The sequence below is a fragment of the Kribbella soli genome (genome assembly GCF_004331345.1).
GTDB lineage: Bacteria > Actinomycetota > Actinomycetes > Propionibacteriales > Kribbellaceae > Kribbella > Kribbella soli.
Genome location: NZ_SJJZ01000006.1, coordinates 395,971 through 451,587, shown reverse-complemented (window position 1 = coordinate 451,587; position 55,617 = coordinate 395,971). Strand labels below are relative to the sequence as shown.

59 protein-coding genes and 1 other RNA gene (2 of these 60 cut by a window edge) are annotated in these 55,617 nt (G+C 68.1%); 41 read left to right on the top strand and 19 right to left on the bottom strand.

All coding sequences use genetic code 11. From position 1 onward, the window contains the following. The 3 genes from E0H45_RS41275 to E0H45_RS41265 all read left to right on the top strand — a co-directional run. Positions 1-327, top strand: the 3' portion of a protein-coding gene (locus E0H45_RS41275) for a Gfo/Idh/MocA family protein (protein ID WP_131348071.1). Its footprint begins 735 nt before the window's first position; only the last 327 of its 1,062 coding nucleotides appear in the window; the start codon falls outside the window, past its left edge; it ends in the stop codon at positions 325-327. A gap of 46 nt (positions 328-373) precedes the next feature. Then, complete coding sequence (locus tag E0H45_RS41270) at positions 374-1,876, top strand: CoA-acylating methylmalonate-semialdehyde dehydrogenase (protein WP_131348069.1); 1,503 nt, start codon at positions 374-376, stop codon at positions 1,874-1,876. 442 nt (positions 1,877-2,318) lie between these two features. After that, positions 2,319-3,467: an aminoglycoside phosphotransferase/kinase family protein gene (locus E0H45_RS41265; protein ID WP_131348067.1), complete on the top strand. Its 1,149-nt coding sequence runs from the start codon at positions 2,319-2,321 to the stop codon at positions 3,465-3,467. On the opposite strand, the gene E0H45_RS41260 is transcribed toward E0H45_RS41265, so the two are convergent. After that, positions 3,453-4,334, bottom strand: a complete 882-nt coding sequence (locus E0H45_RS41260) for a LysR family transcriptional regulator (RefSeq protein ID WP_131348065.1) — start codon at positions 4,332-4,334, stop codon at positions 3,453-3,455. The two genes, E0H45_RS41265 and E0H45_RS41260, sit on opposite strands and share 15 nt — an antisense overlap. A gap of 76 nt (positions 4,335-4,410) precedes the next feature. Here E0H45_RS41260 and E0H45_RS41255 point away from each other — a divergent pair, with 76 nt between their 5' ends. Continuing rightward, positions 4,411-5,154 carry a CTP synthase C-terminal region-related (seleno)protein gene (locus E0H45_RS41255; RefSeq protein WP_131348063.1) on the top strand — a complete coding sequence of 248 codons (744 nt, stop codon included), beginning with the start codon at positions 4,411-4,413 and terminating at the stop codon, positions 5,152-5,154. On the opposite strand, the gene E0H45_RS41250 is transcribed toward E0H45_RS41255, so the two are convergent. Both E0H45_RS41250 and E0H45_RS41245 read right to left on the bottom strand, forming a co-directional pair. Then, positions 5,109-6,110, bottom strand: coding sequence for a Gfo/Idh/MocA family protein (locus E0H45_RS41250; RefSeq protein WP_131348061.1), 1,002 nt, complete (start codon positions 6,108-6,110; stop codon positions 5,109-5,111). The genes E0H45_RS41255 and E0H45_RS41250 overlap by 46 nt on opposite strands. 209 nt (positions 6,111-6,319) lie before the next feature. Next, complete coding sequence (locus tag E0H45_RS41245; protein ID WP_131348059.1) at positions 6,320-6,871, bottom strand: RDD family protein; 552 nt, start codon at positions 6,869-6,871, stop codon at positions 6,320-6,322. 117 nt (positions 6,872-6,988) lie between these two features. Here E0H45_RS41245 and E0H45_RS41240 point away from each other — a divergent pair, with 117 nt between their 5' ends. Then, positions 6,989-7,732, top strand: coding sequence for a GntR family transcriptional regulator (locus E0H45_RS41240; protein ID WP_131348057.1), 744 nt, complete (start codon positions 6,989-6,991; stop codon positions 7,730-7,732). Here the strand turns inward: E0H45_RS41240 and E0H45_RS41235 are convergent. Both E0H45_RS41235 and E0H45_RS41230 read right to left on the bottom strand, forming a co-directional pair. Then, positions 7,729-8,508, bottom strand: coding sequence for a hypothetical protein (locus E0H45_RS41235; protein WP_131348056.1), 780 nt, complete (start codon positions 8,506-8,508; stop codon positions 7,729-7,731). The two genes, E0H45_RS41240 and E0H45_RS41235, sit on opposite strands and share 4 nt — an antisense overlap. 16 nt (positions 8,509-8,524) lie before the next feature. Next, positions 8,525-9,031: a SigE family RNA polymerase sigma factor gene (locus tag E0H45_RS41230; RefSeq protein ID WP_337590435.1), complete on the bottom strand. Its 507-nt coding sequence runs from the start codon at positions 9,029-9,031 to the stop codon at positions 8,525-8,527. Between the two features lie 248 nt (positions 9,032-9,279). Between E0H45_RS41230 and E0H45_RS41225 the strand changes: the two genes are divergently transcribed. Genes E0H45_RS41225 through E0H45_RS41195 form a run of 7 tightly spaced genes read left to right on the top strand, consistent with a single transcriptional unit; the run spans position 9,280 to position 13,848 of the window. After that, on the top strand, positions 9,280-10,560 hold the full coding sequence (locus E0H45_RS41225; protein ID WP_131348054.1) for a TadA family conjugal transfer-associated ATPase: 1,281 nt from the start codon (positions 9,280-9,282) through the stop codon (positions 10,558-10,560). Next, the gene (locus tag E0H45_RS41220) at positions 10,560-11,420 is read left to right on the top strand and encodes a type II secretion system F family protein (protein WP_131348051.1); all 861 of its coding nucleotides are present in this window, start codon (positions 10,560-10,562) and stop codon (positions 11,418-11,420) included. The genes E0H45_RS41225 and E0H45_RS41220 overlap by 1 nt, the downstream gene beginning before the upstream one ends. Continuing rightward, a complete protein-coding gene (locus tag E0H45_RS41215; protein ID WP_131348049.1) occupies positions 11,417-12,355 on the top strand; it encodes a type II secretion system F family protein in 939 nt (312 codons plus the stop codon). Before E0H45_RS41220 ends, E0H45_RS41215 begins: the two co-directional genes overlap by 4 nt. Positions 12,356-12,369: 14 nt before the next feature. Continuing rightward, positions 12,370-12,567, top strand: coding sequence for a hypothetical protein (locus E0H45_RS41210; protein WP_131348047.1), 198 nt, complete (start codon positions 12,370-12,372; stop codon positions 12,565-12,567). Next, positions 12,567-12,953, top strand: a complete 387-nt coding sequence (locus tag E0H45_RS41205; protein WP_131348045.1) for a TadE/TadG family type IV pilus assembly protein — start codon at positions 12,567-12,569, stop codon at positions 12,951-12,953. Before E0H45_RS41210 ends, E0H45_RS41205 begins: the two co-directional genes overlap by 1 nt. Continuing rightward, on the top strand, positions 12,950-13,399 hold the full coding sequence (locus E0H45_RS41200) for a TadE/TadG family type IV pilus assembly protein (protein ID WP_131348043.1): 450 nt from the start codon (positions 12,950-12,952) through the stop codon (positions 13,397-13,399). Before E0H45_RS41205 ends, E0H45_RS41200 begins: the two co-directional genes overlap by 4 nt. A 50-nt stretch (positions 13,400-13,449) precedes the next feature. Next, on the top strand, positions 13,450-13,848 hold the full coding sequence (locus E0H45_RS41195; RefSeq protein ID WP_131348041.1) for a pilus assembly protein TadG-related protein: 399 nt from the start codon (positions 13,450-13,452) through the stop codon (positions 13,846-13,848). A 25-nt stretch (positions 13,849-13,873) separates the two neighbouring features. Here the strand turns inward: E0H45_RS41195 and E0H45_RS41190 are convergent, their stop codons facing one another. Further along, complete coding sequence (locus E0H45_RS41190) at positions 13,874-14,674, bottom strand: Rossmann-fold NAD(P)-binding domain-containing protein (RefSeq protein WP_131348039.1); 801 nt, start codon at positions 14,672-14,674, stop codon at positions 13,874-13,876. 70 nt (positions 14,675-14,744) lie between these two features. Between E0H45_RS41190 and E0H45_RS41185 the strand changes: the two genes are divergently transcribed. The 3 genes from E0H45_RS41185 to E0H45_RS41175 are packed head-to-tail and all read left to right on the top strand — an operon-like array spanning position 14,745 to position 17,242. Further along, a complete protein-coding gene (locus tag E0H45_RS41185) occupies positions 14,745-15,356 on the top strand; it encodes a TetR/AcrR family transcriptional regulator (protein ID WP_131348037.1) in 612 nt (203 codons plus the stop codon). Between the two features lie 16 nt (positions 15,357-15,372). Continuing rightward, positions 15,373-16,494, top strand: a complete 1,122-nt coding sequence (prfB, locus tag E0H45_RS41180; protein WP_131348035.1) for a peptide chain release factor 2 — start codon at positions 15,373-15,375, stop codon at positions 16,492-16,494. Continuing rightward, a complete protein-coding gene (locus E0H45_RS41175) occupies positions 16,478-17,242 on the top strand; it encodes a pentapeptide repeat-containing protein (protein ID WP_131348033.1) in 765 nt (254 codons plus the stop codon). Before prfB ends, E0H45_RS41175 begins: the two co-directional genes overlap by 17 nt. Here E0H45_RS41175 and E0H45_RS41170 read toward each other — a convergent pair. Beyond that, positions 17,205-18,653: an MFS transporter gene (locus E0H45_RS41170; protein WP_131348031.1), complete on the bottom strand. Its 1,449-nt coding sequence runs from the start codon at positions 18,651-18,653 to the stop codon at positions 17,205-17,207. The two genes, E0H45_RS41175 and E0H45_RS41170, sit on opposite strands and share 38 nt — an antisense overlap. 101 nt (positions 18,654-18,754) lie before the next feature. On the opposite strand from E0H45_RS41170, the gene E0H45_RS41165 reads away from it, so the two are divergent. Then, positions 18,755-19,636, top strand: coding sequence for a helix-turn-helix transcriptional regulator (locus tag E0H45_RS41165; RefSeq protein ID WP_131348029.1), 882 nt, complete (start codon positions 18,755-18,757; stop codon positions 19,634-19,636). Positions 19,637-19,712: 76 nt separating this feature from the next. On the opposite strand, the gene E0H45_RS41160 is transcribed toward E0H45_RS41165, so the two are convergent. Together E0H45_RS41160 and E0H45_RS41155 are read right to left on the bottom strand one after the other, a co-directional pair. Beyond that, a complete protein-coding gene (locus E0H45_RS41160; RefSeq protein ID WP_131348027.1) occupies positions 19,713-21,596 on the bottom strand; it encodes a cellulase family glycosylhydrolase in 1,884 nt (627 codons plus the stop codon). Between the two features lie 141 nt (positions 21,597-21,737). After that, entirely contained in the window at positions 21,738-22,646 is a 909-nt protein-coding gene (locus E0H45_RS41155) for a LysR family transcriptional regulator (RefSeq protein ID WP_131348025.1), read from the bottom strand. A gap of 73 nt (positions 22,647-22,719) precedes the next feature. Here E0H45_RS41155 and E0H45_RS41150 point away from each other — a divergent pair, with 73 nt between their 5' ends. Further along, positions 22,720-23,628: an EamA family transporter gene (locus tag E0H45_RS41150; protein WP_131348023.1), complete on the top strand. Its 909-nt coding sequence runs from the start codon at positions 22,720-22,722 to the stop codon at positions 23,626-23,628. Here the strand turns inward: E0H45_RS41150 and E0H45_RS41145 are convergent. Then, positions 23,617-24,252 carry a flavin reductase family protein gene (locus E0H45_RS41145; protein WP_131348021.1) on the bottom strand — a complete coding sequence of 212 codons (636 nt, stop codon included), beginning with the start codon at positions 24,250-24,252 and terminating at the stop codon, positions 23,617-23,619. The genes E0H45_RS41150 and E0H45_RS41145 overlap by 12 nt on opposite strands. Before the next feature lie 33 nt (positions 24,253-24,285). On the opposite strand from E0H45_RS41145, the gene E0H45_RS41140 reads away from it, so the two are divergent. Beyond that, a complete protein-coding gene (locus E0H45_RS41140) occupies positions 24,286-25,329 on the top strand; it encodes a serpin family protein (protein ID WP_131348019.1) in 1,044 nt (347 codons plus the stop codon). Here E0H45_RS41140 and E0H45_RS41135 read toward each other — a convergent pair. Together E0H45_RS41135 and E0H45_RS41130 are read right to left on the bottom strand one after the other, a co-directional pair. After that, complete coding sequence (locus E0H45_RS41135; protein WP_238155696.1) at positions 25,320-26,006, bottom strand: TIGR03943 family putative permease subunit; 687 nt, start codon at positions 26,004-26,006, stop codon at positions 25,320-25,322. The genes E0H45_RS41140 and E0H45_RS41135 overlap by 10 nt on opposite strands. Next, positions 26,003-27,010, bottom strand: a complete 1,008-nt coding sequence (locus E0H45_RS41130; protein ID WP_238155695.1) for a permease — start codon at positions 27,008-27,010, stop codon at positions 26,003-26,005. The genes E0H45_RS41135 and E0H45_RS41130 overlap by 4 nt, the downstream gene beginning before the upstream one ends. 109 nt (positions 27,011-27,119) lie before the next feature. Between E0H45_RS41130 and E0H45_RS41125 the strand changes: the two genes are divergently transcribed. Beyond that, positions 27,120-28,316 carry a serpin family protein gene (locus E0H45_RS41125; RefSeq protein ID WP_238155694.1) on the top strand — a complete coding sequence of 399 codons (1,197 nt, stop codon included), beginning with the start codon at positions 27,120-27,122 and terminating at the stop codon, positions 28,314-28,316. Here E0H45_RS41125 and E0H45_RS41120 read toward each other — a convergent pair. Both E0H45_RS41120 and E0H45_RS41115 read right to left on the bottom strand, forming a co-directional pair. Then, a complete protein-coding gene (locus E0H45_RS41120; RefSeq protein WP_131348015.1) occupies positions 28,297-28,845 on the bottom strand; it encodes a TetR/AcrR family transcriptional regulator in 549 nt (182 codons plus the stop codon). The genes E0H45_RS41125 and E0H45_RS41120 overlap by 20 nt on opposite strands. Beyond that, positions 28,820-29,251: an SRPBCC family protein gene (locus E0H45_RS41115; RefSeq protein WP_131348013.1), complete on the bottom strand. Its 432-nt coding sequence runs from the start codon at positions 29,249-29,251 to the stop codon at positions 28,820-28,822. The genes E0H45_RS41120 and E0H45_RS41115 overlap by 26 nt, the downstream gene beginning before the upstream one ends. A gap of 141 nt (positions 29,252-29,392) precedes the next feature. Between E0H45_RS41115 and E0H45_RS41110 the strand changes: the two genes are divergently transcribed. From E0H45_RS41110 to E0H45_RS41090, 5 genes are all read left to right on the top strand, one after another. Then, positions 29,393-29,587: a hypothetical protein gene (locus E0H45_RS41110; protein WP_131348010.1), complete on the top strand. Its 195-nt coding sequence runs from the start codon at positions 29,393-29,395 to the stop codon at positions 29,585-29,587. A 1-nt stretch (position 29,588) separates the two neighbouring features. Beyond that, positions 29,589-30,266, top strand: coding sequence for a PhzF family phenazine biosynthesis protein (locus E0H45_RS41105; RefSeq protein WP_131348008.1), 678 nt, complete (start codon positions 29,589-29,591; stop codon positions 30,264-30,266). Between the two features lie 47 nt (positions 30,267-30,313). Further along, on the top strand, positions 30,314-31,186 hold the full coding sequence (locus tag E0H45_RS41100) for a nitrilase-related carbon-nitrogen hydrolase (RefSeq protein WP_131348006.1): 873 nt from the start codon (positions 30,314-30,316) through the stop codon (positions 31,184-31,186). 77 nt (positions 31,187-31,263) lie between these two features. After that, positions 31,264-32,688, top strand: coding sequence for a dihydropyrimidinase (gene hydA, locus E0H45_RS41095; RefSeq protein ID WP_131348004.1), 1,425 nt, complete (start codon positions 31,264-31,266; stop codon positions 32,686-32,688). Between the two features lie 10 nt (positions 32,689-32,698). Then, entirely contained in the window at positions 32,699-33,691 is a 993-nt protein-coding gene (locus tag E0H45_RS41090; protein WP_131348002.1) for a TIGR03842 family LLM class F420-dependent oxidoreductase, read from the top strand. Here the strand turns inward: E0H45_RS41090 and E0H45_RS41085 are convergent. Beyond that, positions 33,688-34,095 carry a cytidine deaminase family protein gene (locus tag E0H45_RS41085; RefSeq protein ID WP_131348000.1) on the bottom strand — a complete coding sequence of 136 codons (408 nt, stop codon included), beginning with the start codon at positions 34,093-34,095 and terminating at the stop codon, positions 33,688-33,690. The genes E0H45_RS41090 and E0H45_RS41085 overlap by 4 nt on opposite strands. Before the next feature lie 195 nt (positions 34,096-34,290). On the opposite strand from E0H45_RS41085, the gene E0H45_RS41080 reads away from it, so the two are divergent. Continuing rightward, a complete protein-coding gene (locus E0H45_RS41080) occupies positions 34,291-34,494 on the top strand; it encodes a cold-shock protein (protein ID WP_131347998.1) in 204 nt (67 codons plus the stop codon). Between the two features lie 57 nt (positions 34,495-34,551). Here E0H45_RS41080 and E0H45_RS41075 read toward each other — a convergent pair whose 3' ends face one another. Beyond that, positions 34,552-35,820, bottom strand: coding sequence for an ABC transporter substrate-binding protein (locus tag E0H45_RS41075; protein ID WP_131347996.1), 1,269 nt, complete (start codon positions 35,818-35,820; stop codon positions 34,552-34,554). A gap of 205 nt (positions 35,821-36,025) precedes the next feature. Between E0H45_RS41075 and E0H45_RS41070 the strand changes: the two genes are divergently transcribed. Next, a complete protein-coding gene (locus E0H45_RS41070) occupies positions 36,026-37,216 on the top strand; it encodes an MFS transporter (protein ID WP_131347994.1) in 1,191 nt (396 codons plus the stop codon). Here E0H45_RS41070 and E0H45_RS41065 read toward each other — a convergent pair. Continuing rightward, a complete protein-coding gene (locus E0H45_RS41065; RefSeq protein ID WP_238155692.1) occupies positions 37,184-38,233 on the bottom strand; it encodes a carbohydrate kinase family protein in 1,050 nt (349 codons plus the stop codon). The two genes, E0H45_RS41070 and E0H45_RS41065, sit on opposite strands and share 33 nt — an antisense overlap. A 119-nt stretch (positions 38,234-38,352) precedes the next feature. On the opposite strand from E0H45_RS41065, the gene E0H45_RS41060 reads away from it, so the two are divergent. From E0H45_RS41060 to E0H45_RS41020, 10 genes are all read left to right on the top strand, one after another. Next, positions 38,353-38,733 (top strand): hypothetical protein, encoded by a 381-nt coding sequence (locus E0H45_RS41060; protein WP_238155691.1) that lies wholly within the window; start codon positions 38,353-38,355, stop codon positions 38,731-38,733. Next, entirely contained in the window at positions 38,726-38,893 is a 168-nt protein-coding gene (locus tag E0H45_RS42750; RefSeq protein ID WP_165546787.1) for a hypothetical protein, read from the top strand. The genes E0H45_RS41060 and E0H45_RS42750 overlap by 8 nt, the downstream gene beginning before the upstream one ends. 180 nt (positions 38,894-39,073) lie before the next feature. Next, positions 39,074-39,763, top strand: a complete 690-nt coding sequence (ftsE, locus tag E0H45_RS41055) for a cell division ATP-binding protein FtsE (protein WP_130382152.1) — start codon at positions 39,074-39,076, stop codon at positions 39,761-39,763. A 19-nt stretch (positions 39,764-39,782) separates the two neighbouring features. Then, positions 39,783-40,694 (top strand): permease-like cell division protein FtsX, encoded by a 912-nt coding sequence (gene ftsX, locus E0H45_RS41050; RefSeq protein WP_131347988.1) that lies wholly within the window; start codon positions 39,783-39,785, stop codon positions 40,692-40,694. Positions 40,695-40,778: 84 nt separating this feature from the next. Further along, positions 40,779-42,224 carry a M23 family metallopeptidase gene (locus tag E0H45_RS41045; protein ID WP_131347987.1) on the top strand — a complete coding sequence of 482 codons (1,446 nt, stop codon included), beginning with the start codon at positions 40,779-40,781 and terminating at the stop codon, positions 42,222-42,224. A 21-nt stretch (positions 42,225-42,245) separates the two neighbouring features. After that, positions 42,246-42,719, top strand: coding sequence for an SsrA-binding protein SmpB (gene smpB, locus E0H45_RS41040; RefSeq protein WP_131347985.1), 474 nt, complete (start codon positions 42,246-42,248; stop codon positions 42,717-42,719). Positions 42,720-42,749: 30 nt separating this feature from the next. After that, the gene (locus tag E0H45_RS41035; protein WP_131347983.1) at positions 42,750-43,493 is read left to right on the top strand and encodes a hypothetical protein; all 744 of its coding nucleotides are present in this window, start codon (positions 42,750-42,752) and stop codon (positions 43,491-43,493) included. An 82-nt stretch (positions 43,494-43,575) separates the two neighbouring features. After that, entirely contained in the window at positions 43,576-44,136 is a 561-nt protein-coding gene (locus E0H45_RS41030; protein ID WP_131347981.1) for a DUF1707 and DUF4870 domain-containing protein, read from the top strand. A 92-nt stretch (positions 44,137-44,228) separates the two neighbouring features. Further along, positions 44,229-44,606: a transfer-messenger RNA gene (gene ssrA, locus E0H45_RS41025) on the top strand. Positions 44,607-44,740: 134 nt separating this feature from the next. Then, the gene (locus E0H45_RS41020; RefSeq protein ID WP_165546786.1) at positions 44,741-45,634 is read left to right on the top strand and encodes a phytanoyl-CoA dioxygenase family protein; all 894 of its coding nucleotides are present in this window, start codon (positions 44,741-44,743) and stop codon (positions 45,632-45,634) included. On the opposite strand, the gene E0H45_RS41015 is transcribed toward E0H45_RS41020, so the two are convergent. Continuing rightward, on the bottom strand, positions 45,631-46,854 hold the full coding sequence (locus E0H45_RS41015) for a glycoside hydrolase family 1 protein (protein ID WP_131347977.1): 1,224 nt from the start codon (positions 46,852-46,854) through the stop codon (positions 45,631-45,633). The genes E0H45_RS41020 and E0H45_RS41015 overlap by 4 nt on opposite strands. A 34-nt stretch (positions 46,855-46,888) precedes the next feature. Beyond that, entirely contained in the window at positions 46,889-49,159 is a 2,271-nt protein-coding gene (locus tag E0H45_RS41010) for a beta-galactosidase (protein WP_131347975.1), read from the bottom strand. Positions 49,160-49,285: 126 nt separating this feature from the next. Here E0H45_RS41010 and E0H45_RS41005 point away from each other — a divergent pair, with 126 nt between their 5' ends. From E0H45_RS41005 to E0H45_RS40985, 5 genes are all read left to right on the top strand, one after another. Further along, positions 49,286-50,272, top strand: a complete 987-nt coding sequence (locus E0H45_RS41005) for a LacI family DNA-binding transcriptional regulator (RefSeq protein WP_202872755.1) — start codon at positions 49,286-49,288, stop codon at positions 50,270-50,272. A gap of 63 nt (positions 50,273-50,335) precedes the next feature. Next, positions 50,336-52,069, top strand: coding sequence for an ABC transporter substrate-binding protein (locus E0H45_RS41000; RefSeq protein ID WP_131347973.1), 1,734 nt, complete (start codon positions 50,336-50,338; stop codon positions 52,067-52,069). A 4-nt stretch (positions 52,070-52,073) separates the two neighbouring features. After that, the gene (locus E0H45_RS40995; protein WP_131347971.1) at positions 52,074-53,063 is read left to right on the top strand and encodes an ABC transporter permease; all 990 of its coding nucleotides are present in this window, start codon (positions 52,074-52,076) and stop codon (positions 53,061-53,063) included. After that, positions 53,060-53,965, top strand: a complete 906-nt coding sequence (locus tag E0H45_RS40990; protein ID WP_131347969.1) for an ABC transporter permease — start codon at positions 53,060-53,062, stop codon at positions 53,963-53,965. The genes E0H45_RS40995 and E0H45_RS40990 overlap by 4 nt, the downstream gene beginning before the upstream one ends. A 3-nt stretch (positions 53,966-53,968) precedes the next feature. Beyond that, positions 53,969-55,617, top strand: partial view of a dipeptide ABC transporter ATP-binding protein gene (locus tag E0H45_RS40985; protein WP_131347967.1) — the 5' portion only. The gene runs 229 nt beyond the window's last position; 1,649 of the gene's 1,878 nt are visible here — the first part of the coding sequence; its start codon is at positions 53,969-53,971; its stop codon lies beyond the right edge, outside the window.

Genomic DNA, 55,617 nt, shown 5'->3' with positions numbered 1-55,617 from the left:
GTGAACTTCCAGGTCGGGTACGAGGTCCGGTGTGAGGCGGTTGCCGAGCGCGGGAGCGCGACGATCGGCCTCGGGTCCGGCGTCTTCACCCGGGCCGGCGAGCAGTGGGGCGGCACGATGCCGGCCGACTTCCGGGTCCGGTTCGAGCAGGCGTACGACATCGAGGTGCAGCGCTGGGTCGACGCGACCGTGCGCGGTGAGATCGACGGGCCGAGCGCCTGGGACGGCTACGCGGCGGCGGCCGTCTGCGAGGCCGGACTGGAGTCGTTGAGCACCGGCAAGCCTGTCGACGTCGCCTTGGCCGATCGGAGCGAGGTACTGGGATGACCCGCCAGCAGCATTTCGGAAACACCACCGGCAGTGAGGAAACATCGTGAGTACTGACAGCAAGCGCATCACCCACCTCGTCGGCGGCAGCTCGTGGACCGGCGTGGCCGAGCGGACCAGCAAGGTCTACAACCCCGCGACCGGTCAGGTCACGGGTGAGCTGGACCTGGCGTCGGCGGCCACTGTCGACGAGGTCGTCAAGGTCGCCCACGAGGCGTCGAAGACCTGGGCGCAGACGTCGCTCACGAAGCGCGCCCAGGTCCTGTTCGCGTACCGCGAGCTGGTGAACCGCGACAAGGAGCGGATCGCGCAGCTGATCACCGCCGAGCACGGCAAGGTGCTGTCCGACGCGCTCGGCGAGGTGACCCGCGGCCTCGAGGTGATCGAGTTCGCCTGCGGGATCCCGCACCTGCTCAAGGGCGGGTACAGCGAGGGCGTCTCGACCAAGGTCGACGTGTACTCGATCCGGCAGCCGCTCGGCGTCAGCGCGGTGATCTCGCCGTTCAACTTCCCGGCCATGGTGCCGATGTGGTTCGTCCCGATCGCGGTTGCCTGTGGCAACAGCGTGGTGATCAAGCCGTCCGAGAAAGACCCGTCCGCGGCGAACGCGATGGCCGAGCTGTGGAAGGAGGCCGGGCTGCCGGACGGCGTGGTGAACGTCGTGCACGGCGACAAGGAGGCGGTCGACCGGCTGCTCGAGCACCCGGACATCAAATCCGTGTCGTTCGTCGGGTCGACGCCGATCGCGAAGTACGTCTACGAGAACGGCACCCGCAACGGCAAGCGCGTGCAGGCCCTCGGCGGCGCGAAGAACCACATGATCGTGCTGCCGGACGCGGACCTGGACCTCGCGGCTGACGCCGCCGTGAACGCCGGGTTCGGGTCGGCGGGCGAGCGGTGCATGGCGATCTCCGCGCTGGTGGCGGTCGAGCCGATCGCGGACGAGCTGATCGGCAAGATCAAGGAGCGGATGGGCAAGCTGAAGACCGGCGACGGGACCCGCGCCTGCGACATGGGCCCGTTGGTGACCGGCGCGCACCGGGACAAGGTCGCCGGGTACGTCGAGGCCGGGGTCGACGCCGGCGCGAAGCTGGTGGTCGACGGGCGCGCGGGTGACTTCGACGGGGCGGCCGACGGGTTCTGGCTCGGTCCGACGCTGTTCGACAAGGTGACGCCGGAGATGTCGATCTACACCGACGAGATCTTCGGGCCGGTGCTCTCGGTGCTGCGTACACCGTCGTACGACGACGCGCTCGAGCTGGTCAACTCGAACCCGTACGGGAACGGGACGGCGATCTTCACCAACGACGGTGGCGCGGCGCGCCGGTTCCAGAACGAGGTGGAGGTCGGGATGGTCGGGATCAACGTCCCGATCCCGGTGCCGATGGCGTACTACTCGTTCGGCGGATGGAAGAACTCGCTGTTCGGCGACACGCATGCCCACGGGACCGAAGGCGTGCACTTCTTCACCCGCGGAAAGGTGGTCACGTCGCGGTGGCTGGACCCGTCCCACGGCGGAATCAACCTCGGCTTCCCGACCCACGACTGATCGGGCCTTTGGGTGTAGCGTCGAAGGTGACCCCCGGGGCAAGAGGAGTACCGCGGCGTACGCAGGGCCGTCGGCCCGTCCTCAGTCCGCGATCGTCAAGCCCCGGAGTGCGTCATGTCGAAGAACAAAGGTGGGCGTGAAGTCCGCAAGCCCAAGCAACCCAAACGGCCGAAACCCAACCCGGCCGACAGCTCGGTCATCCCGTCCACCAAACATGGGCGGAAGTAGCGTCCGGACCGCAGTTCCCCGGGGACTGCGGTCCCGGACGGGCCGGCGCAGGTAACCGTTGACCGGCGGGTCGGGGCTGGGTAGCCTCGCAGGTGCGTTCGAGGGCGCGTCGAGACTCGCCGGAAGGCTGGAAGCCACCTCGATTTCCGAAGCTGAGTGCGGTCGATGACGCTCTCTTGAGACCCGTGCGAGTCCGGGTGCGAGAGGACGCATTGTGAGACTGCTGCCTGATCGGCCCAGCATCGAGTACCTGCGCAAGGAAGCGAAGGATCTCCTCGCGGTACTCCGGGAGTCCAAGCCGGACGCTTCACTCGCGGAAGCGCAACGCGCGCTGGCCGCGGAGTACGGCGTGCGCGACTGGCCGGCGTTGAAGGCCGAGGTCGAGCGCCGGGTAGCGGACACGCCCACGGCTCCCGCCGGCCTGGCCGAGGCGCTAGCCGAAGCGTTCGACCTGGGGACGCTGACCGGGCCGGCCAAACCCGTGTCGTTCACCGCGATGGGGCGTTGCTGGGACTTCACCACCGATCGCGGGCGGTGGCTGGCCGTCACGGTCTACGACTGGATCACGAATGAGCAAGCCGAGCTCGGCGCCCGGCTCCGTGCAGCTGCAGTCGCGGCGGGAGTATCCGCCCCGGCCGGGGCGATCAGTCCACACGGACGCCTGATCGAGAAGGTGCGAGGCGAGAACTGGCGCGTGCACGAGTGGCTCGAGGTCGGTCCGGCTCCAGTTCTGCCGGTGTCGACGGCCATGGCTCGTCGAGCGGGTGCTCTGTTCGGGACGTTGCACGCGTTGGCCATCCCGAGCGACGAGCCGATCCACGGCTACCTGGCCTACCGCCGCTCAGAGGCCGACTGGCAGCACCTGCTCGGTCGTGCCCGTGCGGCCGGCAAACCGTGGGCCGAGCAACTCGACGCACGCCTGCCTGCGTTCCGCGAGCTGCAAGCGATCGAGCTCGACGCACCCGACGAACTGATGCTCTGTAACCGGAATCTGAACCCGGAGAATGTTCGCCAGGGACGCGACGGAGAGCTCACCGTGATGGAGTGGGATTTCGCGGGTTCGCTCACCCCCGAGCTCGAGCTCGGCTCCGTGCTGACTCACTGGCTGATGCGGCCGGACGTCAACCAGCGTGGGCTGTTGGCGTTCCGGGACGGGTACGGCGAGGTGCGGGAGTGGCCGAAGCTTGAGCTGGATTCGTTCGCGGTCGCGATCACCGGATGGCTGAACTGGACGTACAACGCGATCTGTGAGGCGATCAACCCGGAGGATGCCGACCACGCGGTCTTCGCCGAGCGGGAGGCTGTCGGGGTGCTTGATCGGCCGATGACCCGTAGTGGCTTGGAGCAACTACTCGTGGTCTGACAGAGCGGTGGCCACGGCTTCGGCTGTCGGGTCGGACAGGTGGCCGTGCAGGAGCTCCGTGCGGTGCACCAGACGTGGCGTGGTGAGTGGGACGGCTGCGACGTCCGGTGTGAGCGCTGAGCGCGGGAGGACAGCTAGGCCGTGGCCGGAGCCGATCAGGGTGAGGAGGGTGTGGAGGTCGGTGCCGTTGTAGGTGAAGGCCGGGCGGAGCGCGTTGGAGCCGGCCGCGGCGCGCAACGTCGCCAGTGGGGCGGCGAGGTCGGGGGCGTCGATCCACCGCGCATCTGCGAGATCGCCAAGCGAGAGACGACGACCAGGCCGGGCCAGCGGGTGGGTTGTGGGGAGGGCTACGACCAGGGTGTCGTGGGCTACCGAGGTGGTGCGGAGCTGTACGGCGTTGGTCAGGTTGAGAGGGTCGGTAGGGGTGGCGATGCCGTCCACGAGACCGAGCGTGAAGGTGCCGGCGGCGACACCCGCGACGACCTGATCGCGCCCGCAGACGGTCAGCGACGTCTCGGTGCCGGGATAAGTACGTCGTACCTCGGCCAGCGCGGTCGCGAGTGACCTGGCCGCCAGGGGAGACGCGGCGAGCGTGAGGGTGCTGGGCGGGTCCGCGACGGTACGGCGTACGTCGGCGCGCGCCGCGTCCAGCCGGAGCAAGATCGGGCCGGCGTGTTCGAGCAGGCGTTCGCCGGCCGGCGTCGGTACGACGGGCCGTCGGCGGAGCAACGGCGTACCGAGGTCGCTCTCCAGGGTGGCGATGTGCTGGGACACGGCGGACTGGGTGTAGCCGAGTCGCTCCGCGGCCGCGGAGAACGATCCGCAGTCGGCGACGGTGACGAACGTCCGCAGCAGATGAGGATCCACGTGTATCAGTATCTCTGATCGGCCATGCAGAGATCATCGTTGGCGCTGATGCTCACCGTCAGCCGAGGATGGACCCATGAACGCCTACTCCGGACGCCTCGCACTGGTCGGGGACCGCTCACCGCATGTTCGTTCGCACGCCCGGATCCCCGGCCTGCTCAAGGAACTCGAAGAGCGCGATCACCTGGACCTCGATGTCTACTGGGTCCCGAGCGACGACGTGGATGCTGCGCTCGAAGGCTTCGACGGGATCTGGTTGCTGCCCGGCAGCCCGTACCGGAGCGAGGCCGGTGCGGTCACCGCGGTCCGGATCGCCCGCGAGCACGGGATCCCGTTCCTCGGTACGTGTGGTGGGTTCCAGCACGCGATGCTCGAGTTCGCGCGCAACGTCTGCGGCGCGACCGGCGTACAGCATGGTGAGTATTCGCCGGACGCCGACGAGCTCCTGATCGTGCCGCTGCAGTGTTCGCTCGACGGACACGAGGGTGGAGTGCAGGTGCGACCAGGTACCCGCGCGGCCGAGCTACTCGGTGCAGAGCGCTCAATGGAGCGGTACCACTGCTCCTACGGTCTGGACAGCAGCAAACTCGACCTACTGCGCGAGCACGGCATGATCTTCAGCGGGTACGACGACGCAGGCGAACCGCGCATCGCGGAGCTGCCGGGACACCCGTTCTACCTGGCCAGCCTGTTCCAGCCGGAGCTGGCCGGCGACGGCAGACGCCCACACCCGTTCATCCAGGCGTTCGCGCACGCGGTCGCCGGCCGCAGCGATCAGATCGCGGAGACCGGTCGCGGGGCCATCCCCGCGGCGACGTAGCAGGCGTCGATGAGCTCCATCGTGGCCAGCGCGTCGTCGGCGTCGGTGAGCAGCGGCGCGCCGTTGCGGATCGCCCCGGTGAACGCTTCCAGCTGGTACGTGTACGAGGTCTTCGTGCCGAGGTGCTCGACCCAGGTGTCTTCGTTGGTCGTCACGATCACCCGGTCGTCCTTCTGCGGAAGCACGTAGAACGGGGCGAACGCCTCACCACGGCTGCCGACGACCTTGAGACTGAACTCGACGTCCTCGGCCGCCATACTGGTCCGCACCACACCGGTCGCACCGTTCGGGAACTCCAGGTCGGCGTTCAGCCACTCGTCCACGCCAGGCAGTCGCTTGCGCTCACCGGCCCGTGCACTGATCAGCGTCGGCGCGCCACCGGCGTACGGCGCGAACATCCGCTGCGCGTGCAGTGCGTAGCAACCGACGTCCATCACGGCACCGCCGGCGAGCGGCAGCGACCAGCGCGGGTCGTCGTCCGGCGGCGGGGGCATCACCATGGTCGTCTCGACCGTCTGCAGGTCGCCCAGCTCACCCTTGGAGACCAGCTCCTGCAGCCGTCGCATCACCGGGTGGTACGCGTAGTGGAAGGCCTCCATGAACACCTGACCGGAGGAATGAACCGCGTCCCGGACCTCCCGAGCCTCGCTGGCGTTGCTGGTCGACGGCTTCTCGGTCAGCACATGCTTGCCCGCGGCAAGGGCACGCAGGTTCCACGGCCCGTGCAGCCCGTTCGCCAGCGGGTTGTAGATGGCTTCGATCTCCGGATCGTCGAGTAGTTGCTGGTACGACGCATGGACGCGTTCGACGCCGTGCTCGGCGGCGAAGGCTTCGGCGCGGCCGGTGTCGCGCGCGGCGACCGCGACCAGCCGCGCGCCGGTCAGCTTGGCCGGCTCGACGATGGCCCGGCCGGCGATCCGAGCGGCACCGAGGATGCCGATGCGAAGCGGTTCCATGCGTTCTCCCTTGCTGACAACCATCCGGGCGGCGTGGGGCGAGTTCCTCGAGAGCGGCGAACCCGATAGTTCCTCAGGACATGGCTCACCGAGCAGACCAAGCCGTCATCCTGCCCCACCATGCCCGGGCTCCAAACCCGGTGCCCGCGATCCGGACCTCCCGGATCGCAAAGTTCACCCGGCGTCGGGCCCTTGTTCAGCGTGCGCCGCTACGGGAGGTGATGGAAACCGGTGGCCTTCAGGTGCTCGGTGTCCGCTACGTCGATGCTGACCCGGCGGGTCTCGCCTCCACTGACGGTGCCGCCGCCTCCGAACGCGGCCCAGAACACGAGCGGCAGGAACAGGGTACGGATCAGCATCGCCCAGCCGGCCTTGCCCAGGCCCACCCGGCTGCCGTCCTCGACCCGGACCAGCTGGGTGCCGGTGAGCAGCGCGCCGATACCGCGGCCGTTGCCGTAGAACCAGCCGTACAGCAGCGGCAGGACGAACAGCAGCGTGATCGCGATGATCACCGCACCGGCTGTCTTGTTGGGGTCCGTCGAGCGCACGTAGTAGAGCACGCCCAGGGCGACCGCCGTACCGTCGACCAGCACGCTGTCGACCAGCCAGGCCAGCAATGCGCCCGACCACGTCGACTCGACGTACAGCGCGCCATTGTGGTGGGCCTGGACGCGTTTGGTCAGCTTGTCGCCGAGTAGCGGTCTGGTGTGCCCGCGGAGTTGCTGCATGGCCTCGGCGCGCGCCTTCGAATCGTCGGTCACAACCAACTGACGTCCCTGCCGATCATCCTGGTTCCGGTCGCGAGGCACGGTAGCGCAGGTCTGATCAAATTCGGGTGGTGGCTCGACGGATTCCGGTCCAGCCTTCAGGATGAGCCCATGAGTACCGTCCAGGTCCAGGTCGATCGGAACAGCCGTACGCCGTTGCACGTGCAATTGGCGCAGCAGCTGGAGGCGGCCATCCAGGGCGGCGAACTGCCCGTCGGGTCCCGGCTGAGCAACGAGGTTGACCTGGCCGAGGCCTACGGACTGAGTCGGCCGACCGTCCGTCAGGCCATCGCCCGTCTGGTCGACCAGGGCCTTCTGGTCCGCAAACGCGGCGTCGGCACCCAGGTGGTCGGCAACTCCGGACAGGTACGTCGTTCGCTCGAACTGACCAGCCTGTACGACGACCTCACCTCAGCGCACCGTAAGCCCGAAACCGACGTACTGCGCTTCGGAATCTCACCTGCGACCGCAGAGGTTGCCACTGCACTGCAATGCGAGCTGGGCGACCGTGTACTGCGGCTGGAGCGACTGCGGCGAGCAGACGGCGAACCGCTCGCTCTGATGCGCAACTGGCTGCCGCCAGAGATCCTGGACACCGACCCGGCCACACTGGCCGAGCGTGGTCTCTACCAACTCCTGCGAGCCGAGGGGGTCCGGCTGAAGGTGGCGCACCAGACCATCTCCGCCATACCGGCAACGCCCGAGCAGGCAAAGCTGCTGTCGGAGGAGCCGGGCTCACCGCTTCTGGCGACTACGCGGATCACGTACGACGACCACGGCCAGCCGGTCGAGTATGGCTCCCACCTGTACCGCGCGAGCCGCTACTCCTTCGAGCACACGCTCGTACACCGCTAAGACCCCGGACCGGGCTGGAAGTCGTCGGCCTGGCGGGGTGGGAAGACCCACTGCGTGCTGCGAGCGATCTGCGCTAGCTGGGCGGCTGTCAGCAGCGGACTGGGCCGGGTGTGCTCGCTCTTCTCCTTGGGGGCGTTGTAGTTGGTCAGGCTGATCTGGGTGCCGTTGGGCCGGAAGAGCTCCACGATGGTCTCCCGGACGCCACCAGGGTTCGGGCCGTCCGTGTACAGCGGCTGGTTGTCGTACACGACGTGCACGCTGCCGTCTGCGTGGATGGTGCACGTGCCGGGCGGGAACGGGTTGCAGTCGGTGACTGCGTCCGCGGTGGTGATGCTCAGCGTGAGCAGTGAGGCGCCGGCACCGTCGTCCAGGAGAACGCTGGCCTCGTTCGTCCCGAGGCCGTAGCCACCGGACGTCGTGGAGTTGGTCGGGGTGAGGCCGTTCGGGAGGAGGCGAGTCAGCGTCGCCAGAGTCTCCGCCGGCGTCACGGGCCGTGACACGGCCCTGTGCGTCGGAACCGTCGGAGCCGTGGTGACAGTCGGTGTGGTGGCCGGCTCTACCTGGGCATCGGTTCGCAGTACCTGACTGCCGCCGATGATGACTCCGACGGTGGCCAGTACGGCGGTTGCGCCGGACAGACCCGCGAGCGCGGTCCGGCGTCGGCGCAGCACCTTGCCGCGACGGATGCCGCGAGCAACCAGCTCGGGTGTGGCGGGCTGCAGGTCCTCAGTTGCCTGGCGCATCAGGTCCGGGAGGCTGTCGTGAAGGTTCGTCATTGGCAGGGCTCCCAGGTCATAGTGCGGCCAGATGGACAGCTTCGTCGCCCAGAACTGCCCGGAGGCGGTTCAGTGCGCGTGACGTGCGTGTCCTGATCGCACCGGTGTTCTTGCCGAGGTCGTACGCGACCTGTTCCGCGCTGCGATCCTCGAAATACCGCAGTACCAGCACTGCTCGGTCGAGTGGGGACAACTCGGCCATTGCCTGCAGCAAGGACAGGCGGAGCTCGTGGTCGCCGGTCTGGTCCGCCCGATCAGGTGTCCGCTCCACGGGTCGCTCTGTCGAGCTCCGTCGACGCTGTTGGGAGATGTACGTCCGCGCCAGGACGGTCTGGGCGTACGCCGCTGGGTTGTCGGTCTGCTCCACCCGCCGCCACGCTCGGTACAGCTTGGCCAGCGTCTCCTGGACCAGGTCCTCGGCCAGGTGGTGCTCGCCGGCCAGCAGCCACGCCGACCGGTACAGCTGTGGTGTCCGCGCTTTGGCGAACTCCTCGAAATCCTGCGTCGACCGTGTCAAAGCCACCCTCCCGAGGTCCCCTGTCACCCGGTTCGACGCCGTGAGTGGCGGTTCTGTTACCTACGGGATTGCAACAACCTGCAATTTTCTGGACCGGGCCGTGACCCGATCGATACGGTCAGTGAGCCAGCGGCGTGTCACGGTTGTCCACAGGGCAGCGAACGCAGGTGGCGCCGGACGCCCCACGGTTGAAAGGATGGTCCCCGCATGGTGACCGAGCGTGGTCGCCAGACGGGACTCACACGGGGAGATCGATGACTGCGGACAGGCTCGACGCGCACCGCTCGAGCTGGAGCGGTGCCATCGAGCTGATCGACGCGCAGGTGCGCGACGTGGTGCGCCGGGAAGGCATCGACCCGCTCCGCGACCCGGGCGCGGTGAACTCGATCGTCGCCACGGTCGTCCGGGAGTACGACGAGCGCAGTCTGAGCGGTGTGGTGCCGCCGATCGGCGACCTGGAGGCGGTCAGCCGCGAGGTCCACGACCGGGTCGCGGGCTTCGGGCCGCTGCAGCGTTATCTGGACGACCCGTCCGTCGAGGAGATCTGGATCAACGAGCCCAGCCGGGTGTTCATCGCCCGTGAGGGCCGGCACGAGCTGACCACGACCGTGCTGACGGAGGAAGAGGTCAGCGACCTGGTCGAGCGGATGCTGAAGACGACCGGCCGCCGGATCGACGTCTCGCAGCCGTTCACCGACGCCCGGCTGCCGGACGGAAGCCGCGTCCACATCGTCCTGGGCGGTATCACCCAGCGGTATGCGGCGATCAACATCCGCAAGTTCACCGTCCGCGCGACCCGGCTGACCGACCTGGTCCAGCTCGGTTCGCTGACGCCGCACGCGGCCGCGGTGCTGGAGGCGTCCGTTGCCGTCGGCCTCAATGTGCTGGTCTCCGGCGGCACGCAGGCCGGCAAGACCACGATGCTGAACGCGCTGGCCGGTTCGATCCCCGGCAGCGAGCGGGTGATCAGCTGCGAGGAGGTCTTCGAGATCAAGCTGCCGATCCCCGACTGGGTGTCGATGCAGACCCGGCAGGCCGGTCTCGAAGGCACCGGTGAGGTGCGGCTGCGCGACCTGGTGAAGGAGTCGCTGCGGATGCGGCCGTCCCGGGTGATCGTCGGCGAGGTGCGCGGCGAGGAATGCCTCGATCTGCTGCTCGCGCTGAACAGCGGCCTCCCCGGCATGTGCACGATCCATGCGAACTCGGCGCGTGAGGCGCTGACCAAGATGTGCACGCTGCCGCTGCTGGCGGGCGAGAACATCGGCTCCCGGTTCGTGTTGCCGACGGTGGCCGGCTGCGTCGATATCGTCGTACATCTCGGTATCGCGGCGGACGGGCGCCGACGGGTGCGCGAGATCGTTGCCGTCACCGGACGGCTGGAGGAGCAGGCGATCGAGACCGAGACCCTGTTCAGTACGCGCGACGGGTATCTGCGGCGCGCCGAGGGGCAGTTGCCGCATGCGGAGCGGTTCCAGCAGGCCGGGTACAACGTGGCCGGGCTGCTCACCGAGTTGCCGCGTGGGGCGGCGAGCTGATGGGGCTCCTGATCGGGCTGTTCTTCGGCGTCGGTCTGCTGCTGATCATCGCGGCGTTCGTGGCGCCGATCGAGACCGTGCCCGGCTCGGACGGGCGGCTGCGCGGCAAGAGCCGGGACCTGCTCGCGAGCGCGGGGATCGAAGGTTTGACGCCGGGTGCGTTCATCGGCGCCTGCATTCTCATGGCGCTGGTCGCGTTCCTGCTGATGTTCGCGGTGTCCAAGACATTGCCGGTCGGGGTGGTGTTCGGGCTGATGGCCGGCTGGCTGCCGATCGCGCTGGTGCGGTCGCGGGGCCGCAAGCGGCTGGCCGAGTTCCGTGAGCTGTGGCCGGACGTGGTGGACAACATTGCTTCCGCCGTCCGTGCCGGGCTGTCGTTGTCGGAGGCACTGGCTCAGGTGGGCGAGCGCGGGCCGTTGCCGTTGCGCGACGCGTTCCGGCAGTTCGGTGCGGACTACGCCTCCACCGGCCGGTTCGCCGAGTCGCTGGACCGCTTGAAGGCGCGGCTGGCCGACCCGGTCGGCGACCGCGTGGTCGAAGCGCTGCGGATCGCGCGCGAGGTCGGTGGTGGCGACCTCGGCCGGTTGCTGCGGTCGCTGTCGTCGTTCCTGCGCGACGACGCGCGGACCCGGTCCGAGCTCGAGTCCCGGCAGTCGTGGTCGGTCAACGGCGCACGGGTCGCGGTCGCGGCGCCGTGGCTGGTGCTGCTGTTGCTGTCCTTCCAGGGCGACGTCATCCAGCGGTACAACTCGCCGGTCGGCGCGCTGATCATCGCCGTGGGCGCCGTGATCTGTGTGATCGCGTACCGGGTGATGCTGCGGATCGGCCGGCTGCCCGAGCCCGAGCGGGTGCTGCGATGAGCCCGATGCTGCTCGGTGGTTTCCTCGGCGCGACGCTCGGCGCCGGGCTGCTGCTCGTCGTGCTGCGGTTGCCGTTCCTGCGCAAACCCACGGTGGACGAGCGGATCTCGCCGTACCTGCGGGATCTCGGTGCGCCCGACGTCTTCGTCGGCGTGATCGACTCGCGGTCGCCCTTCTACGCGATCCTGCGGTTGTTCGGTCCGTCGCTGCGGTCCGCGGCGAAGCGGCTGGAGCGGATCCTCGGCGGCGCGAACACGATCCGCCGGCGGTTGCAGCGGGCCGGGCTGGACCGGACGGTCGAGGAGTTCCGGATCGAGCAATTGCTCTGGGGCGCGATCGCCTTCGGTGCCGGGCTGGTGATCTCGGTCGTCGCTGTCGCGGTCGGTCTCGGGGATCCGGTGGCGCTGCTGGTGTTCTGTCTGGTGCTCGGGATCACCGCGATCCTCGGGCGCGACACGTTCCTGACGTCACAGGTCCGGCGGCGTGAGCGGCGCCTGCTGGCCGAGCTTCCGACCGTGGCCGAGCTGCTCGCGTTGTCGGTCGCGGCCGGTGAAGGTCCGGCCGCTGCCCTCGACCGCGTCGCGCGGTCGTCCCGGGGTGAGCTGGCCAACGAGCTGAAACGCGTCCTGGCGGAGACCAGGGCAGGAGAGACATTGGTCCGCGCGCTCGACGCGCTCGCGGACCGCACCGGGTTGCTGGCGCTCTCGCGCTTCGCGGACGGGCTGGCGGTGGCGCTCGAGCGCGGCACCCCGCTGGCCGACGTACTGCGGGCGCAGGCCGGTGACATCCGGGAAGCCGGGCGCCGCGAACTGATCGAGTCCGGTGCCCGGCGCGAGGTCGCGATGATGGTCCCGGTGATCTTCCTGGTCCTTCCGGTGACCATCGCGTTCGCCTTCTACCCGGGCGCTGTCGGAATCCGGCTGATCGCCGGATGAACTGAGGAGAGGTCATGTCCCTATACCTGACGAGGCTGTTCCTGACGTTGCTGCTGAAGCCACGTCCGGCGCGGAAGGAGCGCGGCGACGTACCCGGCTGGGTGCTGATCACCGTGATGACGGCCGGCCTGGTCGTCGCGATCTGGAAACTGGCCGGCGACCAACTCGCCACCATGCTCCGGAACGCCTTGTCCTCGGTCAGCAACAAGTAATGCGCCGGGCCCGCGATGAGCGGGGTTCGGCGGTCGTTGATTTCGTGCTGGTCTCGACGATTCTGTTGCCGTTGTTCCTCGGCATCCTCCAGGTCGGCCTGTTCCTGTACGTGCGCAACACGGTGACGGCCGCGGCCTCCGAGGGTGCGCACTACGCGGCCGTGCTCAACCGGGCACCGGACGACGGTGCGGCACGCACGCGGGAGCTGATCGCGGGTGTCGTCGCGGACCAGTTGGTCGACTCGGTGTCCGCGGAGGAGACCGATATCGACGGGCAGCCCGGCGTCGAGGTGTCCGTTCACGCGCACATGCCACCGCTCGGGCTGTGGGGGCCGGGGATCTCGTTCACCGTCGAGGGACATGCGGTGAAGGAGACCGGCGAGTGAGGCGCCGTCGGGACGAACGCGGGAGCGCCGTCGTGGAGTTCTCGTGGCTGGCGATCCTGCTGATGGTCCCGTTGGTGTACATGATGCTCGGCGTGTTCGACGTACAGCGAGCGTCGTACGGCGCCACCGCGGCGACCCGCGCTGCCGGGCGGGCGTTCGTGATCGTGCCGGACGGGGTGTCCGAGGACGAGGCACGGGCGCGCGCGTTCGACGCCGCGGAGCTGGCAATGAAGGACCAGGGCATGGAGCTCAGCTCGGACGAGCTCACGATCAGTTGCAGTCCGGCCTGTCTGCAGCCGGGCTCGACCGTCACGGTCACCTTGGAAACCAAGGTCCGGCTGCCGCTGATCCCGGATGCGCTCGGCGGCGAACCGCCGGCGATCCGGATCAGCTCCTCGCACACCGAGGCGTTCGGCGACTACCGCCAGGCGAAGGGCACCGGATGATTAGGGGGTATCTGACACCCCCTAGGCGCAGGCGGGGTGAAGAGGGACAGATGACCGTGCTGATCGTCGGGTTCACCGTGGTGATCCTGCTGATGGTCGTCGTGGTTACCGACATCTCGAAGGCGTTCCTGGTCCGTCGTGACCTCGATGCGACCGCGGACGGTGCCGTTCTCGCGGCCGCGAACGGTCTCGCCGCGGTCTACGCCCAGCCCGGCGCGGGCGGCAACGCCACGATCGACCCTGACCAGGCGCGCCGGCTGACCGCGGACTACCTCGACGACGTTGCCGCGGGCAACAGGTTCGACGACCTCGACTGGTCCGTGGACGTCGAGGGTACGACGGTGACGGTGCGGCTCACGTCCACCGCCGACCTCCCGTTCCAGCCGCCCGGCTTCCCGGGCACGGCCGACGTCGCCTCCGAGGCCGCCGCCATCGTCCCGATCCGCTGACCGGAGGCTGTCCGCGCGAACCCTTCTAGGTGAAGAGGCCGGGATTGTCGGTGAGCCAGGTCGTGAAGGTTCGGCCGGTGCGGCCGGTGAGGAGTTCGACGCCGGGCTCGATGGTGGCCGGCGTTCCGACGCGGGACGCCCAGTAGGCCAGCAGAGTTTCGCGCTGACCTTCGTCGCGCATCTGCATCTCGGCGCGAGCCTCGTCAGGGGTGAGGTCGATGGCCTCGATCGGTACGCCGGTGACGTCGGTGACCAGCCCGATCTGGTGCCGCCGCGTCATCGACTCCGGTCCGGTCATCGGGTACCCGCGACCGTCGTGCCCGTTGCCCGGCCCGTCGAGCAGCACACGCACAGCCGCATCGGCGATGTCCTGCTCGTGGATCGGTGCTTCCTCGGCTTCCAGGTACGGCAGCCGGATCTGACCGGTCGCGCGGAACTGGTAGGCCCAGTACTTCGCGTTGCTCATGAACGCGCCGGGCTGCAGCCGAGTGGTCGCGTACGACGCGTCCGCGATCACGTGCTCGGTCTTCGCGTGTGGGTCCTCGGGACCGCCCAGCGACGACAGCGACGAGAGCAGGACGACCTGCTTCACGCCGGCGGCTTCGGCTGCGGCCACGAAAGCGGGCGCTGTGGACGGGGAGGAGTACAGGAAGACCTGGCTGATGTCGCGGAGCGCTTCGGACGGGTCGGCCGGGTCGTAGGCGACGGCCGACGGGAGAGCGGAGGGTTCGCGGCTGGCGACGCGGACGTCCTGTCCGGCCGCGATCAGGCCGGCGGTGACGGCGCGGGCGATCGCGCCGCGGCCGCCGGTGACGAGAACAGTCATTGGTGGTGCTCCAAAATTAGAGTGACTACAATAATGGAATCAGTAAAGCAGATCCGCTAGGGTCGGTGCAATGGAGCTCGGGCGGCGGGAACGCAAGAAGCAGCAGACGCGGCAGGCCATTTCGGACGTGGCCACCGCGCTGTTCCTCGAGCGCGGCTTCGACGCGGTCACGGTCGCCGAGGTGGCGCGGGCCGCGGATGTCGCCGTACAGACGGTGTTCAACCACTTCCCGGCGAAGGAGGACCTGTTCTTCGACGAGCCGGGGTGGTGGACGGGGCCGGCGCGGGCGGTCCGCGAGGCGCCGCCGGAGGCTGATCCGGTGGACGTGCTGGAGGCGCAGTACCTGGCGGGGACGCGTGATCGGCTCGAGGTCGGTCATCTGGCCACCTGGAAGCAGTTCGTGCGCACGATCGAGGGCAGCCCCGCACTGCTCGCCCGGCGCCGGCTGGCCGCCGACGAGCTGGAGACGTCGCTCACGCAGGCCCTCGACGAGCGGTCGCCGGACCACCTACGCAACCGGCTGACTGCGGCCCTGTACGCCGCCGCACAGAAGGTCCTCGAGGAGCAGCTGATGAGCACGCTGCCCGACGACGCGTCACCCGACGAGCTCGACCGCGCACAGACGGCGCTGGAGAACGCGATCGCCGAAGTCTTCGCCGTTCTTCGTCGTGGTCTCGCCTGAGCTAAGCTGCTTAGTTGTGGCTGGACTGGATTTTGACGCGGAGCTGAAGCAGCTCGACGCGACGATGACCTCGATCGAGAAAGTGCTCGATCTTCCTGCGTTGCGCAAGGAGATCGACGAGCTCGGCGAGCAGGTCGCTGCGCCCGATCTCTGGGACGACCAGGCGAACGCGCAGAAGGTGACGTCGCGTCTGTCCAGCCTGCAGTCCGACGTCGAGCGGGTGACCAACCTGCGCGGCCGCCTCGACGACATCGGCGCGCTGGTCGAGCTGGGCCGCGAGGAGAACGACGCGGACAGCCTGGTCGAGGCCGAGAAGGAGATCGGCTCGGTCGCCAAGGCGATCCAGTCCCTCGAGGTCCGCACCCTGCTGTCCGGTGAGTACGACGAGCGCGAGGCGCTGGTGACGATCCGCTCCGGCGCGGGCGGTGTGGATGCGGCCGACTTCGCCGAGATGCTGCAGCGGATGTACCTGCGCTGGGCCGAGCGGCACGGTTACCCGACCGAGGTCTACGACACGTCGTACGCCGAAGAGGCCGGGCTCAAGTCGACCACGTTCGGGGTCAAGGCGCCGTACGCGTACGGCACGCTGAGCGTCGAGTCCGGGACGCACCGGCTGGTGCGGATCTCGCCGTTCGACAACCAGGGCCGCCGGCAGACCTCGTTCGCCGCGGTCGAGGTGGTCCCGGTGCTCGAGCAGACCGACGAGATCGACGTACCGGAGGAAGAACTGCGGATCGACGTGTACCGGTCGTCCGGCCCGGGTGGTCAGAGCGTCAACACGACCGACTCCGCCGTCCGGATCACGCACATCCCGACCGGCACCGTGGTCTCCTGCCAGAACGAGAAGTCGCAGCTGCAGAACAAGGCCAGCGCGATGGTCATCCTGAAGGCCAAGCTGCTCGCGCTGAAGAAGGCCGAGGAGCGAGCCCAGATCGACGCGCTGCGCGGGGACGTGCAGGGCTCGTGGGGCGACCAGATGCGGTCCTACGTCCTGCACCCGTACCAGATGGTGAAGGACCTGCGGACGCAGTTCGAGTCGGGTAACACCTCGGGTGTGTTCGACGGTGAGATCGACGAGTTCATCGAGGCCGGCATCCGCTGGCGCCGTACCGGCCACACGGTTGCCGAACAGAACTGATCTGCAGGCCGACTGCAGTAGTTGCTTCGGCCTCTGCTGCGTCGCGCTGACGTTCAGCAAGTCGGCGGACTTCGCCATCGACAAGTCCGCCGGCGAGGCCTGCCCGAACCTGAGCGACGACTTCCGCTGCACGATCCACAGCACCTTGCGGGACAAGGGTTTCGCGGGCTGCACGGTCTACGACTGCTTCGGCGCCGGCCAGGCGATCTCGCAGCGGATGGGGAAGCCCGGACCGGAGATGTTCGCCGCGCTCCCGATCCTGCGCCAGCTGCACGAGCTGCTCTGGTATCTCACCGAAGCCCTTGAATACAACAAGGATCTGCAGCCGGCGATCGACCGGGTGGAGGCAGTGAGCCGTACGGCGGACCTCACGACCGTCGACGTGGTGGCGGAGCGGGCCATCGTCAACGAGCTGCTGCTCGACACCAGCCGGCTCGTCCGTGGCAAGCAGAGCAAGAAGAAGGAGCGCCGCGGCGCGGACCTCATCGGAGCCCGCCTCCGCGGCGCCGACCTCGCGAAGGCCAACCTGCGCGGCGCGTATCTGATCGGTGCCGACCTGCGCGCCGCTGACCTCCGCCAAGCAGACCTGATCGGCGCCGACCTCCGCGACGCCGACCTGAGCGGCGCTGACCTGACGGGCGCCCTGTTCCTCACCCAGTCTCAAATCAACGCCGCCCGAGGCGACCACACCACAAGACTTCCGAAGGCGGTTACGCGCCCTTCCCACTGGTCCGCAACTGGTGCGTGACTGGCGTCATCAGCAACGAGATTGCGGTGATAGCCAGGGCTACTGCGGCTAGTGCGCCGCCCTGGTCCCAAGAGGTGCCGGCCAGGGCTAGGTACGCCGTACCGACTGTGGCGGCTCCTAGCGCCAGGCAGGTCTGCTGGCTGGTGAGCAGGATGCCGCTGCCGAGTCCTGCCTGGGCTGGTGGGACCTGGCTGAGGACCACGCCCATCAGCGGCACCATGACCAGGCCGGAGCCGAAGCCCGCGATCAGCATCGGTACGGCGAGCTTCAACGGGTTCACGTGCGGCCACAGGGTGAGGGCGACGACCGCGAGTACGGCGTACCCGACGCCCTGAATGATCCAGCCGCGCACGATGAGGCCCGCGCCGTACCGCGCCTGCAGCCGCGGGCCGTAGATCGAGGTGATCAGGAAACCGACAGCCATCGGTAGCAGGCTCAGACCGCCCTCCAGCGGAGACATGCGCGCCTCTCCCTGGGTGGCCAGTGCGAAAACGAACATGAAGCCACCGAACGTGGTGAAGAACGCCACTGCGAGCAGGAGCCCGATCCGCATCGCCTTCAGCCGCAGCACCGTGGGCGGGATCAGTGGAGCCGCACCTGACCGCTCAGACCGGTGCTGGTGTGCACCGAGCAGCACCACGGCCGGAATCGTTGCTGCGAGGCAGAGCCACGTCCAGAGTGGCCAGCCGAGCGGACGGCCCTCGGTGAGCGGCAGAAGCAGGAGGACCAGGGTCAGCGCGAGTAGCGCGGCCCCTACGAGGTCGACGCGCTGTGCCTTGTCTGCCTTGGTTTCCGGGATCAGCCGGATCGCCGCGGCCACGCCCACGATGCCGACCGGCACGTTGACGAGGAACACCGCCCGCCAGCCGAGGTCGAACACGTTTGCCTCGACGAGTACGCCGCCGAGGATCTGCCCGAACGCCGCCGCGGCACCGCCTGCGACGCCGTACATAGCCATCGCGCGGGCGCGGTGCTGGCCGGTCAGCAGGCTGGTGATCGTTGCCAGCACCTGTGGGGTGACCGCGGCACCTGCAGCGCCCTGGACGACCCGTGCGACGAGCAGTACGCCGATGCTCGGGGCGATGGCGCAGACGAGCGACATGATGGTGAAGCCGATCAGGCCGATCAGGAAGAGGCGCTTGCGGCCGAACGTGTCACCGAGGCGACCACCGACCACAAGCAAGGTCGCCACGGCGATCCCGTAGCTGCCGACGACGAGCTGGAGCTCGCCGGACGTGGCCCGCAGATCGGAGCCGATCGCCGGCAGGGCGACGTTGATGACGAAGAAGGAGAGCATCGGCAGGAAGGCGCCGAAGATGAGGGTCGTGAGCGCCACCGGCTTCAGCGGCACCGCAGCGGCCGGCGGCCGAGCGGTGACCGGAGTGGTGGCAGCCTGGAGCTGGTCTGTCATGGCTCAAGCCTGCGCGCGCTCAGAGCCTGGTGGTGAGAGCCTGCTTATCCTATTACTCGCAGCACCTGGCACCAGGTTGCGCCAGTGTCCATGATGGAACCATGACCACTGTCCCAGTAGCCACCGACAGAACCGTCACAGCGCAGCGGCGGGAGCTCGGGGTGTTCCTGCGCAGCCGGAGGGAGCGCATCCGGCCCGACGAGGTCGGGTTCGCCCCGGGCGGCCGCCGCCGTACGCCGGGACTGCGGCGCGAGGAGGTCGCGCTGCTCGCGGGAGTCGGCGTCACCTGGTACACGTGGCTCGAGCAAGGCCGCGACATCAACGTGTCCGCCCAGGTCCTGGACGCGATCGCGACGGCGCTGCGGTTCGACCGGCAGGAGCGCAACCACCTGTACCGGCTGGCCGGGCTCCGGCTCGGCCCGTCGCCGGGGGTGTGTACGGCGCTGCCCTCGTCGGTCCAGAAGACGCTCGACGCGGTCTCGCCGTACCCGGCGCTGGTGCTGAACACGCGGTACGACATCCTCGCGTTCAACGACGCGTACTGCAAAGTGGTCCTCGACCTCAACGAAGTGCCGGTCGAGGAGCGGAACCTGCTCTGGCTGAATTTCGTCTCCGACGGCTGGATGTGCAGCTTCGTCGATGCGGAGATGACCAAGCACCACATGGTCGCGGCGTTCCGCGCAGCGTCCGCGGAGCACGTCGGCGAAGCGCTCTGGCAGGACCTGATCCAGGGCCTGCTCAACAGCTCGCCGCACTTCGCGGAGCTCTGGGAGCGGTACGACGTGGCGGCGCCGAGCACGCGGACGAAGATGCTGGAGATCGACGGCTACGGCATCCTCCGGATCGAGCCGGTCAACCTGTGGCTGTCGCAACTCGGGCCGACCCGGGCGACCGTGTACACCGCGCTGGACGAGGAGACCGAGGGCAAACTCCGGCAGATCGTCGACGCGCCGGCCAAGGGTCCCGCCTGTCGGCCCACTTGACAGGGAGGCCCGGCTGACGGGGCGGGCCAGCCGGACCCTGGCCCCGGCCGCCGGGCAGGGCGGCCGGGGAGCTTTGTCAGGTGACCGGGATGCCCGGGTTGGTCAGTGCCTTCCCGCCGGTCATCGTGTTGCTGCGGTCGACCGTGACCTTGCAACTGGAGGCGTTGTAGTTGGTGATGTTGAACGCGTACCGCCCGCTCCCGGTCGCGCCGGTCAGATCGGACTCGTTGCCGCGGAACACCGTCCCGCAACCCCAGCCGGACTGCTGGGTGTGCGTCTCGTACCCGTTGTTCGTGGTGTTCTTGCCGGTGTTGTTCTCGATCACGTAGTTGTTGCCCTTGACATCGATCCAGCTGTCGTCGTAATTCGCGCCGGTGAGGCCGCGGCCGTCGAAACTGTTGCCGGACACGAGTCCGCCGGTCGTCCCCTCCTTGAGATCGACCGCCTCGCCGCCGACGTCCGGGCCGATCGTGTTGCCGAGGATCTGCACGTGGTCGGACTTGTCCGAGGTGCCGCCCGCGCTGCCGACGTACACGCCCTCGCCCATCCCGCGGCCGTCGTTGCCGGTGTCGTAGATGCGCGAGTTCTTGATCACGCCGTACGTGCTGCTGTTGCGGAAGTGCACGCCTTCCATGTCCAGCCCGTGCACGGTCACGCCGTCGATCGTGACGTGGGTGGCGCTGTCGATCATGATGCCCTTCTGGCCACCGGTCACCGTGATGCCGTTGACATTCCAGTACGACGCGCCGTCGAGGTGCAGGCCGTAGCCGCCACCGGCCTGCAGTACGGCGTTCGACGAGCCGGTCAGCGTGATCGGCGCCGCGGACGTGCCGTCGACCGTGGTCTTGAAGTTGCCGGTGTAGGTGCCGTCGGCAAGCTTGATCGTGTCACCGGGCTTGGCGTCGGTCAGCGCTGCCTTGAGTTCGGCGGCGGTGCTGACGTCGGTGGTGACTGTGGAGGCGGTGCGGTTGCGGATGTGGTCGCGGATCCACACGCCGGCCGGCTTGAGCATCGACGTACCGGTGAAGTCGTCGCCGGCGCAGGTGCCTTCCTTGAAGACCGCGCCGGAGCGGAAGTCGTCGGAGAAGTTCCAGTTCGTCCAGCCGATCTGCTTGCTCTCCAGGAAGTCCAGGTACTTCTGCGACCAGGTGAAGTCGTTGCCGCCGTCACCGGTGTACGTCTGGGTGCCGAATTCCGTGACGAACAAGGGGATCCGGTCCGCGGCGCGGGACAGGGCGTCGAAGTACTCCTGCTGGTGCGACGCGGCGTAGAAGTGGAACGTGTACATCAGGTTGGTCGCGTTCACCGGGTTGTCGATGATGTCGGCCTCGCTGCCGCCGTCGGAGACGCCGAGGGACGCCCAGCCGTGGGTGCCGACGAAGATCACGCCGTCGGGGTCCTTGGCCCGGATCACCGGCACCATCTGCTCGGCGTACGACTTGATGCCGGCCCAGCTGACGCCGTTCGGCTCGTTGGCGATGTCGTAGATGATGTTCTTCTTGTCCTTGTGCCGTTCGGCGATCGCGGTGAAGAACGTTTTCGCCAGACCGAGGTTCGCGTTTGGGTCGCCCGGGTCGAGCTGGTGCCAGTCGACCAGTGCGTACAGGCCGCGCTTGGTCGCCTCTTCGATGTAGGTGTTCACCAGGTTGGTGAACTTCTCCGGGTCGGTCTCGTAACCGTCCTCCTGCACGTACATGGAGATGCGCAGGATGTCGGCTTTCCAGTCGTTCGCCAGCGCGTCCAGCGAGGTGGTCTTGACGCAGTTCGCGTACCACTGCAGGCCGTGCGTGCTCATGCCGCGCAGCTGGACAGGCTCGTTGCGCTCGTTGCAGAGCTTGGTGCCGCAGACGTGCAGCTGGCCGTTGCGGCCGACCGGGGTGTCGTCGGCGACGGCCTGGGCCTGCGTCGGTAACAGGGTCGAAGCGGCCAGCAGTACGCCGGCCAGGAGAGAACGGATCATGAACTTCCTCCGAGGGGGCGTCGGGGAGGATGATTAGGAAGGTTTCCTAACAGTTCAGCAGAACCTAACGGCAGGCGCGGAACGCTGTCAACCGGTCGCGCAAGGTGATCATTTCCGAAGGTTGATAGCGATCACAAGCGATCAGGCCGTGTCTCTGTCCGGCCAGGCTGCCTTGAGGGTCGCGAGCGTGACGGTGATCGCCGGGCGGCGCGAGGTGGTCGTGCGCCAGACGGCGTACAAGCGACGGCTCGGCGCGGGTTGCAGCGGTACGACGACCACGCCGTCGGGGACCGGGCCGCGGCCGAGCCGGGGGAGCAGGCCGATGCCGAGACCGCGGGCGAGCATTGCCAGCTGGGTCTGGTACTCCGCGACGGAGTACGCGACCTCCGGCTCGACGCCCGCGCGGCGCATCGTCCGGATCAGCCACTCGTGGCAGATCGACCCGACCGGCTGGCAGATCCATCGCTCGCCGACGAGATCCTCGGCGCGGACGAACTCCTTGCCTGCCAGGCGATGTGTCGCCGGCACCAGTACGTCGGCGGGGTCGCTGCCGAGCTTCACCCGCGACAAACCCTCAGGCAGACCGAGGGGAGTGTTGTGCCAGTCGTGGACGATCGCGACGTCGATCTCGCCGCGGTTGACGGCGGTCACCGCCTCGAACGGGTCCGTCTCGAGCACCCGGACATCCAGTTGACGGTGATCGTGGACCAGCCGCGCGAGAGCGGGCGGTAACAGCCCGCGCGCCGCGGTCGGGAACGCGGCGATGCTGAGCGTCCCGATCGCCTGACCACGTTGCTCTTCCAGTGTCAGCTCGGCGTCCTCGACCAGCTCGAGAATCCGCGCCGCCGTCGACGCCAACTGCTGGGCCGCGTCGGTCAGCACGATCCCGCGCCCCTGCCGCTCGATCAGCGTCGTCCTGGTCTCCCGCTCCAGCTTCGCCAGTTGCTGCGACACCGCGGACGGCGTGTAACCGAGCGCCTCGGCCGCCCGATTGACCGATCCGTACTGCGCCACCGCGTGCAGCGCCTTGAGCCGCCCCAGATCGATCATGAAGCACTCCTACATCGTTAGCGGTAGAAATCGGTGCTGGTCCTTAAGTGTACTCCGACCAACACTGGACCGTATGAAGCCTCGTGACCTGCTCCTCGCCCTCGCCGTCGTCGTTGTCTGGGGCATCAATTTCGTCGTGATCGAGGTCGGTCTCGAAGGCATGCCGCCACTCCTGCTGTCCGCGCTGCGGTTCTTCTTCGCCGCCGTCCCCGCGATCTTCCTGCTCGGCAAACCACGCGTCGCCTGGCGGTACGTCGTGGGCGTCGGCCTCGCACTCGGTGTGGCGAAGTTCGGGTTGCTGTTCATCGCGATGGATCACGGCGTACCGGCCGGCCTGTCGTCGCTCGTGCTGCAGAGCCAGGTGATCTTCACGGTCCTGTTCGCGATCGCCGTACTGCGGGAGCGCCCGCGGCCCGCCCAGATCATCGGCATCGTCATCGCGTGTGTCGGGATCCTGCTGATCGTCCTCGACCGCAAGCTGTCCGCGCCGCTAGGAGCGCTAGCACTGGTGATCGTCGCGGCCGGGTTCTGGGGTGTGTCCAACACGATCACCCGGTACGCGAAGCCGCCGGACACCTTGCGCTTCATGGTCTGGGTCAGCGCCGTCGCCGTCGTACCGCTGCTGATCCTCTCCCTGCTCACCGAGGGGCCGAAGGCCGACGCCGACGCGATCCGCGCGATCGACCTGAGCGGTATCGGCGCGATCGCGTACCTCGCCTTCGTGGCCACCCTGTTCGGGTTCGGCGTCTGGGGCTACCTGCTCCGGCAGTACGACGCCAGCACGGTCGCACCGTTCTCGCTGCTGGTGCCGGTCGTGGGCATGTCCGCCGCGTGGGTCCTGCGCGGTGAGACGGTCGGCCTTCAGCAGGCGATCGCGGCGGTGCTGGTGATCGGCGGCATGGCCTGCACGGTCATCCGGCGCCGGACCCCGCGGGCTCCGCAGACCACGGAGTCCGGCGTCTTGGTGAAGTCAGGCGCGTGAGCTGACCATCGGGGGCATCTGCCAACCGCGCGCGAGTGAAGAGGGGTACGCCGGAGCGCCGCCCGCGAAGTACTCGGTGAACTTCATGATCAGCGGATCCCAGCGCAGCGGGTCGATGTACCGGTCGTTGCTCATCAGCAGGTCCTCGCGCACCCGGACCCGCTCGACCTTCATCTCCAACGAGCACAGATGCGAATCAGGCCCGCCGATCTCGTGGATCGTCTCGATCCGGCCCTCGAGGTTGATCGGGCTCTCCTGGACGGAATCCAGGCTGGACAGCTCGCTCGGCTCGCGGGTCAGCCCGCCGGCGGCGAACTTGTCCGGTACGTACCGGTACCCGCGCGCCCGCTTCGACTCCGACATCTCCTCCGACCCGGTCAGCAGCGCGATCCGGTCGAGCGCCGCGACCATGTCCGGGTCGACCAGGTTCAGCACGATCTCCGGCCGCTCGACGAGATTCTTCACGGTCTGCGCGCTCGTCCCCATCCCGAGCATCGCGGTGTATCCGAGCCACCAGGCGGACGACATCGGAGCGAGGTTCGTGGTGCCGTCGGGGTTGGCGGAGCTGATCAGGACTACCGGAGTACCGAAGTACAGGACCTTGGGCTCGACTGTGCGTTTCATGCGAATGAAACGGGGATAGGCCAGGATGTGTGAGTGGACGCCTCTCAAGTCGGTCGCCTGACCGCTCGATGGATCGCCGAACTACCCGGCGAGGACAGCACCGTGATCTCCGGACTCGGCGTACAGCCGTTGCTGGCGATGCTGGCCGAGGTCGCGGACGAGCCTGCCCACACCGAGCTGGCCGAGGCCGCGGGGAGACGGTACGGCGGCCTGCTGCAGGCTCCCGAGCTGCGCATGGCGTTGGGACTGTGGACGCGTCCGGAAATCGACCTGCAGCCGGGTGTGGACCGGTTCCTGCCGCCCGAGGTGCGTGGGACGTTGACCGATCGCGCTGCACTCGACGCGTGGGTGGTCGAGCAGACGGACGGGTTGCTGCAACGGATGCCCGTCCAGCTCACGCCTGAGGTGTTGCTGGTGCTCGCGTCGGCGTTGGTGCTGAAGACGGAGTGGGCGCTGCCGTTCGAGGAGTACCCGCGGAACGATCGGCGGTGGTTGAGCCGGGCAGATACCGACCTCGACAGCTTGCAGGTGTATGAGAGCGCGGCGGGGCCGTTGACCGTGGTGACGGTGCGTGGAACCGGCGAGTTCGACGTACGGCTCGTGGTCGGTGATGGTGGGCGTGCAGCCGTGCTGTCCGCGGCGCTGGAGCTGGACGGGGACGGGCTGAGTGGGTCCGAGGTGCTGGCGGCGGAGCGGTCGGCGCCTGGCGTGGAGGTGATCGAGTCCATGCAGCCGACCGTCGTACTGTCGATGCCGTACTTCGAGATCGAAGCGGAGCATGATCTGCTGGAGCATCCCGAGGTGTTCGGGCTGACGGCCGCGTCGGACGCGAGCAGCGGGCACTTCCCGGGGCTGAGCCCGCAGCCGTTGGCGATCGGCCAGGCACGGCAGGCCGTGATGGCGCGGTTCTCCGCGACCGGGTTCGAAGCGGCCGCGGTCACCGCGATGGCCATGGCCGCGGGTGCTGCGCTGGGCGCGAAGGCGCTGTACGTGAATCTCGAGCGGCCGTTCGGCTTCATCGCCGTCCACCGGCCGACCGGAGTGCCCGTCGTCGCCGGCTGGGTGAACTATTCGTAGGGGTTGACGGGCGCGGCCACCGGCTTGACCGTCTCGACCGTGAGCGCTGCGACGTCGCCGTCGACGCGCTTGGTCGGCTCGGCCCACTTGCCGGTCACCGTGATCCATTGGTTCTTCGGCGGCGCGGCCTGACCGCGGGCCTCGACCATGAACGCCGTACCGTCCGCGACGCAGCAGGTCAGGCCGATGCGGGTCACGTACCAGACGCCGTTCTTCGCCGGGGTGACGAAACCGGTCAGCTGGAACGACCGGCCCTGCATCGTCTCCTTCTCCCACACCGCCCAGACCGCGTAGTCGCGGACCGTCATGGGCTTGGGGCCGTGCGACTCGTCGCCCCAGTACGCGTTGCCCTGCGGATCGACCGGTTTGGCCGGTTTCGCGGCGACCGGCGACTGCCGTTGCGCGGCGTCCGCTCCGAGTGCGGGCGGATCCACGACGAGCAGCGCGAAGACCGGGATCAGGAGCAGCCAGGCGGCGCGCGGTAGGCCGTGGTCGTGGGTCTGGCGGGACCGCACGACGACATCGGTGACCGCGAGCGCGATCAGTACGATGCCGGCCGCGAGCAGCATCCACCGCATCCCGGGTTTCACGTACCGCAAGTACGTCCCGGACGTCGCGAGCTGCATCATCGCGGCCCCGACGAACACGATCACCAACCCGGCAACGTTGCGCTTCACAACAACCACCATCCGATCAGCAGGCTGGCCAGGAGGGCGACCACGAAGGTGGCCGGCGCGAACCGGACGGCGAACTTCGGGCCGAACGTCCCGGTCTGCAAGGCGATCAGCTTCACGTCGACGATCGGGCCGACCACCATGAACGCGAGCCGCGCGGTCAGCGAGAACTGGGTCAGGCTCGCTGCCACGAACGCGTCCGCCTCGGAACAGATCGCCAGCAGTACGGCGAGCAGCCCGAGGATCACCACCGACAGCAGGAGATTGCCCGCGACGTGGTCGAGCCAGGCCCGCGGGACGACGACGTTCAACGTGGCCGCGGCCGCCGCGCCGACCACGAGGAACCCGCCGGCGTGCAGGAAGTCGTGCAGCATCGCGGACCGGAACACGTCGAACTTGCCGTCGTCGTGTGCGTGCCGGTTCTTCGGCATCTTCAGCCACGACCCGCCCTTGCCGGTCAGCAACCACAACCAGCCGAGGATCATCGACACCGCGAGGGACGTCACCGCGCGGGCGACCACGACCTTCGGCTGTCCCGGGAACGCCACCGCGGTCGACGCCAGTACGACCGGGTTGATCGCCGGCGCGGACAGCAGGAAGGCGATCGCCGCGGCCGGCGTGACGCCACGGTTCATCAACGCCGCCGACACCGGGACCGACGCGCACTCGCAGCCCGGGAGTACGACCCCGGACGCGCTCGCCACCGGCACGGCCAAGGCGGGGTGCTTCGGGAGCGCCTTCGCGAAGAACGAGGCTGGGACGAACGCGGTGAGGGCGGCCGAGAGCAGTACGCCGAGCACCAGGAACGGCAGCGCCTGCACGGTCACGCCGACGAACATCGTCGCCCAGGTCCGGATCCCGTCGTCGGTGAACCAGCCGGCGAAGAGCCGCCGCCCGAACAACGCCGCACCGACCAGCAGCACCAGCGTCGCCGTGAACGCGATCGACGACCCAGGCGACTCTGCCGACTCTGACGACTCCGCGGTCTCCTGCTCGGCCGTTGTCATGGGCGGAATGCTGGCAGAAATTGTCTGGAAATGAAAATCACAGTCATATTACGGGTCGCCCAGGCCATCACAATCGGTGGATCGCAATCGGCTGCACGCTCGGCGGGCGATGTCGGACGCGATTGTGATGGCCTGGGCGTCCGCCCGTGGCACGCTGGGGGATATGGATGCCGACGTGGTGCGCGCAGTCAACGACCTGACCACCCGCTGGGCCCGGACGTTGCCGGCGGAGAACACCGTGGTGGCCGGCCTCGGCCTCTGGCCGCTGCTGGCGATCCTCGCGACCGGTGCGGACGAGCCCGGACGCACCGAACTCGCCACGGCCGCCGGAGTGGATCCGGAGACCGGGTCGACCGACGCGATCCGGCTGATCGAGGCGATCGAAGCCTCGGCCGATCTGAATGCCGCGCTCGGCGTCTGGGTCAGCGAGCAGCTGAAGCTCGCTGAATCGTTCGACAGTGTGATGCCCGCGCCGCTCGTCGGCCTGCTGACCGGCAACCCGGCCGTGGACAAGGCGAAACTCGACGCCTGGGCCGCCGAACACACCGACGACCTGATCCGCGAGATGCCGCTCGACCTCGACGGCGACGTGATGCTCGTCCTCGCCTCGGCGCTGCTGCTCCGCACCACCTGGGTCCGCCCGTTCACCGAGCAGATCCGTCGGGTCGCCGGCCCGTGGGCCGGTTCGTGGCACTGGCTCGAGCGCGCGGACCACGACCTGGATTCGGTACAGCGGTACGACGACCTGACCGTGGTCACGGTGCGGGGCGACGCGGATGTCGACGTACTGCTGGGGATCGGCGACGGTGACGACGTACTCCCGCGCTTGCTGGATGCGGCGGCTCGCCCGGCGGACGGCGTACCTGGAAGTCAGCTCATTGCCGAGGACGAGCCCGGGCCGGGGTTGCGGATCGGGCGGACGACGGCGTCGCGGCCGGAGGTGAAGGTGTCGTTGCCGTCGTTCAGCATCGAGGTCGAGCATGATCTGCTCGCATCTCGTGAGCTGTTCGGGTTGACCGCGGTCACGTCGGATCCGGGGGCACACGGGCATTTCAGCGCGCTCAGCCCGACTCCGCTCCAGGTCGGGCAGGCGAAGCAGAAGGTGCTCGCGCGGTTCTTCGCGACCGGGTTCGAGGCCGCGGCGGTGACCGCGATCGCGATGACGCGGGCCGCGATGATCACCCGGCAGGAGCGTCGCCTGGAGCTCACGCTGGACAGGCCGTTCGCGTTCACCGCCGTACTGCGGGACTCGCGCTTGCCGATCGTGGCGGGCTGGGTCGAGAGGCCTACTGAACCGGGAGCGTGAACAGCCGGTTGAGCAGCGCGGACGCCTCGTCGACGCCCGCGCGATCGCCGGTCAGTAGCAGGTCGAACAGGAGGCCACGCGAGGCGGCCAGGCCGAGCCGCGCGTACGCCGGGGCCTCCTCGGGTGGGAGGCCTGCGCGTAGGCAGAGCTCGGTTAGCGGCGGTAGCCAGACGTTGATCAGGTCGGCCTTGAGGGACTCGGTGTGCGGCAGGTCCTGCATCGCGTGAGCGCTGAGCTCGAAGAACAGCGGGCCGTAGACGAGCGCGGCCTCGGTGACGCGGCGCCAGAACTCCTCGGCCTGCTCCGCGACCGGTCGCTGCGACTCGCCCAGGTCGGCGAGGAGGTCGCGTTGCTGCTGCTCGACCGTGCGGACCACCTCGGCGAGCAGGCCCTCGCGGGAACCGAAGTGGTAGATCAGCATCCGGTGACTGGTGCCGATCGAGGTCGCGATACTGCGCAGGCTCGCGTCCCCGATCCCGTTCTTCGCGAAATGCTCGACAGCGTTACCCAGCAGGCTTGCTCGACTCACTGACTTCCTTCAGCTTGGCGGTCTCGGTGGCGATGTAGTCCCGGGTGAGCTTGGCGTACAGCCTGCCGAACAGCCAACCGAGCGGGCCTTCCTGGATGATGGTCGCGGTCGCCACGGTGCCTTCCGGTGTGCTGACCACGCGGTGGCCGCCGGTCGTCTTGATCCCGGGGGCTTTCGAGACCCACTCGAAGTACTCACCCTCCTTGAGCTCGGTCACCTCCCAGACGGCGACCGGGAGCTTGGGCTGGCGGATCCGGGTGCGGGCGCCGACGTGGATCCGGCCCGCGTCCAGCCGCTCGACGGAGTCGACGGTCGGGGTCCAGTCGGGCCACTGCTCGACGTTGCTGAAAACCTCCCAGACCCGGTCGGCCGGTGCCTGGATCGTGCTGGAATGATCGAAGCGCATGTACCAAATGGTACACGGATCTGAAGCACTCACCAAAGCGTTTGCCGACCGTCGACACAGGCCGAACGGAGCGTGAGCACTCGGTAAAACCCGACCCTTGGTGAGTGGCCGGGGTCCGGGGTGCCGGTAGGGTCTTGGGCCATGGCTGACCAGAACGTCCCGCAGAACGTGGAGAACGAGCAGGACCCGGGCGCGAACACGCAGATGTTCCGCGCCTTCGTCAACGAGGGCCAGACCGAGGCCACGAGCGAACCGAAGGTCAACGGCCGGGTCCTCGCGATCGTCGGCGGCGCCGTGCTGCTGATCGCGATCATCGCCGCGATCGTCGTCCTCTGAGTTGACCGACCTCCAGGTCGAGGTCGTCAGGGTCTTCACCGACCCGGACGGCCGGTTCGGCAACCCACTGGGCATCGTCGACGGCCGCCTCGTCGGTGAGAGCGACCGGCAGCGCGTGGCCGCCGAACTCGGCTACAGCGAGACCGTGTACGTCGACGACCCCGCCACCGGCACGCTCCGTATCTACACCGCCACCGGCGAGATGGCCTTCGCCGGCCATCCCACCGTCGGCGCTGCCGCCTGGCTCCACACCCACGGCCACCCGGTCGACACCCTGCATGTCCCCGCCGGCCCGATCCCCGTCACCCGCTCCGGCGACCACTTCGCCGTCCGAGCCGACACGACCTGGGGCAGCCCCTGGGACTGGCGTCAACTCTCCTCACCCGAGGAGGTCCTGGCCGCCGACCGCACGACGTACACCGCCGGCCACACCTTCCTCTGGTCCTGGCAGGACGAGCCCGCCGGCATCATCCGAGCCCGCGCCTTCGCCCCCGCCATGAACGTCGAGGAAGACGAAGCCACCGGCTCCGCCGTAACCCAGCTGACCGCCCAGCTGACCCGAGACCTCCTGGTCATCCAAGGCGCCGGCTCCCACCTCCGAACCACCTGGCACCCACCCACCCACGCCACCGTAGGCGGCCAGGTCCTCCCCGGCGAACCACGCACCCTCACGTTCTGACCGCGATCTCCGGCATCCGTTGACGGGTGGGCCGGGGCGGATGGAGCATGGGGGCTCGGATACTTGGGGAGGTTCCTGTGGCGGATGTTGTCAGGGCTGCGCTTGTTCAGACGTCGTGGACGGGTGACAAGGAGTCCATGATCAAGGCGCACGAGGACTACGCGCGGCAGGCTGCCGCTGCGGGTGCGAAGGTGATCTGTTTCCAGGAGCTGTTCTACGGGCCGTACTTCTGCCAGAAGCAGGACGCCGAGTACTACGAGTACGCCGAATCCGTGCCGGGCCCCACCACCGAGCGGTTCGCCGCGCTGGCGCAGGAGCTCGGGATGGTGATGGTGCTGCCGATGTACGAGCAGGAGCAGCCCGGCGTGCTGTACAACACCGCCGCGGTCGTCGATGCCGACGGCACCTATCTGGGCAAGTACCGGAAGAACCACATCCCGCAGGTGAAGGGCTTCTGGGAGAAGTTCTACTTCCGGCCGGGCAACCTCGGGTACCCGATCTTCGACACCGCGGTCGGCCGGATCGGCGTCTACATCTGCTACGACCGGCACTTCCCCGAGGGCTGGCGGGCGCTCGGCCTGGCCGGGGCGAAGATCGTCTTCAACCCGTCGGCGACCAGCCGCGGACTGTCGGCGTACCTGTGGAAGCTCGAGCAGCCCGCCTCCGCGGTCGCGAACGAGTACTTCATCGGCGCGATCAACCGGGTCGGGATCGAGTCCGAGTTCGGCGACAACGACTTCTACGGTACGTCGTACTTCGTCGACCCGGAGGGGAAGTTCGTCGGCGACGTCGGGCACGACCACGATCCGGAACTGATCGTCCGCGATCTGGACCTCGGCCTGCTGGACACCGTCCGGGACCGCTGGCAGTTCTACCGCGACCGCCGGCCCGACGCGTACGGAGACCTGACGAAACCGTAGAAGGGGACTTCCCTCACCAAATCTTTCCTTTCGAACAGCCGAAACACAGTCGAACCGCTCAAAGAGGAGTGGCGCAGATGTCTTTGCTCGTCAAGGGTGGAACCGTCGTCGGACCGACCGGGACCCGGGTCGCGGACGTGCTGGTCGAGGGCGAGAAGATCGTCGCGGTCCTGGACCCTGCCCTCACTTCAACAATCATTGCCACGCCGGCGATCACGGTCGACGAGGTGATCGATGCCTCCGGCAAGTACGTGATCCCGGGCGGGATCGACGCGCACACGCACATGGAGCTGCCGTTCGGCGGTACCGCGGCCAGCGACACGTTCGACACCGGCACCCGCGCGGCGGCGTACGGCGGAACCACGACGATCATCGACTTCGCCGTGCAACGCACCGGCGAGGTCGTGCAGGACGGGCTCGCCGCGTGGCACGCGAAGGCCGAGGGGGAGTGCCACGTCGACTACGCGTTCCACATGATCCTCGGCGGGGTCGACGCCGACGCGCTGAAGGCGATGGACCAGCTGGTCGCCGACGAGGGCATCACGAGTTTCAAGCTGTTCATGGCCTACCCGGGCGTCTTCTACTCCGACGACGGGCAGATCCTCCGCGCGATGCAGACCGCGCGCGAGAACGGCGCGATGATCATGATGCACGCGGAGAACGGCATCGCGATCGACGTCCTGGTGCAGCAGGCGATCGCGAAAGGCCAGACCGACCCGATCTACCACGGCATCACCCGTCCGGCCGCGCTCGAGGCGGAGGCGACCAACCGCGCGATCGCGCTTGCCGAGGTCGCGCAGGACTGCCCGCTGTACATCGTCCACCTGTCCGCGAGCCAGGCGCTCGAGAAGGTCGCCGAGGCGCGGCACGAGGGCCGCAACGTGTTCGCCGAGACCTGCCCGCAGTACCTGTACCTGACGCTCGAGGACCAGCTCGGCGCGCCCGGGTTCGAGGGCGCGAAGTGGGTCTGCTCGACGCCGCTGCGCAGCAAGCACGAGTCGCACCAGCGGGACCTGTGGAAGGGCCTGCGGAACAACGAGTTGGCGATCGTGTCGACCGACCATTGCCCGTTCTGCATGAAGGACCAGAAGGAGCTCGGCCTCGGCGACTTCTCCAAGATCCCGAACGGGATCGGCGGCGTCGAGCACCGCGTCGACCTGGTCTACCAGGGCGTGGTGGACGGGAAGCTGTCGCTGGAGCGCTGGGTGGAGACGATCGCGACCACGCCGGCCCGGATGTTCGGGCTGTATCCGCAGAAGGGGATCGTGCAGCCCGGATCGGACGCCGACCTGGTGATCTACGACCCGAACGGTACGACGCGGATCGGTGTCGCGACGCACCACATGAACATGGACCACTCGGCGTACGAAGGGGTCGAGATCAAGGGCCGGGTGGGCACCGTCGTGTCGCGCGGCGAGGTGATTGTGGCTGACGGCAACTACCATGGCCGGAAGGGCCGGGGGAAGTTCCTGAAGCGCGGCCTGTCGTCGTACTTGATGTAAGGGGGATGTCGTGGACTTCGGTGTGGTGTTCCAGTGTGATCCGCCCGCGTCCACGGTCGTGGAGCTGGCCCGGAAGGCGGAGGACGCCGGGTTCTCGTACGTGTGGACGTTCGACTCGCACCTGCTCTGGCAGGAGCCGTTCGTGATCTACAGCCAGATCCTCGCGGCCACCAGCCGCGTGGTCGTCGGGCCGATGGTGACGAATCCGGGGACGCGGGACTGGACGGTGATCGCGTCCCAGTTCGCCACCTTGAACGAGATGTTCGGCAACCGGACGATCTGCGGGATCGGGCGCGGCGACTCGGCGTTGCGGACGCTCGGCGCGAAGCCGGGAACGATCGACGAGATGAAGCAGTGCGTCGAAGTGGTGCGGTCGCTCGCGCGCGGCGAGACCGTCGAGTACCGCGGGCAGCAGCTGAAGTTCGCGTGGGTCGAGAACGGCGCGCTCGACGTGTGGGTCGCGGCGTACGGCCCTCGGGCGCTCAAAGCGACCGGTGAGGTCGGCGACGGGTACATCCTGCAGCTGGCGGATCCGGACATCGCGGAGTGGATGATCACCGCGGTACGGCGTTCCGCGGAGCAGGCCGGCCGGGATCCGATGGCGATCAAGTTCTGCGTCGCGGCACCGGCGTACGTCGGGGACGACCTGGATCACCAACGTGACCAGACCCGCTGGTTCGGCGGGATGGTCGGGAACCACGTCGCGGACATCGTCGAGCGGTACGGGACCTCGGGCGCCGTGCCGCAGGCGCTGACCGACTACATCGAGGGGCGCAAGGGGTACGACTACGCCGAGCACGGGCGCGCCGGGAACACCCACACCGACTTCGTGCCGGACGAGGTCGTGGACCGGTTCTGCATCCTCGGGCCGGTCGAGAACCACCTGGCGCGGCTGGCCGAACTGAAGGAACTCGGCGTCGACCAGTTCGCTCTGTACCTCCAGCACGACGCCAAGGAGGAGACCCTGGCGTCGTACGGGAAGGACATCATCCCAGCTGTCTAAGGGGTCCAGCGATAGGCCGCGGGCAAAAGGTCGGTGGCCAGGACCGAGGCAGGACCGTCGTCGGTAGGCAGGATGACGCGAATCGTGGGGTGGTAGTCGACGAGGACCTGGCGGTCGCGGCCGCAGGGGCCGACCACGCCACGGCCTTCGTTGCCTACAGCCACGATCGTGGTGAGTTCACGGGCGCCTTCGGCGCGGGCGCGACCGAGGGCGACCAGTTCGGCGCAGGGGCCGCCGGTGAAGTGGTACAGGTTGATACCGGCGTACATCCGGCCGTCGGCACCGCGGACCGCGGCTCCCATCGTGTAGACGCCGTCGGGTCCGTCGGTGTTCGCGTCGACCGTCCGCCGGGCCAGCTCGATGAGCTCGAGGTCGTCGTCGGTCAGCGGTCGCAGGGTCACCATGCGCCCAACCTTGCCACGCCCGGCGCGGCCGATGGGAATAAATCGTGCGGAATCGTGGTTGGATGGGGTAGGTCGATTTTCAGTAGCTGTGGTTTATCCCGATCTTTCCTTGTGAGAGATGGTGTGCCGCCGGTGCGACAACGGCCGGGTCTACCGCGACCGCGGTGCGCCCCATCTCCACGAAGGAGCAACAACATGGCACAGGGAACTGTGAAATGGTTCAACGCCGACAAGGGCTTCGGCTTCATCACCGTCGACGGCGGCGGAGCGGACGTGTTCGTCCACTACTCCACCATCCAGACCGACGGCTTCCGTAGCCTCGACGAGAACCAGCGCGTCGAGTTCGACGTCGTCCAGGGCCCGAAGGGTCAGCAGGCGGAGAACGTCAACGTCGTCTGATTCCAGCTCGGCACGGACGCGGCCCCTCACCTGCCGGTGGGGGGCCGCGTCCGGTTGTCAGCCGGTGATCCGCTTGAGTTCGGCCTCGGTCACCGACTTGACGGTCTTGATCTCGGCGGCCGGGTCCGCGCCGCTGCGGATGATCTTGTTCAGCGCGTCGGAGTACGCCGAGCTCGCCTTCGGCGACCAGAGCATCGGGTTCTGCGGGCGGCCGTTCTCGTTCAGCAGCTTGACCGCGTCGGCGGCCGGGCCGGACTTCAGCTTCTCCGCCTTCGCCGACAGGCTCTTGCGGGCCGGGACGTGGAAGCCGTACGACTGCGCGAAGTCGAGCTGGTCGTCGGTCTGATCCACCCACAGCCACTTGACGTACTTCTTCGCGGCGTCGAGGTTCTTCGACTTGGCGTTCACGCAGGCGCCGTACGCGCCGACCGGGACACTCGGTGCGCCCGTGGTGGCGTTCAGTTTCGGCCAGGGGAGTACGCCGTAGTCGCCGGGGAGCGCCTTCTCGATCACCGGGAGCGTCCACAGGCCGGTGAACTGCATCGCGGTCAGGCCCTGCGTGAACGCGGCCGGGTCGGACCAGTCGGTCGGTGCCCCGAGCAACAACACCTTCGACGTCCAGAACTCCCGCAGTTTGCGCAGCGACTCGAACGCGGCCGGGTCGTCGAATCCGAACTGGTTGTCCTTGGTCAGGTAGTCCACACCGGCCGACCAGAGCGCCGGTCCGCCGAGCACACCGACGCCGCCGTCGTTGCCGACGAACAGACCCTTGGTCTTGTTGTTGGTGAGCTTCTTCGCAGCGGTCAGCAGTTCGTCCACGGTCTGCGGAGGCTGTACGCCGGCCGCGCTCAACAGGCTCTTGCGGTACACGAGCAGCTGCATGTCGATCACCTGCGGGATCGCGTACAGCTTGTCCTGGTACGACATCCGCTCGAGCAGCGCGGGGTTGAAGTCGCTCTTCGCGTCGCCCAGCAGATCGGTCAGCTCGACGACCTGATTGCCCTTGATCATGTCGATCGTCGGCCCGTTCGGGTACTCGAACACGTCCGGGCCCTGGTCGGTGAGCAGCGCCGTCGCGGCCTTCTTCTCGTAGTCACCCGGCGACCACTGGATCGTCACGGTCGCATCCGGGTAGGCCTTCGCGTACTTCTCCACCGCCTGCTGCGTGCCCGTCTCGCCGTACTGGTGGTACCACTGCTGGAGCACGGGTTTCGACCCGTCCGACCCACCGGACGACGGCCGCCCGGAGTTCGATCCACACCCCGCCACGGCCATAGCGGCCAGTCCAGTCCCGAGCCCGAGTACCTGCCGCCGACTGATCGTCATCGCGTGCACCTCTCCGTCCAGCGCGGTCCCACAGCCCGCGCACCACACCAGACCCTACGACCGGTGGAGCCCAGTACGCCGACATTTCCAGCCGCCGAGAACGACCTGTAGGCTGACCCGCATGTTCTCCCCTCGTGACTAGAGACGGCTCCCACGCCTCGCGTGGTCGAGCCCAATTCCTTCGTGAATCTCTAGGAGCGTTCTCGTGTCCGGCACAACTCGTGCCGGGAGCTACCGTGACGTCCTGCTGTTGCCGTCGGCGCTGCGCACGTTCGTGCCTGCGTTGCTCGGCCGGCTGTCGTACGGCCTGCTCCCGTTGTCCTTGCTCTTCACCGTCCAGCAGTCCACCAACTCCTTCGCCACGGCCGGCGCCGCAGTCGCGGTGTTCGGGTTCGCGTCGTTGTCGATGCCGTACAAAGCGCGGCTCGTCGACCGCTACAGCCAGCGCCGCGTCCTGCCGCCCCTCGCGCTCGGTGCATCCGCCGGCCTGATTGCCATCGCAGCATTGGGTACGACGGATGTCGCCGTACTGCTGCTCGTCGGCGCGACCGGGTTGCTCGCGCCGCCGTTGGGGCCGTCGATGCGGTCGAACTGGCGACTGCTCACCGAGGGCTCCGCGCTGAAGGAACGCGCGTACGCCCTCGACGCGGTCTCCGAGGAGTGCCTGTTCCTCGGCGGGCCGCTGATCGCGGGCACCCTGATCAGTCTCGTATCCGCACCGGCCGCGCTCGGCTGCTCGGCCGCCTTGATGGTTGTCGGCACGTTCGCGATGGTGACGAGTCCGGTGACGACGTCGACCTCAGCGTCGGCACCGGCTCGGCATCCGTTGGGGCCGTTGGTGATCTCCGGTCTGCGCCGGATCCTGCTCGTCATCATGGTCACCGCGTCCGGGATCAGCGCGGCATACGTCTGCGTGGCGGGCGTCGCGCAGCACACGGGACGGCCCGGAGCCGCCGGGTACGTCGAGGCGGCGATCGCGGCAGGCAGCGTGGTCGGCGGGATGCTCTGGGCGCGCCGGCGTCATACCCGCTCCTGGTCGACCCATCTCGCCGGGCTGATCGCCGTACTGGCCGCGGGACTGCTCGCGGCCTCGTTCGTGACCGACCTGGTCGTGCTCGGGGGCGTGCTGGGCATCGCCGGTGTCGCCGTGGCCCCGCTGTTCGTGGTCTCGTACCTGGCCGCCGACGACGTCACGCCGCCGCACCAACGGACCGAGGCGAGCACGTGGATCAACACCGCCAACAACCTCGGCTCCGCCGCTGGGTCAGCGACCGCCGGGCTGGTGCTCGAGCACAGCGCACCGTCCTGGGGATTCCTGGGAGGTGGCGTACTGCTCGTCCTGGTCGCGGTGACGGTGCACGCGTCAGGCGTCCGACAGGCGCGCGATCGTGGCTGAGGCGCGACGGACGATCGGGACGGGACCGGCCGGGAGGACGTCGCCGATGAAGGCGTAGTGCTGGAGTACGGCGGGGTCGACGTCGCCGGGGCGGTGGCGGCTGTGGTCGCGGACCCAGTCGATGATGTCGCCCCAGCCGGGCGCCGCGAGGGAGCCGCCGAAGTGCTGGACCGAGAGGCCGGCGCACAGGTTGCTGAAGGCCAGGCGGTGGGCGAGCGGCCAGCCGCGGAGCGTGCCGAGGACGAGTGAGGCGAGGAACACGTCGCCGGCGCCGGTCGGGTCGTACGAACGCACCGGCAGCGCCGGCACCTGCTCCTCCTCGCCGGTCTCCGAGTCGATCGCCAGTACGCCGTCCGCGCCGTTCGTCACGACCGCGAGCGGTACGCGGTCGGCCAGCTTGTGCAGCGCGGCCTTCGGGGTGTCGGTGCGGGTGTAGGCCATCGCCTCACCCGCATTCGGCGTGAACGCGTGGAACCCCTCGAGTACGTCGAGCACCGCCGGCGACCACTCGTCGGTCGGATCCCAGCCGACGTCACCGAACAACAGGGCACCGGACTGGCGCGCCTCGACCGTCCAGCCCGGCAGCTCCTCAGCCACCGGAACGATCGCCGACCGCGTATTCAGGCCCGGCCCCACCAGTTTGCTTGGATCGCCCGGCGCCTCGTGTGCATGCGTGACCATCGCCCGGTCCCGGTCGATCGACATCGACACCGTGACCGGCGAGTGCCAGTGGCCGATCCGTCGTGAGTGCGACAGGTCCACGCCCTCCTGGTCCGCGAGGGTCCGCCAGCAGAAGTCGGCGTACGCATCGTCACCGAACACCGAGGCGAGCCCGGTCTTCAGACCGAGCCGCGCGGCGGCGATCGCGAAGTTCGCGACACCGCCCGGGCACGACCCCATACCCTCGGCGAAGATCTCCGTACCGGTGGTCGGGGCGGAGACCAGACCGGTCATCACGATGTCGAGGAACACCGTCCCCTGCACGAACACGTCGTAGCGGTCCTGCTCGTCCGTCACGGTGACACGACTCCTTGTCATCCTGGCTGTCGGTGGTGGATGGAATGCTCCTTCGTAGCATCATCGACCGATCAAGACCACGGAATTGGGAGGACGCGAATGAGCGCCGAGGTGTGTCCGTGATCCCTACCTGGATCTCGATCGTCGGGGTCGTGATGACCGTGCTGAGTCCGCTGCTCGCGCTCGGTGGTGTGTTCCTGGGGTCGTACCTGACGCGGAAGTCCGATCGCGAGCTCGATGTCTGGCGGCACCGCGAGGAGACCATGCGGATGGTCCGGTGGGCCGTGGAGCAGATCCTCGAGGGTGAGGACGCCGGGACGGACGCCGGTGTGGTGACGCTGCGTTCCCTCATGAGGTCGGAGTTGTTACAACCTGAGGACTACGATCTGGTCGCCGCGCTGACCGCCGCCGTGGCGATCGACCGTATCGGCGCGTCCGCGTACGCTGATATCGCGGACACCGACATCGAGGTCGTCGAGGGAGACAGTGACCATGGCTGAGAAGAAGACCCTGAAGGTCTCCCGCCAGGCTGTCGAGCTGGCCCGGTTGCACGTCGAAGCCGCCCGCCGCGCCGGCCGCAAACCCGACGCCGGCGTCGCCCGGATCGCCGACGCCCGCCCCGACAACGGCAACGGCACCGCGAGCCCGGCCCCGGCCTGATCTTTCGTACGGCTGTTTCAAACGCACCGGGTATCGGACGAGGGTGTACGGACCGGCAGGTCTGGTCGGCGGCACGCCGTGGAGCGCCTAGACTGATCGCCGGCCGCTCCGGTGGCGTACGGTGCACTTCGTGGTTACCGTCGCGTCGCTCCCTGTTCCCGACCACGGCCGGATGAATCCGTGATCCGCTTCGAGAATGTGTCCAAGACGTACGAGGGCCAGTCCAAGGCCGCTCTGCTGAACGTCAACGTCGAGATCGAGAAAGGCGAGTTCGTCTTCCTGGTCGGAACCTCCGGGTCCGGCAAGTCGACGTTCCTTCGTCTGGTCCTGCGTGAGCACCGCACGACCAGAGGTCACATCATGGTCGCCGGCAAGGACCTGAACCGGCTCGCCAGCTGGCGGATCCCGCAGATGCGGCGCCAGATCGGCACCGTGTTCCAGGACTTCCGGCTGCTGCCGAACAAGACCGTCGCCGAGAACGTGGCCTTCGCGCTGCAGGTGATCGGCAAGCCCCGCGCGCACATCCGCAAGACGGTCCCCGAGGTCCTCGAGCTGGTCGGTCTGGACGGCAAGGAGGACCGGATGCCGGACGAACTGTCCGGCGGTGAGCAGCAGCGCGTCGCGATCGCCCGTGCGTTCGTGAACCGGCCGATGATCCTGATCGCCGACGAGCCCACCGGAAACCTCGACCCCGGCACGTCGGTCGGCATCATGAAGCTGCTGGACCGGATCAACCGGACCGGGACGACCGTGGTGATGGCCACCCACGACGTCTCGATCGTCGACCAGATGCGCAAGCGCGTGATCGAGCTGGAGAACGGCCATGTCGTCCGCGACGAGTCGCGCGGCGTCTACGGCTACCAGCACTGACCAGGGGACTGACTGACTGATGCGCTTGAACTACATCCTCTCCGACCTCGGGATTGGCCTGAAGCGGAACCTCTCGATGACGATCGCGGTCGTCGTCACCATCTGGGTCTCGCTGTCGCTGTTCGGCAGCGCGCTGCTCGCCCGCGAGCAGGTCGACCTGATGAAGGGGAACTGGTACGACAAGATCCAGATCTCGGTGTTCCTGTGCACCAAGGACTCCGGCGGCCGTGGCTGCTCCGGCGCCGAGGTGACCCAGGAGCAGAAGAACCGGATCCAGCAGGTCATCCAGACGAACCCGGACACCGCGCCCGACGGCGTGTTCTCGGAGTCGAAGAAGGAAGCGTTCGAGTCGTTCAAGAAGCTGTACAAGGACTCGCCGATCGTCAGCACGGTCACCGAGGACCAGATGCAGGAGTCCTTCCGGGTCAAGCTGCGAGATCCGACGCGCTATCAGAACCTGGTCAGCGCCGTCGCCGGCCTCCCCGGCGTCGACACCGTCCAGGACCTCCGCCAGTACCTGGATCCGCTGTTCAAGGCCCTCAACGGCTTGCAAGTCGGGGCGCTGATCTCGGCCGGCTTGCTGCTGGTCGCGGCCCTGATGCAGATCTCCAACACGATCCGGCTGGCGGCGTACGCCCGGAGACGGGAGATAGGCATCATGCGCCTGGTGGGCGCCTCGAACTTCTATATCCAGCTGCCGTTCCTCCTGGAAGCGGTGCTGGCGGCGCTGATCGGCGCGATCTTTGCCTGCGGCACCTTGTGGGTTGGCGTGTACTTCGTGGTCATGCAGCGGGCCCAGGAGACGTTCCGCGTCTGGCAGTGGGTCGGCGCGACCGAAACCTTCCGCGCCACGCTGATCATGGTCGTCGTCGGCCTGGTCCTGGCCGTGATCCCGACATTCCTGACAACGCGGAAATACCTCAAAGTCTGACCCGGGTGACCTATCGTGCAGTAACAGGAGTAACAGCAGTCACTCCTGTACCGCACAATTTCATCCAGAGCAAGGGGTCGACCTGTGGTCCCGCACTTCCCCGGTGCGAACCCGCGTGAGCGGGGGAGCATCAAGCGAGACGACAGCACCGGCACCTCCACCGCGCCGTACCCGCGATCACGCAAGCGACCGCCGGGCCGGCAGACGGCGGTTGCCGCTTGCTGCCTTGTCCTGTCCCTGTCCGCCGGTGTCCTGGCGGCGGTTCCGTCCGCTCCGTCCGCGGAGGCGAAACCGCCGGATCCAGCCGCCAAGAAGAAGCAACTCGACGCGCAGCTCGGTCAGCAGAAGGCCGATCTCGACGACGCGTCCGACCAGCTCGGCAAGTCCGTTGCCGCATACAACCAAGCCGTCGTGAAGTACCAGGCCGTCCAGGTCCGGTACGCCGCCGCGCAGGGGCAGCTCGCCGCTGCGAAGGCCGCCGATGCGGTTGCCGCGGGCAAGCTCGCCGCGGCCGAGGCGGCGTTGCGTACGGCGGTGTCCGACGTCGAGGCCGGCGAGAAGCTGATCGCGGAGAAGCGGTCCGTCGCGGGTCGCGCCGTACGGTCGGCGTACCAGCAGCAGAACGGGCTGGTGGGCCTGTCGATCGCGCTGCGGGGTGCCGCGCCGGCCGACATCGCGACCGGGATGCAGGTCCAGCGGAACGTGTTCGGCATCCAGAGCAACGCGATCACCAACCTGAACAACGCGCAGGCGCAGCTCGCCAGCAAGCGGGTCAAGGTCGCGGCCGCGGAGAAGGAGTCCGAGGTCGCTCGCGCCGAGGCCGCGGCGACGGTCAAGCGGGTCGCCGAGCTGACCAAGCAGGTCGCGGCCGACCGGGCCGAGGCGGCGGCGATCGCGAAGGTCAAGCTGACCGCGTTCAAGGCCGCCGAGAAGGAGAAGAACAGCGAGCTGGCGCAGTACAACTCGCTGCTGCGTGAGCGGAACCGGGTCGAACAGCTCCTGATCGCGCGGGCGAAGGCGGAGAAGGCGGCCGCCGCGCGCCGGAAGGCGGCAGCCGAGAAGGCGGAGCGGGCGAAGGCACGCAAGGAGAACCGGAAACCGCGGGACATTCCGGACGATCCGCCGTCCTCCGGCGGCGGGCGGCTGGGATACCCGGTCAGCAGCTACATCACGTCGCCGTACGGAATGCGTTTTCACCCGGTTCTGCACTACTGGAAGCTGCACGACGGCACCGACTTCCGCGCCCCCTGCGGTACGCCGATCCGTGCCGCGGCCGACGGGAAGGTGACGGACAAGTACTACAACGGCGGCTACGGAAACCGGCTCTTCGTTTCACACGGTGTGATGGGCGGATCGTCGATCACGACCGTCTACAACCACTTGTCGCGGTACAAGGCCGGGGTGGGTGAACGCGTGAAGAAGGGCGAGATCATCGGGTACGCCGGGACCACGGGCTACTCCACCGGCTGCCACCTGCACTTCATGGTCTACCAGGACGGCCGCGTCGTTAATCCGATGAAGTGGCTCTGAGTGGTCTGAGATACTGGTCGGATGGTGAAACAGTCCGGCCGGGAGAAGCCGATCGCGCAGAACCGTAAGGCGCGACACGACTACCACATCGAGGACGTGGTGGAGGCCGGGCTGGTGCTGACGGGGACCGAGGTCAAGTCCCTCCGGCAGGGCCGGGCCTCCCTCGTCGACGCGTTCGCCGCCGTCCGCGGGAACGAGCTCTGGCTGCAGGGCATGCACATCCCGGAGTACAAGCACGGCACGTGGACGAATCACGAGCCACGCCGTACGCGGAAGCTGCTGCTGCACAAGGACGAAGTACAGAAACTGATCCGCGAGGTCGAGCAGCAAGGGGTGTCCCTGATCCCGCTGTCGCTGTACTTCAAGGACGGCTACGCGAAGGTCGAGCTCGGCACCGGGCGCGGCAAGAAGGACTACGACAAACGCCACGCCCTCGCCGAACGCCAGGCCAACCGCGAGGCCCAGCGCGCCCTGTCGGACCGCAGGCGGCAGTAGGCAGACCTTGGGGTCCGCTATGTTGCGGCGGTGCTCCCTGTCGCGTTGCCTGGCTGGCTGGACGCCGTGGTCGGACTTCTCACGGGATTCGGCCTGTTCATCGGCTTCGCCGCCCTGGTCGGCTGGCTGATCGCGCGCATCGGCGGTCCGTGGGTCGACCGGGGGAAGGCCAAGCTCGCCAGGGAGCAGGCAGGCGCCGAGCGGTACGGCTGGCACCCGGGGACCGACGCCGACGGGCAGCTGCACGCAGCCGGCTGCCGGATCTTCGCGCCGGACGGGCACCTGCGCCGGATCCTGGTCGGCGAGTACCAGGGCCGCCCGATCCGGATGGCCGAGTTCGTCCACACGACCAGGGGCCGGTACCTGCCGACCACCTGGGTCAATCACCTCATCGCGATCGAGCTGCCCGTCCGGCTACCGGACCTGGCCGTCGGTCCCGACCTGGTCATCGGTCCCGGACCCGTAGTCGGCGACGGAGCGGCCGTCGAGCCGGGCATGGAGCGGGTCGAGGTCGAGAGTGAGGCCTTCAACCAACGGTTCCGGGCAGCCGGTGTGGATGCCCGCTACGTTTCGGCCGTGCTGCATCCGCGGATGATGGAGTGGCTGCTAGACCGGCCGCCGGTGAACTTCTGGGTGTCCGGCAACTTGCTCGTCGCGTACGCGGCCAAGCCCTGGACCGTGCCGCAGACGCTGACGGTCCTGCCCGTCCTCAGCGGTGTCGCCGACCTGATCCCGCCATTCGTCCTGGCCGACTACGGACGGCAGGTGCGTTGATCCGGACCTTCCGGGTCCGGTCAGGGGTGCCTCCGGGGCGAACCCGATGGGGTGAGCGGGCAGTGGCGCGCACAGTGGAAGCATGTCCACTTCAGAGCTGCTGGTGACGACGGCGCAGCGGGACCGGGCCGTCGAGATCCTCAAGGAAATGTACGCCGACGGGCGCCTCGACCACATGGAGTTCGACCTCCGTCTGGAGAAGGCCCTGAAGGCACGGACCCGAGCCGAGCTGAACAGCTCGTTCGACGGGCTCGTCTCCCGGCCGGTGCCGACGTACGCGCCCGCCGCCTTCACGCGGCCCGCGCCGCTGCAGACGTACCGGGGTGACGGGCGGGGCATGGGTACGGTCGCGCACTGGCTCGGGTACCCGACGTTGTTCGTCGGCCCGGCCTTGGTGGTCGCGTCCACCGGCAAGACGAATCCCGCCGTACGCCGGCACGCTGTCGAGGCGCTGAACTTCCAGCTGACCGCGTTCGGGGCGTTCGCGCTGCTCGGGATCGCGACCGGGATCACCGACGGGTTCCTGGGGTTCCTGTTCCCGATCCTCGGCATCCTCTGGTTCCTGCTCACCGGCATCGGCGGCCTGGCCACCGCGGCCGGCGGGAAGTTCCGGTACCCGTTCACCCTGCGCATGATCAAGTAGTCCCTCGGGGGAATGTCAGGTGCGGGCAGCCTGTTGGACTTGGTAGTGTGGATCTTCCACGGCGGTACGGGTGGGAGTTTGACAACTCAACAGGGGGTGAACGGTTTCGACTTTGGACGTACGTTCCAAGGGAAGCGGGCCGAGGATCCAGGGTTATCTCGTAAACGATCTCTGGAAACCAATAACTGCCGATTCCAAGCGCAGTAGCTTCGCTCTCGCCGCCTGACGGCCTGAGCACTTAAAGAAGCGGTCAGCCCGGGGATGCTCTCGCCCCGGTTCCTGGCCTCATTTAGAGAGCTTGCTTTGCTAGCCCGGTCACGGGGTTAGTACGGGACATTTACAGTGACTGAGCCTGTCAGCGAGATGTCTGTACAAACGCTGGGGCTGAGAAAAGCGCTATTCAGACTGCGCCCGGAGAAGCCTTGAAGCGACGCCGAAGGACGCGGGTTCGATTCCCGCCACCTCCACCCCTTGAGAACGCGCAGGTCAGCCCCGGCTGACCTGCGCGTTCTGCTGTGCTCGGCCGGTCGGCGCCAGAACGTTCATCGGCTTGCCAGGGTGGTCATTCCACCGGCGAGGGCGGCGCTGCCAAAGTGATCATGAGTTGACCACGCGAGACGGGAGCATCGTGATCACGATCGACGTTGGAGAATCCGACCGGGACGCCGGAGGGCCGGCGCCGGAGAAGTTGCAGGCCGCACTGGACGCGCTGCGTACCGACGGCCTGGTGGTGCTGGCCGACGTGGTCGACCTCGAGCACCTCGACGTACTCCATGAACGCATGCTCAGCGATCTGGCGCTGCTCCAGGCCCGGCCTGACGCGCCGTACAACTGGACGGCGGGCAACATCCAGCAGGATCCGCCGCCGTTCGAGCCGTACCTGTTCGAGGACGTGCTGCTGAATCCGCAGGTGATCGCGGTGACGTCGGCGATCCTCGGGCCGGGCCTGCGCAACGTCATGTACAGCGGGAACACGTCGTTGCCGAGCGACACCCGGCAGCCGGTGCATGCCGACATGGGGCACCTGTGGCCGTCCGGCGCCATGGAGGTCGCGCATCCGCCGGCCCAGTTGGTGGTGAACGTACCCACCGTCGACGTCTCGGCCGAGAACGGCGCCACCGAGATCTGGCTCGGGACCCATCGAGATCTCACGGTCGGTGTCGGTGGTGACATCGAGGTGCCGCTGGACGCGCTGGAGGCCCGGCGCAGGATCGCGCCGCCGATCCAGCCGACCATCCGGCGCGGTAGCGTGCTGATTCGCGACGTCCGGCTGTGGCACGCGGGGATGCCGAACCGCACCGATCGCCCGCGGCCGATGATCGCCATGGTGCACGTCAGCCACTGGCTGGAGACCGGGACCCCGCTGGAGTTCCCGGCCGCCAGCAGGTCGTTCTTCGAGCACCCGGTGCTGTCCACGGCCGCGCGCTTCACCGAGCAGCCGGCCGATCACATCTACCGGAGCCAGGGATTCGGGATGGTCGAGCAGCCGACCGCCTAGCTGGTGACGGCTGCGGCGAAGTTCGCCGCAGCCTCCGGCCGTTCCGGAACCCTCGGGAGTTCGTTGCGACCGGCCAGGTCACCGAGCCAGGCCAGGCTCGGCTTGGGCGTCCGGACGAAGGTCTCGCGGTCGACGGCGATCAGCCCGAAGGTCGGCTCGTACGATCCCCACTCGTAGTTGTCCAGCAACGACCAGTGCAGGTAGCCGCGAACGTCGCACCCGTCGTCGATCGCCTCCCCGAGCCCGCTCAGTGCGCCCGTCGTGTAGGCGATCCGCCGGGTGTCGTCGGCGGTGGCCATGCCGTTCTCGGTGACCAGCATGGGTACACCGCCGGTGACGTCGCGGGTATGCCGGAGCGCCTGGCCGAGCGCCTCCGGGTAGTACTCCCAGCCGGTGAGGGTGCGTTCGACGCCATCGGCGAACGGCACCGGCCCGTCCGGTCCGATGATGGTGCGCAGGTAGGACTGCACGCCGACGAAGTCGTCGTCGCGGCTTTGCTCGAGGAAGAAGTCCTCGCGCCAGTAGCCCCATTCGTCGCGTTCCTTCTCGTGGCCGGGGACCGCCTGGTAGACCTGGTTGGCGACCGTCCAGCCGGCCTGGACGTGGCCGAGGCCGCGCAGTACCTCGACCGACGCGTGATGGGCCTCGGCGATCACCTGGGCCGCGTGCGGCGACGGCCCGGGGAAGTTCACGCCGACCTCGGTGTCGATCCGCGCCTCGGTCTGGTTGACCATCATGTTCGGCTCGTTGATGGTCACCACCCAGTTGACGTCGTCGAGGATCCGGGTAGCGGTCTCGGTGAAGAACCGGAACCGGTCGACGACATCGGCGGCGTACCAGCCGCCTTCCTGGTGCTGCCAGAGCGGCACAGTGAAGTGCTGCAGCGTCACGATCGGCTCGACGCCGGATGATCGGCAGCTGTCGATCATCCGCCGATAGTGGTCGAGCTGGGCCCGGGACACCTCACCCCTGGCCGGCTCGATACGGGACCATTCCAGCGAGAACCGGTACGCGTTCAGGCCCGCCTTCGCCAGCAGGGCGATGTCCTCGCCGTACCGGTGGTAGGAGTCGCAGGCGTCTCCCGAGGGTTCCTTCGCCCAGGTGTCCGGGGCGTGCTCCAGCATCCAGTGGCCGGTGTTGGTGTTGCCGCCCTCGGTCTGGTGACCGGCGGTCGCGGCACCCCAGAGGAAGCCCTGGGGCGCTGGAGTAGCGGAAGTCATAGGGGTCCTTTGCGTCTTGGAGATGATGAGGGCCTCACCACGGCAGGAGCGCGTGGCCGCGGGCGGGGAAGGTCGTCGGCGGCTGCACCTGGTGCCCGTCGACGCTGATGGACGCCGTGATGGCGTACGGTGCCAGGTTGACGGCGATCAGCAGGTTGCCGTGCTCCGACGTGACCGGCACGGTCAGCAAACCGGTCCGGTCGGCGTCGATCCCGACCCGGGGCCGGACGCCGAACCTCGAGAACAACGCGTTCCAGTTGTCGAGGTGGGCGGCCGGGAAGTCACAGCCGACGAAGATCATCGAGCCCGCGCCCAGCTGCGCCTGGATCGCGCACGGCAGCCCGGACCCGACTTCGCGGAGCAGCACCTCGGCCTCGGCGGGCGCCCGCAGCAGCTGCGCCGAGCTGACCCGCAGGTCGGCGTCGAGGGGGAAGCTGCCGGACCCGGTTACCGTCGGCCAGTACGGGCCCGACTCGTCCCGCCGGTCGATGCGGAAACCGGCCGACGACAGGCCGAAGGCGTCGGCCAGGATCGTGCACGGAGCGCCGTCCTGATCGCGATCCGGCAACCGCCCGGTCAGCAGCAGGTTGCCGCCGTTGCGTACGTGATCGGTGAGCCATCGCTGGACCTTCACGCCCAGCGTGCGCGCGGTGCCGAGGACGATCGTCCGCGGCGCTTCGGGCGCGGTGGCGCCGGCCGTCCAGGCCGACTCCGGATCGGCGATCGCCTGCAGGTCGACGGCGTCGACGTGGTAGCCGCCGAGCACGATCGCCCGGCCGAGCGCGTCCCGGGCGCCGAAGCCGCGATGGCGTTCGAGGTCCTCGACCTGCTCGCGCCGGGCCGCGGCCGCGGGGTGGGCGTACTCGGTGAGGTAGTGATCGGCGACGAAGCCGAAGCCGAGTTCGTCGGTCAGCTGCCGCCCGGTGGCGAGGATCGGCTGGTAGGCCCGAACCTCCTTGAACAGGTTCGCGAGGGCGTCGAGGGCCGGCGTCGTACGTCCTTCGGGATCGATCGGCGCCGCGAAACCGTGGCGCTCGCCGGTGAAGGCGATCCGCGGGATGCCGTCGTCCCGGGATCCCTCGAGGACCGGGTTGCGGCCACCGGTCAGCAGGTAGTAGTTGATCAACCGATTGCCCTGGCCGAGCGTCAGCAGCGTCTTGTGTACGCCGGACTCGGGTGAGCTGAGCGCATCGAGGTTGTCGCCGTAGTCACCGGTCCCGGCTTCGAACTCCAACGAGGACGCCGGCTGGTCCGGCCCGTTGACGCAGGCCAGAATCGCGTTGCACAGATAGAGATCAGCGGCATTCTGTACGGTCAGCTCGCCCAGGTAGTAGTCGGAGCCGGCCAGCAGTCCGTCCCGTCCCCGATAGGCGGGGGCGAGTTGACTGATCCCGATCGGAAACGTCGTACCGCGCCCGCCGCCCGTGCCGTGCACGTTGATCAGCAACGGCACCGCGATACCCCGGTCACGGGCGAAGGTCTCGAGGTGCCGCAGGTAGCCCGCGAAGTCGTCCCGGGCCCAGAGCCCGAGTTCGTGGTGGAAGGCCGGCGTCTGTGCCGGATCGCCGCCGGCCCGGACGGCCGCCGCGAGCTGATCCGGATCATCGCCGGTCACACCGAGCAGCTTCGCGGCCGCCTCTGCGCCGTGCCGATCGGTCAGCCAGGTCAGTAGGTCGCCGACACCACGATCGTTCAGGTGCGGCGTGTTCGACACCCAGGCGAGCATGCCGACCTCGTTGTCCAGCTGGACGCCGACCACCGGGCCGTCCGGAGCCTGTCGCGGTGCCAGCACCTCGACGACGGCGCCGAGCCAGCGCTCGGCCTCGGTCAGGAAGCCGGAGTGGTGATAGTCGAGGTCCTCGGACCTGGCAGCTCTGCCGTCCCAGCCGTTCGGCCGGGCGTCCGGATGCTCGCGATAGATCCGGTCCGGGATGCCCTCGTTCTTCAGCTCGGCCATCACGAACGGACCGGGCCGGGCGAGGAACCGCAGGCCGAGGGAGTCGCACAGGTCGATGAAGGCCGGCAGGTCTCGTTCCGGGCAGGTCCGCCCGGTGAGGTCGAGCTCCCCGTTCGGCAGCTCGTGCCAGATCCAGGGGATGTAGCTGGCGATGGTGTCCAGCCCTGCGTCCCTGGCCTGGGTCAGCCGATCGGCCCACTCGTCCCGTCGCAGCCGGAAGTAGTGCACCTCGCCGGACAGCAGCAGGGTGGGCGTCCCGTCGACCTCGATCCGGCCGGATCGCAGTGCGATCTGCCCGCGCTGCGGGAGATCGCCGGGGCGGGTGTCGGTCTCGGCTGCTGGGCTCATGAGGCTCCTTCAACGGCGCGGCAACGCACCGGTCGGGTCTGGCGACGAGCTCTGGCGGTTGGAATTGTAACCGGTTACACTCCCAACCCGGCAAGCCCTTACCCGGTTCGGAGAGGAAGTCCGACAGTGACTGACGACCGCATGAGCGTGCGCGAGATCGCCAAGCTGGCGGGCGTTTCCACTGCCACTGTGTCGCGGGTCTACCGTGGCGTCGGCAGCGTCTCAGCCGCGACCCGGGCCAAGGTACAAGCCGCGATCGAGCAGTACGGCTACCGGCCCAGCCACCTCGGGGAGGCGCTGGCCAATCGGCGCCACGGAGCCCTGGCGGTGGTGTTCCCGGGGCTGTCCGGGCCGTACTTCGCCGAGTTGATCAACGGTGTCGAGAGCGTCGCCGTACCGCGTCAGGTGAGTGTTCATGTCATCGGCACCCACCTCCGGCGGGAGGCGCCTGACGAACTGCTCGATGTCGCCCGGCGTGTCGACGGGATGGCCATCCACGGCGGCACCGTCCCGAAGACGGTGATCATGGAACTGGCGGCCCGCCATCCGGTGGTCATGATCGGTCCGGATCCGCATCCGGCACCGGTCGTCGTACGGACGGACCAGCAGGCGTTCCGGCTGCTGGTGAGTCATCTGCTGGCCGATCACGGTCTGCGGAAGCTGGTCTTCGTCGGCAATCCGGAAGGCTCGCCGGACCTGACCGAGCGCTGGGAAGCATTCGCGGCCGCGCATGCGGAGCTCGGGCTCCGGCCGGGGAAGCAGTTGCGGACCGGCCTCGAACAGACTCACGGCGTGCAGGCCGCCGACGAGGTGCTGGCCGGCGGCTTCGACGGTGCCGTCTGCGGCAACGACGAAACCGCACTCGGCCTGATGATGGCGGTCCTGGGACGCGGTCTGCGGGTGCCCGGCGATCTGGTGATCACCGGCGTCGACGACGTCCCGATGAGTTCGTTGGTGAGTCCCGGTCTCACCACAGTTGCCCGGCCGCTGGCCGAGCTCGGAGCGACGGCGACCCGGCTGCTGCTCGACCTGATCAACGGCGCGGACGTCGTGCCCGAGACCGTTCTTCCGTCGCGGCTGGTCCGGAGAGCCAGCTGCGGCTGCCGGGACTGAATCGAAACAACTTCCAGTACAGCATCCGAACCAGGTAGCAACCTGACACACGGAGGTGTCGTCATGACAAGTACTTCGTTCCACGTTCGACGGGGGCAGCGGTCATGGCGGGGGATCATTGTCGCCGCATTGTCGGTGGGCGTTCTCGTGTTGCCGGCGTGTGCCGGCAGCCGCGTCGCCGGTGAGAAGGAACAGCAGGGGAATTCGTCGGGTGCGTCGTCGGGCACGATCCCGGTGCTGAACCTGGCGACCGAGTCCGATGCGGCCATGGGGAGTCTGGTCAGCTACAACCCGTTCGCTCCCCAGCAGACGGTCCGTACCTGGCTGTTCGAGCCGCTGATGCAACAGAGCTCCCTGGACTGCAAGGTCGTTCCGTGGCTGGCGACGGGCTACACCTGGGAGAGCCCGAGCAAGCTGGTGTTCACGATTCGCCAGGGTGTGAAGTGGAGCGACGGCTCGCCCTTCACCGCGAAGGATGTCGCTTTCACGTACAACCTGACCAAGAAGTACCCGGCGATCGACCTGGCCGGCGTCTGGAACGACAGCTTCGGAGCCAAGGCGAAGTCGGTCACGGCCGACGGCGACAAGGTGACGTTCGAGTTCGAGGGCCCGGCGGTCACCAAGTTCCCGTACCTGATCGGCCAGAAGATCGTCTCCGAGAAGGAGTTCGCCTCGGTCGGCGATCCGGCCAAGTACATCTCGAAGAACCCGATCTCGACCGGGCCGTTCAAGGTTGCCAGTTACAACGGACGACGGCTGGAGCTCGAGCGTCGGCCCGACTACTGGCAGGCCGACAAGATCAAGGTCCAGAAACTGGTTCTCGAAGGCAACTACAGCACCAACGCCAACCAGGCGGCGGCCAAGCTGAAGACCGGCGAACTGGACTTCTACTCCGGTGAGATTCCCAACCCGGACAAGGCGTTCGTCGCCGACGACCCGAAGACCAACCACGTCTGGTACGCGGCCAACGGCCTCACCGTACTGGCGCCGAACCTGACCCAGAAGCCGTTCAGCGACGTCAAGTTCCGTGAGGCGCTGGCGCACGGGATGGACAAGCAGAGTGCGACCGACAAGGCGACGTACGGCCTGATGAAGGTCGCCAGCCAGTCCGGTCTGCCGCTGCCGGAGAAGGACGACCTGCTGCCGGCGAAGTATCCGGCGGACAGCACGGTGATCCCGTTCGACCTGGCCAAGGCCAACCAGATGCTCGACGCGGCCGGCTACCGGAAGGGCTCGAACGGACTGCGGCAGGACACGGACGGCTCGCCGATCAAGATCACCTTCTCGGTGCAGGCCGGCTGGATCGACTACGAGGCGATGGCCGACGAGTTGACCAGCAACTTCCGCAAGCTCGGGCTGGACATCACGGAGAACAAGATGCCGCCGGAGGCTGTCGACCAGCAGAAGAAGACCGGCGACTTCCAGCTGATGATCAACTACATGGGCGCCGGCTGCGACTACGCGCACGGCATGGGGGCGACCGTCTCGACGGCGGAGATCCCGGACAAGACCACGATCAAGGGCAATATCGGGCGCTACACCAACCCGGCCGTCGACAAGGCGATCGGGGCGCTGGCGGGCGCGACCGACGAGGCGGCGACGAAGGAACAGGTCGGTGTGCTGGTCGACGCGATGATGACCGACTACCCGGTGCTGCCGATCCTGTACGCGCCGGCCCGTGCCATCTGGCGCACCGATCACGCCGTCGGCTGGCCGACCGCCGAGGATCCGTACGCCAATCCGCAGGACCAGCCGCTGGTGTGGATCACGCACCTGACCGCACCGTCGTCGAAGTAGTCCGATGCGGTACTTCGTGCGGAAGATCGGCTTCTTCGTGCTCACCCTGTGGGCGGTCGTGACGCTGAACTTCTTGATCCCCCGGCTGCAGCCGGGGGATCCCGCCGAGCTGATGGTGCAGAACCTCGCCGGGAAGAACGCGCAGCTGAACCGTGCGCAGGTGGAGGCGATGCGCGATCTGCTGGGCGCTCCGTCCGGCTCGCTCCTCAGTCAGTACTGGAACTACCTCGTGCAGTTGATCCACGGCAATCTCGGGGTCTCCTACACCTACTTCCCGTACACGGTGGCGGAGGTGATCGGTAAAGCGTTCTGGTGGACCGTCATCCTGGTGGGGACCGTCCAGGTGCTGTCGTTCGCGATCGGCATCCTGCTGGGCGCCTTCGCCGCGTGGCGGCGGAACAGCCGGTTCGACACGTCGGTGACCGTGATCTCCACCTTCGTCGGGACCTTGCAACCGTTCTGGATCGCGTTGCTGCTGATCTACGGGCTGGGCTACGGCCTGGGCTGGTTCCCGACGGCCGGCGGCTACCAGGCGTCGACACCGGGGTTCAACGGAGCCTTCGTGTACGACGCGATGTCGCATGCGTTCCTTCCGGCCCTGACGTTGATGATCGTGACGCCGATCGGGTGGATCCTCGGGATGCGGAACACGATGATCATGAACCTCGGCGAGGACTACATCAGGCTGGCCCGGGCCAAGGGACTGCCGGACCGGATGATCGCACTGCGCTATGCCGCCCGGAACGCACTGTTGCCCAGCGTGGCGGGGTTCGCACTCGCGCTCGGCGGCATCCTCGGCGGCACCATCCTGGTGGAGACCGTGTTCGACTATCCCGGTCTCGGCCGGCTGATGGGGGAGGCGGTCGGCATCAAGGACTATCCGCTGTTGCAGGGCCTGATGTTGCTGACCGCGGTCGCGACGTTGCTGGCCAATCTGATCGCCGATCTGCTGTACGGCATCCTTGACCCGCGGGCCAGGAGGGCAGCCGCATGAGCAGCACACAGAACGCAGTACTGCCCGAGGAACAGGTAGCGGCCGCTGGTACAGATCCCGTCGACCGCTGGTACCGAGTGGTGTGGAGCAGCAAGAAGGCCCGGGTCGGGGTCGTCGTCGTGGCGATCTATGTGCTGGTTGCGCTGCTGGCTCCGGTGATCGCTCCGTACGGGCCGACCGACGGTTCGTTCACACCGTTGACCGGGCCGTCGGCGCAGCACCTGCTCGGCACCAACGTGGCCGGCGTCGACGTGTTCTCCCAGGTGATCTACGGCAGCCGGGTCTCGCTGCTCGTGGGGCTGCTCGGCGGTTTGCTGGCGACCGCGATCGCGCTCCTGATCGGAATGGTCTCCGGCTACGCGGAAGGCACCGTCGTCGACGACGTGCTGACCTTCCTCACCAACACGGCGCTGGTCATCCCGGTCCTGCCGTTGATCATCACGCTGGTCGCGTACTCCGACACCCGTGGCATCCCGCTGATCGTCGGAGTCATCGCGTTCACGTCCTGGGCCGGCGCCGCGCGGTCGAAACGGGCCCAGATCATCACGCTGCGGAACCGGGACTTCGTCACGGCGGCGAAGTTCTCCGGCGACGGCACGTTCCGGATCATCTTCTCCGAGATCCTTCCGAACATGACCTCGCTGGTCGCCGCAGCGTTCGTCGGTGCGGCCACCGGCGCGATCGGCGCGGAGGCCGGGCTCGCGGTGCTGGGACTCGGCAGCAGCGATTCGGTGTCCTGGGGAACGATCCTCTACCAGGCCGACGCGGCCGGCGCGATCTCCCAGGGCCTGTTCGTCTGGGTGTTCGTCCCCGGTCTGGTACTGGCGATCTTGATCACGTCGATGGCCTTCATCAACTTCGGCATCGATCTGCTCAGCAATCCGCACCTCAGGGAGGACTGAGACATGGCGCTCCTCGACGTACGCGATCTGTCGATCCGCTACGAACCCAAGCAGCGGGCCGCCGTCGACGCGGTCAGTCACCTCAGTTTCAGCATCGACGACGGTGAGTTCGTGGGCCTGATCGGCGAGTCCGGCTCGGGCAAGACCACGGTCGGCATGGCCGTGCTCAGGTTGCTGGAACGGCCGGGACGGATCAGCGGCGGGTCCATCACCTTCGACGGCACCGACATCGCTCACCTCAGCCAGGACGAGTTACGCAAGTACCGCTGGCGTGAGATCTCGACGGTCTTCCAGAGCAGCATGAACTCCCTGAACCCGGTGACCCGGGTCGAGGCCCAGTTCGCCGACGTCATCCAATGCCACACCGCGCTGCGCGGCAGGGAGGTCACCGAGCGGATCAGGACCCTGTTCGACATGGTCCTGATCGACCCGAAGTTCATGACCGCGTTCCCGCACGAACTGTCCGGCGGTATGCGGCAGCGGATCAACCTCGCCCTGGCGCTGGCCATCGGGCCGAGGTTCGTCGTACTCGACGAGCCGACGACCGGGCTGGACGTCGTCGTACAGCACAGCATCCTGGAGAACGTCCGGCGGCTGCAGGCAGAGCTGGGCTTCGCGGTGCTCTTCATCAGCCATGACCTCGGCACCGTTCTCGATCTCTCCGACCGGACCATGGTGATGTACGCGGGCAAGATCGTCGAGGAGCAGGCGACCCGGCAACTGCTCCGCGAGCCGCTGCACCCGTACACCAAGGGATTGCTCGGTTCGTACGGCGATCCCCGTGCGGAGACCGTACGGATCACCTACGTTCCGGGGCGGCCGCCGGATCTCGCCCACCGGCCCGGAGGGTGTGCGTTCGCTGCCCGGTGCCCGGAGCGGATCGACGGCTGCACCGAGCTCGAGCCTGCAGAGACGGAGATCGGGGACGGGCTGGTGGCGTGTCACGTCGCGGCCATCCAGCGCGGTGCCGCCGACAACACAACCGGCGCCGAGGTCGGGCCGGCGATCCGCACCTTCGCCGGACCGCAGTTCGTGAAGTCGGCCGCGGAGTCGGCGGAGGCGGTCCGGGGCCGGCCCCTGGTCACCGTCGACAACGTGTCCAAGACCTACGTCCGCAGGCAGGGACTGCGCGCAGTCCGGACCGAGGCGGTGACCGGGGCGAGCTTCGTACTCCGTCGTGGCGGCGTGACGGCCCTGGTCGGGCAGAGCGGCAGCGGCAAGTCGACGATCGCCCGGATGATCACGGGGGTCGATGCGCCGACCTCGGGCCAGATCACCTTCCACGGCTCCGATGGCGACCAGGTCGTCGCACGGATGCGCGGCCGCCGGCTGCGCAGCTATCGCGGCAGTGTCCAGATGGTGTTCCAGGATCCGTACTCGGCGCTGAATCCGACGAAGACCCTTGGCGCGACACTGGCCCGGCCCTTGATCAACTTCCAGCACCTGCACGGAACCCAGCTCCGGGACCGGGTGATCGATCTGCTGGAGACGGTGGCGCTGTCTCCGGGAGGGCGGTTCGTCAACCGCTATCCCCACGAACTGTCCGGCGGCCAGCGGCAACGGGTGGTGATTGCCCGCGCGTTGGCGGTCGAGCCCGAACTGATCGTCGCCGACGAGCCGATCTCCAGCCTCGACGTGTCGATCCGGGCCGA

What these genes read in the sequence shown, in the direction of transcription:
- E0H45_RS41075 (WP_131347996.1), bottom strand. Translation starts at nt 35,820, where the DNA reads ATGACGATCAGTCGGCGGCAGGTACTCGGGCTCGGGACTGGACTGGCC.
- hydA (WP_131348004.1), top strand. Translation starts at nt 31,264, where the DNA reads ATGTCTTTGCTCGTCAAGGGTGGAACCGTCGTCGGACCGACCGGGACC.
- E0H45_RS41150 (WP_131348023.1), top strand. Translation starts at nt 22,720, where the DNA reads ATGAAGCCTCGTGACCTGCTCCTCGCCCTCGCCGTCGTCGTTGTCTGG.
- E0H45_RS41100 (WP_131348006.1), top strand. Translation starts at nt 30,314, where the DNA reads ATGGGGGCTCGGATACTTGGGGAGGTTCCTGTGGCGGATGTTGTCAGG.
- E0H45_RS41130 (WP_238155695.1), bottom strand. Translation starts at nt 27,010, where the DNA reads ATGACAACGGCCGAGCAGGAGACCGCGGAGTCGTCAGAGTCGGCAGAG.
- E0H45_RS41010 (WP_131347975.1), bottom strand. Translation starts at nt 49,159, where the DNA reads ATGAGCCCAGCAGCCGAGACCGACACCCGCCCCGGCGATCTCCCGCAG.
- E0H45_RS41155 (WP_131348025.1), bottom strand. Translation starts at nt 22,646, where the DNA reads ATGATCGATCTGGGGCGGCTCAAGGCGCTGCACGCGGTGGCGCAGTAC.
- E0H45_RS41210 (WP_131348047.1), top strand. Translation starts at nt 12,370, where the DNA reads ATGTCCCTATACCTGACGAGGCTGTTCCTGACGTTGCTGCTGAAGCCA.
- E0H45_RS41205 (WP_131348045.1), top strand. Translation starts at nt 12,567, where the DNA reads ATGCGCCGGGCCCGCGATGAGCGGGGTTCGGCGGTCGTTGATTTCGTG.
- E0H45_RS41000 (WP_131347973.1), top strand. Translation starts at nt 50,336, where the DNA reads ATGACAAGTACTTCGTTCCACGTTCGACGGGGGCAGCGGTCATGGCGG.
- E0H45_RS41125 (WP_238155694.1), top strand. Translation starts at nt 27,120, where the DNA reads ATGTCGGACGCGATTGTGATGGCCTGGGCGTCCGCCCGTGGCACGCTG.
- ftsX (WP_131347988.1), top strand. Translation starts at nt 39,783, where the DNA reads ATGCGCTTGAACTACATCCTCTCCGACCTCGGGATTGGCCTGAAGCGG.
- E0H45_RS41250 (WP_131348061.1), bottom strand. Translation starts at nt 6,110, where the DNA reads ATGGAACCGCTTCGCATCGGCATCCTCGGTGCCGCTCGGATCGCCGGC.
- E0H45_RS41195 (WP_131348041.1), top strand. Translation starts at nt 13,450, where the DNA reads ATGACCGTGCTGATCGTCGGGTTCACCGTGGTGATCCTGCTGATGGTC.
- E0H45_RS41015 (WP_131347977.1), bottom strand. Translation starts at nt 46,854, where the DNA reads ATGACTTCCGCTACTCCAGCGCCCCAGGGCTTCCTCTGGGGTGCCGCG.
- E0H45_RS40995 (WP_131347971.1), top strand. Translation starts at nt 52,074, where the DNA reads ATGCGGTACTTCGTGCGGAAGATCGGCTTCTTCGTGCTCACCCTGTGG.
- E0H45_RS41115 (WP_131348013.1), bottom strand. Translation starts at nt 29,251, where the DNA reads ATGCGCTTCGATCATTCCAGCACGATCCAGGCACCGGCCGACCGGGTC.
- E0H45_RS41185 (WP_131348037.1), top strand. Translation starts at nt 14,745, where the DNA reads ATGGAGCTCGGGCGGCGGGAACGCAAGAAGCAGCAGACGCGGCAGGCC.
- E0H45_RS41110 (WP_131348010.1), top strand. Translation starts at nt 29,393, where the DNA reads ATGGCTGACCAGAACGTCCCGCAGAACGTGGAGAACGAGCAGGACCCG.
- E0H45_RS41255 (WP_131348063.1), top strand. Translation starts at nt 4,411, where the DNA reads ATGAACGCCTACTCCGGACGCCTCGCACTGGTCGGGGACCGCTCACCG.
- E0H45_RS41215 (WP_131348049.1), top strand. Translation starts at nt 11,417, where the DNA reads ATGAGCCCGATGCTGCTCGGTGGTTTCCTCGGCGCGACGCTCGGCGCC.
- E0H45_RS41190 (WP_131348039.1), bottom strand. Translation starts at nt 14,674, where the DNA reads ATGACTGTTCTCGTCACCGGCGGCCGCGGCGCGATCGCCCGCGCCGTC.
- E0H45_RS41240 (WP_131348057.1), top strand. Translation starts at nt 6,989, where the DNA reads ATGAGTACCGTCCAGGTCCAGGTCGATCGGAACAGCCGTACGCCGTTG.
- E0H45_RS42750 (WP_165546787.1), top strand. Translation starts at nt 38,726, where the DNA reads ATGGCTGAGAAGAAGACCCTGAAGGTCTCCCGCCAGGCTGTCGAGCTG.
- E0H45_RS41165 (WP_131348029.1), top strand. Translation starts at nt 18,755, where the DNA reads ATGACCACTGTCCCAGTAGCCACCGACAGAACCGTCACAGCGCAGCGG.
- E0H45_RS41160 (WP_131348027.1), bottom strand. Translation starts at nt 21,596, where the DNA reads ATGATCCGTTCTCTCCTGGCCGGCGTACTGCTGGCCGCTTCGACCCTG.
- smpB (WP_131347985.1), top strand. Translation starts at nt 42,246, where the DNA reads ATGGTGAAACAGTCCGGCCGGGAGAAGCCGATCGCGCAGAACCGTAAG.
- E0H45_RS41220 (WP_131348051.1), top strand. Translation starts at nt 10,560, where the DNA reads ATGGGGCTCCTGATCGGGCTGTTCTTCGGCGTCGGTCTGCTGCTGATC.
- E0H45_RS41170 (WP_131348031.1), bottom strand. Translation starts at nt 18,653, where the DNA reads ATGACAGACCAGCTCCAGGCTGCCACCACTCCGGTCACCGCTCGGCCG.
- E0H45_RS41225 (WP_131348054.1), top strand. Translation starts at nt 9,280, where the DNA reads ATGACTGCGGACAGGCTCGACGCGCACCGCTCGAGCTGGAGCGGTGCC.
- E0H45_RS41085 (WP_131348000.1), bottom strand. Translation starts at nt 34,095, where the DNA reads ATGGTGACCCTGCGACCGCTGACCGACGACGACCTCGAGCTCATCGAG.
- E0H45_RS41030 (WP_131347981.1), top strand. Translation starts at nt 43,576, where the DNA reads ATGTCCACTTCAGAGCTGCTGGTGACGACGGCGCAGCGGGACCGGGCC.
- E0H45_RS41145 (WP_131348021.1), bottom strand. Translation starts at nt 24,252, where the DNA reads ATGAAACGCACAGTCGAGCCCAAGGTCCTGTACTTCGGTACTCCGGTA.
- E0H45_RS41080 (WP_131347998.1), top strand. Translation starts at nt 34,291, where the DNA reads ATGGCACAGGGAACTGTGAAATGGTTCAACGCCGACAAGGGCTTCGGC.
- E0H45_RS40990 (WP_131347969.1), top strand. Translation starts at nt 53,060, where the DNA reads ATGAGCAGCACACAGAACGCAGTACTGCCCGAGGAACAGGTAGCGGCC.
- E0H45_RS41235 (WP_131348056.1), bottom strand. Translation starts at nt 8,508, where the DNA reads ATGACGAACCTTCACGACAGCCTCCCGGACCTGATGCGCCAGGCAACT.